Below are 55,370 nucleotides of genomic sequence, written 5' to 3' on the forward strand. Positions count from 1 at the left end.
GTGCGACGCCGACCGCCGCGTCGACGATCCGCGTCAGGCCGATGCCGGGCTTGGGGCCCTTGGCCGGGCGTTCCCGCAGTCCCCAGGCGGCCTCGATGCTGGCGGGCAGCCCCGTACCGCCGACGGGCGACTCGGTACCGCCTCCGCCTGCGTCTGCGCCTCCGCCTGCGCCGCCGGCACCATCAGCGATCGCCATCGTGTCCACCCTTCTCCGCCCGCTCCCCGCTTGACGCCCATCCTAGTAATGCGTAACTCTTACACAGTAGCGCGTATGCCATACGCAGTTGATCAGCGGCAGAACAGCGGAACAAAGAGGAAGAAGGGGGATGTCCATGACCTCGCACCCGGCCATCGAGGCCACCGGCCTCGAAAAGTCGTACGGAAGCGGAACCGCGCGGGTGAGAGTCCTGCGCGGGATTGATCTTCGTGTCGAACGCGGCACGGTCTTCGCACTCCTCGGCCCCAACGGCGCGGGCAAGACGACGGCCGTACGGATTCTCACCACCCTCACCACCGCCGACAGCGGCACCGCCCGGGTCGCCGGGTACGACGTCGTCGCCGACCGGCGCCGGGTACGCGGCGCCATCAGCCTGACCGGGCAGTTCGCCGCCGTGGACGAGAAACAGACCGGCGAGGAGAACCTCCGCATGATGGCCCGCCTCAACGGGCTCTCCAGGGCCGACGCGCGGCGCCGCGCCGCTGGGCTCCTCGACCGCTTCGGCCTCGCCGACGCGGGCGGGCGGCTCGCCGTCACCTACTCCGGTGGCATGCGGCGCCGGCTCGATCTGGCCGCCGGTCTGGTCGGCGACCCCGAGGTGGTGTTCCTGGACGAACCGACCACCGGCCTCGACCCGCGCAGCCGCCAGGAGCTGTGGCAGGTGGTACGGGATCTCTCCGCGCGCGGCGCCACCGTCTTCCTGACCACCCAATACCTGGAGGAGGCCGACCAGTTGGCGGACCGTATCGCGGTGGTCGACCACGGTCTGGTGGTCGCGGAGGGTACGGCGGAGGAGCTGAAGAGCCGGGTCGCGGGCCACCGTCTCGATCTCGTACTGACCAGCCGCGAGGCCTATCTCCGCCTCGCCTCCCGCGCTGTCCACCACGCGCCCGAGAGCCTCACGCTCGGGCTGCCGACCGACGGCACCGCCGCGCGGGTGCGCGCCCTGCTGGACGAGATCGACCCGGACGGTACGGACGTGGCGCGCTTCGCGCTGCACGGCGCCACCCTCGACGATGTCTTCCTCGCGCTGACGGGCGCGGCCCCGGCGACCGGCCACCAGCAGAACCCGAACCAGAGCCAGAGCCAGAGCCAGAACCAGAGCCAGGAGCAGCAGCAGAGCCAGGAGCAGGAGCCCACCCATGTCTGACGCGCTCGCGTCCTCCCGCACCCACGCCCTCACGATGGCCGGTCGCGGCATCCGTCTCAGCAGGCGCAATATCGACGCCGTCATCACCGCGATGATGCTGCCGATCATGCTCATGCTGATCTTCGTCTACTTCTTCGGCGGCGCCATCGACACGGGCACGCAGTATGTGACCTACGTCGTCCCCGGTGTCCTGCTCCTCTGCGCCGGCTTCGGCTCGGCCGGCACCGCCGTGAGCGTCAGCGAGGACATGAAGGGCGGGATCATCGACCGCTTCCGCTCCCTCGACATCGGCGGCGCGCCGATCCTCGCCGGGCATGTGACGGCGAGCGTCGCCCGTAACGTCGTCTCGACGGCGCTCGTCCTCGGCGTCGCCCTCCTCATCGGCTTCCGCCCGTCGACCACACCCGCAGCCGCACTCGCCGCCACCGGCATCCTGTTCGCCTTCATCGTGGCCATCTCCTGGCTCTCGGCGGCGATCGGTCTGCTCGCCAAGTCCCCCGAGGCGGCGGGCGGGTTCACGTTCTTCATGATGTTCCTGCCCTACCCGAGCAGCGCCTTCGTCCCGATCGACACCATGCCGGACTGGCTCCACGGCTTCGCCGACCACCAGCCGGTCACCTCGGTCATCGAGTCGCTGCGCGGACTGCTGCTCGGACTGCCGGTCGGCTCGGCGCCCTGGGTGGCGCTGGCGTGGTGCGCCGGGCTGCTGGCGCTCGCGCTCGGGCTGTCGGGGGTGCTGTTCAGGGTGCGGACGGCCTGAGGGCCTCGGGCGGCCGGGCCGTACGGAACGTGATCTCAGACGATCTCCGTCGTCCGCCGTCAGAAGACGTCCGGGCACCAGGGACGACGCGCCGTCCGGAACAGCGTCTCCGCGACCGCCGCCGCCCCCGGCCGCTCCTCGGTCAGCAGGCCGAGCGCGGCGAGGCGCAGCGCAGACTCGTCCCCCAGATACAGCGCACCCAGCTCCCGTACGTCCAGGGCGATGTCCGGGGACTGCGTGGTCGGCGCGCAGACCCCGCCCTCCGGCGTCCCCTCCAGCCGGAACCGCCCGCCCGCCAGACCGGCCTTGTCGTGGATCTCCAGCGTCAGCGCGGCCGGCACGGCGTACGTACGCGCCTCCAGGGCTCGTACGGTGTCGAGGATCCGCACCCAGAGGAAGTCCGCCTGCGTCACGATCCGTGCCGCGCGGGGATCGGGAAGGAACCGGGGCAGCAGATCGTCCGGGGCGCGGTACCCCGTCCTGACCGTGGTGATCCAGTCGATCGAGCAGACGAAGTGCCACAGCGCCCGCTCCGCCGCCGGGGTCAGCGCGATCAGCTTCCGTACCGACGCGGTGTTCAGCGGCTGCTTGGCATCGCCCCAGTTGTCGTCGGACGCGTAGGTGACCAGGCCCTCGATCTCACCGGCCGCCGAGCGGTACACCGCGTTGAAGGGCTCCGTCCAGGGCACGCCTGACGGCGTCTGACCGGTGTCGACCCTCCACCAGCGCTCGTCGCGGTCGATCGCGCCGTGCTGCCGCGCCCGGAAGCGTTCATGCAGGCCGGGGCCGAGTTTCCGGACGTCCGCGAGGTCGACCAGATCGATCCTGCCGCCGTTGTCGGGCCCCGACCACCGTGGATCAAGTCCCGTACGCGCCACATCGATCGCCCACTCGGTGATCCCGGCGGCGGGGCCGAACCCGTACCGCCCGTAGATCGGGTATTCGGCGGCGATCAGTGTGGCGACGGCGTCTCCGCGCTCCTTCGCCGCCGCCAGATCGGCGGCCATCATCCGGCTGAGCAGTCCGCGCCGACGGTGGGTGGGCGAGACGGTCACGTTGCTGATCGCGTCCGCCGGGAGCACGGCGCCGCCGACGACCGTCAGTTTCTGCGCGAAGGACCGGAACGTGGCGACGCAACGCCCCTCGTCGAAGGCGCCGCGCGTACGGGCCGGTTCGAGGTGCGCCGTCCGCGCGGCCGTCTGTTCGTCCGAGCCGCCCGGCGCCCGTAGAAACCCGGTGGCCAGGGCGCGCAGCCAGTCGGGATACTCGGATTCGGTGACCGTACGGACGTCGACAGTGCTCATGGTCGTCACGCTAGGCGGTCCCGGCGGCCCGCCGCATCCGGATTTCCGCCGGGCGACCGGCGCCCCGGACACTCCCCGAACCCCAGGAGCCCCTGGAGACCCCGGAGACCCGGACGGTCCACAACGGACGGTCCAGAACGGACAGTCCACAACGGACAGTCGAAAACGGACGGTCGAAAACGGCCAGTCCCCGACGACCTCAGAACGCCGCCCGCACCGCCCCGACCTCCACACCGCCGCCCAGCAGTGGCGCCCGCCCGATCCGGCCAAGCACCTCGGCCTCCACGCCCAGCAGTTGGAGCGCCCGCTTCAGCACGGGCCCCCGCGCCCGGCTCCCGCCGTCGTCGATCTTGAAGGCCAGCGCACGGCCGTCCGGCAGCGCCACCGCCTGAACCGCCTCCGCGCCCGTCTTGGCGAGCGTGCCCGGCATCTCCGTCATCAGCAATGTGTCGGACCTGCGCGTCCCCCCGACGTACTCGGGATGGGCCCGCATCGCGTCCGCCACCCGCCGCTCCGCCGAACCCGGCGCCGCGAGGACGAAGTGGCGGAAGGCGCGGGCGAGACCGGTGAGGCTGATCGCCATCAGCGGGGCGCCGCAGCCGTCCGTACCGATCGTGGCGACCCGCTCGGCCGCCGTCTCCTCGATCACCATCCGGACGAGCTTCTGCACCGGATGCGCCGGGTCCAGATAGCTCTCCGTCGGCCAGCCGTTGTGTACGCAGGCCGCCAGCATCCCGGTGTGCTTGCCCGAGCAGTTCATGACGATCCGCTCCCGCACCCCGCCGGCGGCGAGATACGCCTCCGCCTCCACCCGGTCGAGCGGCAGATCGGGCGGCGTCCGCAGATCGTCGGTCGTCAGCCCGTGCTCGGCGAGCATCGTACGGACGAGAGCGAGATGGAACCCCTCGCCCGCGTGGCTCGCCGCCGCCAGCGCCAGCCGCTCCCCGGACAGCTCCGCCCCGGCCCGCAGCACGGCCGCGGCCTGCATCGGCTTGTTGCTGGAGCGGGGAAAGACCGGGGCCTCGGGGTCTCCGAGCTCCAGCTCGACCGTGCCGTCCGCCGCCAGCAGCACCAGCGTTCCCCGGTGACTGCCCTCGACAAAGCCGGAGCGCACGACCTCGGCGAGTACCGGCGGTACGGCCGACGGTATGACATGGGAGCTGGAGGACATCATCGGCCTTCCGGTACTGGGGGCACCCGCTCGCGCGGTCCGGCGCGGATCCGCACGGACCCACACGGATCCGCACGGATCCACTGTGATCAGCGGGCGGTTGGGACGGTACGGATCAACACGGAATCAACACGGAGTCAGACGGAATCACTACGTCAGCAGATCGTCCACCTGGGCTTCACCCTCACGGTACCTGCGGGCGATCTCCGCGCTACAGTCGTCCGCCGTCCGCTGCAACTGATGGCGGCGGCGCGAGAGCTGCTGCTCGTTGCGGACCAGCCGCCCCATCGCCGTATGCAGCTCCTCGTCCGTACGGGCCGCCAGGTCCGACAGCTCCACCTCGGCGAGCGTCTCGGCGGCCAGCAGGCGGTACTCCTCGCTGCGCGGGGTGGAGAGCGTGACATGGCGGGCTGACGAGCGGTGCCGGGAGGGAGTGTCGGTCAGAATCTCCGACAGCCGGTCGACCACCCGGGTCTCGGGGGCGGTACGACGGGCCAGCTCGGCCCGCAGGATGTCGATCCTGCCCTGGAGAAGCCGCCGCAGATAGCTCAGATCGGCCTCGTCCCGCTGCGAGTCACGGCGCAGCGCGCGCAGTTCCGGCAGCCGCAGCACACCGAAGTCGTACGGCCGGGGCGCGGGCAGCGTGCCCTCACCGCCGGTCCGCTGCACGGGCGGCCGGGGCCCGCCGCTCCCCGGGCCCGCCGCTCCCGGCCCCGCGGCTCCCGGGCCCACCGCTCCCGGCCCGTGGTCCGTGCCAGGACCGGCGGCCGGTCCGCTGCCTGTCCCGGTGGTCGTACGGGTCGTCGGTACGGGACCGGGCGCCTGCCCGGCGCCAGATGTGCTCATCGCGCGTACTTCCCCTCGCTCCGCTGAGAGACCCCTGCCCCTATCCGCTGGGAACCCCCATCCCTCGACAGGTACGCAGAACGCACCGCCTCCGTGCATCGTGCCACTCCCACGACCGCGTATGCGGGCACTCTGCACCCGTTCGGCCCCCGATAGGTTGATCCGTATGCGTGCAGTGGTGCAGAGAGTCGACGGCGCGAGCGTCGTGGTCATGACGGAGTCCGGGCCGGAAACCGTCGGCGAGATCATCGGTGAGGGCTTGTGTGTGCTGGTGGGAGTCACCCACGAGGACACGGCGGAGCAGGCGGAACGGCTGGCCCGCAAGCTCTGGTCGATCCGGCTGCTGGAGGGCGAGAAGTCCTGTTCAGAAGTGAACGCCCCGCTCCTGGTGATCTCGCAGTTCACTCTCTACGGGGACGCCCGGAAGGGCCGCCGCCCCACCTGGAACGCGGCGGCCCCGGGCTCGGTGGCCGAACCGCTGGTCGACGAGGTGGTGGCACAGCTGCGGGCGCTGGGCGCGAAGGTGGAGACGGGCCGGTTCGGAGCGGACATGCGCGTCTCGCTCACGAATCACGGCCCGTTCACGGTGCTGCTCGACATGTGAGGCGCGGTACGGGAGACACCCCGGGACCCCGGCGACCGCACGGGAGGCGGCCCGCGGCCCGTGGGCCCGTACGGGAGGCAGCCCGCAGCCCGTACGGGAGAGGCGGCCAACGGGCTACGCCTCGACCACCGTCTCCTGCGCCGCCGCCGTGTCCCCCGCCAGCAGTGGCGCGTCCAGCGGCACATTGCGCTTGACCAGGGCCAGCGCGATCGGCCCCAGCTCGTGATGGCGGGCCGAGGTGGTGATGAAGCCCAGCTGACGCCCCTCGGCACCATCGGCGGCGAGCCGGACCGGTGTGCCATGCCCCGGCAGATGGACTTCGCTGCCGTCCAGGTGCAGGAAGACCAGCCGACGCGGCGGCTTGCCCAGGTTCTGCACGCGGGCCACGGTCTCCTGACCCCGGTAGCAGCCCTTGTCGAGATGGACGGCGGTACCGATCAGCCCCACCTCGTGCGGGATGGTCCGGTGATCGGTCTCGAAGCCGAGGCGCGGCCGGTGCCCCTCGATCCGCAGCGCCTCGTACGCGAGGATCCCGGCGACCGGCCCGTGCGCGGCGGCGTACGACTCCAGGTCGGCGCGGGGCAGGAACAGATCCCGGCCGTACGAGGTCTCGCGCACCGCGACGCCCTCGGGCGCCTCGGCGATGGAGCCCGCCGGCAGATGGACGACCGCGAAGTCGTCCGTACGGTCCGCGACCTCGACCCGGTAGAAGAACTTCATCGACTCCAGATAGCCGATCAGCGCCTCCTGTGTGCCGGGCTCAACATGCGCCCAGACCGTCGCGCCGTCGTCCACCAGATACAGCGCGTGCTCGATATGGCCGTGCGGGGACAGGATCAGCGCCTCCGTGGCCCGGCCGGCGGGCAGCTCGCTGACATGCTGAGTGAGCAGCAGATGCAGCCAGCTCAGCCGGTCGTCCCCGGTGACGGTGACGACTCCGCGGTGCGAGAGATCCACCAGGCCGGTGCCATCGGCGAGGGCGCGTTGTTCGCGGAACAGATCACCGTAGTGGGCGGCGACACCTTCGTCCTGTCCTTCGGCGGCGACGGCTCCGGGCAGGGACAGCAGAGGGCTCTTCATGGTGATCAGCCTACGACTCGCCGTCCGCGACGCGGGCGGCGCAGTTCTGACAGCGCCCGAAGATCGCGAAGTGCTTCATGTCCGTCGTGAACCCGAGGTCCTCACGCAGCTTCGCGGTGAACTCCGCGACCACCTCGACATCCGCCTCAATGACATTCGTGCAGTCCCGGCAGACCAGGTGGATGTGGTGGTGCCGGTCGGCGAGGTGGTACGTGGGAGCGCCGTGCCCGAGGTGGGCGTGCGAGACGAGGCCCAGCTCCTCCAGCAGCTCCAGGGTCCGGTAGACGGTGGAGATGTTCACCCCGGAGGCGGTTCTGCGTACCTCGCACAGGATGTCGTCGGGTGTCGCGTGCTCCAGGGAGTCCACAGCTTCGAGAACAAGCTGACGCTGAGGGGTCAGCCGGTACCCGCGCTCCCGCAGGTCGCTCTTCCAGTCGGTGCTCACCACGCCCCCAGTGTAGGCAGGCGTGGCGGCGCGGGAGGCTTTCCCGCGGAGGATCGCGCCCACATGGGCTTTGCGTCGTTCCTGCGCGGGTCTTGACCGGAGGTGACGTGGGTCTTACGTGAAGGTCTTACGTGGCGGTCTTGCGTGAAGGTCCTGCGTGACGGTCTTACGTGAAGGTCCTACTTGAAGAAGGCGATGCCGTCGTCCGGGAGGTCGCCGAGGTCCTTGGCCCATGCCTCGACCTGGTCCGGGGACACGACCTTCTTCAGATGCGCCGACATGTACGGGCGCAGTGGGACCTCGGGGGTGGACTTCTCGCCCACCCACATCAGGTCGCCCTTCACATAGCCGTACAGCCGCTTGCCACCGCTGTAGGGCCCGGAGGCCGCCGTACGGGCCACCGCGTCGGTCACCAGGTCGATCTGCGGCTTCTGGTCGGCCAGCTCGCCGTACCAGACCTCCACGACACCCTGGTCCCTGACCATCACGACCTCGACCTTGCGGTCCTTGTCGATCCGCCAGTACCCGGCCTCGGACTCGATCGGCCTGACCTTCTTGCCCTCGTCGTCGAGCGCCCAGGTGTGCGAGACGTACTCGACGAAGTCCCGGCCGTCGTGGCTGAAGGTGACCTCCTGGCCGAAGTTGGCCTTCTCGTCTCCCGGGAAGTCGAAGACACCGACGCCCTCCCAGTTGCCGAGGAGGAAGGCGAGGGGAACAAGGTCCGGGTGCAGGTCGGACGGGATCTCGATCATGAGCAGCTCAGGCGATCTGTAGGGGTGAGGACGGGATGACCAGCGTGCGGCGACCGGCGCGAGATGTCAGCGCTGACCCTGGTACAGCTTCTTCACGGCCAGAACGGCGAAAGCGAGCACGCCGACGCAGACGAGGACCAGCAGGGAAGTGAAGAAAGCCTCAAGCACGGCGTGCTCCTCGGATGAGCGGTATGGGCGGTAAGGGCCGGGGCCCAGCCTAATGGGTGGTGGCCCGGCCCTCTCGGCGAGGTACTCCGACCTATACGGGACCCCTCGGCGGGGGCCCGGAACCTCGGCGGGGGCCCGGACCTCGGCAGGGGCCCGGCGGGCAGGATCACCGCCTGCGCTGGTTTCCGCGCCGAATAGAGTTCGGCGTATGCACTCCGCGAAGAAGCTCGTGATCAAAGTGACCGCCGGAGCCGACGCCCCCGAGCGCTGCTCCCAGGCCTTCACCGTGGCCGCCGTCGCCGTGGCCAGTGGGGTGGAGGTCTCGCTGTGGCTGACAGGCGAGTCCGCGTGGTTCGCGCTGCCGGGCCGGGCGGCGGAGTTCGAACTGCCGCACTCCGCACCGCTGCCCGAACTCATCGAGTCGATCCAGGCCGCCGGTCTGATCACGCTGTGCACGCAGTGCGCGGCCCGGCGGGACATCACGGAGAAGGATGTGCTGGACGGGGTGCGGATCGCCGGGGCTCAGGTCTTCGTCAGCGAGATCATGGCCGACGGCGTGCGGGCGCTCGTCTACTGACCGTCCGGTCTCCTGGCCGCTCGCCCGGTCGGGCTCGCGCCGGGCCCGTCGCCGTGGTGCGCGCCGTACCGCACTCGCCGCTCGCGATCCTTCCTGTGGTCCAGCTCGTCCAGCCACTTCTCGGACTCGGACGGAGCGTCGTCCGGCGGATCGTCCCACCAGCGGTCGGTCTTGTCCTTGGTGTTGCCCACGATGGCGGCGGCAGGCGGAATGAACATCGCGACAAAGGTGAGGGCGACGGCCGCGGGGATCGAAATATCGCGCACGAATGTCCAGGCGGAGACGAAGAGCACCAGACATACGCCCATGAGCAGAAAGTACCGACGACGGCGTCGTGCGTACATATTTTTAGTGTACGTCCGCGTACATCCGTCATTGCCCGGGTCGGCCCTCGCCCGCCAGAACGGCCTGGAGGGCCGCGCCCCGGGGAAACCCAGGGCTTGCGGCCCTCCGGCCGATGAGAAGAAACGCTCGGATCGCTCAGACCTTCAGAGCTTCAGAGCTTCAGACCGCGATCGCGACCTCGGAGAGGCCCCCGGTCTGCGCGACGACCGTACGGTCCGCCGTGGCGCCCGGCACGAGGGCGCGCAGCGTCCACGTGCCCTCGGCCGCGTAGAAGCGGAACTGGCCGGTCGCCGAGGTCGGGACCTCCGCGGTGAACTCTCCGGTCGAGTCCAGCAGGCGTACGTAACCGGTGACGGGCTCGCCGTCGCGGGTCACGGAACCCTGGATGGTGGTCTCACCGGGCTTGATCGTCGAAGCGTCCGGGCCGCCGGCCTGTGCTCCACACATACTGTTCAGTCCTCCGGGTCGGGGCGTGATTACTTGTTGGCGCCGAGCTCGATCGGCACACCGACGAGCGAGCCGTACTCGGTCCACGAGCCGTCGTAGTTCTTGACGTTCTCGACACCGAGCAGCTCGTGCAGCACGAACCAGGTGAGCGCGGAGCGCTCGCCGATCCGGCAGTAGGCGACGGTGTCCTTCGTCAGGTCGACCTGCTCCTCGGCGTAGAGCGCCTTGAGCTCGTCGTCCGACTTGAAGGTGCCGTCGTCGTTGGCGTTCTTCGACCACGGGATGTTGCGCGCGGTCGGGATGTGCCCCGGACGCTGCGACTGCTCCTGCGGGAGGTGCGCCGGAGCGAGCAGCTTGCCGCTGAACTCGTCGGGCGAGCGCACGTCGACCAGGTTCTGCGTGCCGATCGCGGCGACCGCGTCGTCACGGAAGGCGCGGATCGCGGTGTTCTGGGCCTTGGCCTGGTAGGTGGTGGCGGCGCGCGTCGGGACGGCGTCGACCAGGTCACGGGAGTCCAGCTCCCACTTCTTGCGGCCACCGTCGAGGAGCTTGACGGAGTCGTGCCCGTACAGCTTGAAGTACCAGTAGGCGTAGGACGCGAACCAGTTGTTGTTGCCGCCGTAGAGGATGACGGTGTCGTCGTTGGCGATGCCCTTGGCCGACAGAAGCTTCTCGAAGCCCTCCTGGTCGACGAAGTCACGGCGGACCGGGTCCTGGAGGTCCTTCTTCCAGTCGATCCTGACAGCGTTCTTGATGTGGTTCTTGTCGTAGGCCGAGGTGTCCTCGTCGACCTCGACGATGACCACCTTCGGGTCGTCGATGTGGGCCTCGACCCAGTCGGCGTCTACCAGGACGTCGCTGCGGCTCATGCTGTCTCCTCCGGGGATGGGGTCTCCCCTGCTCGTCAGGAGCTTGGGGAAGTGCGGCGGGGTACTGCGAGGTGCGGGGCGTGGGTGCCGCCGCGACTTCCGGGCACGGGCCCGGCCGGCGTACGGCGCGCGGGGTGGCCCTGAGAATCTCGAAGGGCCTGGGGGAAAACGGGACGCGAAAGTCCCGCTCAGACGGTGCGACAGAGCATGGCGGCGACGCGGCACAGGTCGACTGCCCGCCGCTTCGTGAAGTCCGCCTGTTGCTTCATACGTCCGATCGTAGGGACGTCCCGGCGAACATGTCACCGGGGGATCACATTCTGAGACTCGATCGTCCGGAATGCGAGACGATCTTATGGTCGGGTCGGCACCCCTTCCACCGGCCCGCTGCCGGTGTCCCGCTGCCATCTGAGGAGCGGACGCCGACGTCTCACCATCCGGTTACCCGCCCTCCAGAACGCCCTAAACCGGCACGTCGGCCGTGCGCACGGTCAACCCGTGCGCACGGTCAGCCAGTGAGCGCGGTCAGCCCGTGAGGGAGACGTTCGACCCGGCGCCGGAGAAGTGCAGACCGTCCTCGGCCGCGGTGACCTTGTCGAGCTTGACCGTCGACGGCAGTCCGTCGATCTTCAGGTCGTAATCGACCACGTCCCGCACCTGCTCGTCCATGCCGGGCACCGGCAGCTCGGGAAGGGCCGCGGCCTTCAGCCGGACCGTGTCACCGCCGTCCAGCGTCACCGTGCTGTACGCCGTGACGCTCCGGCCGCCCAGCAGCTCCTTGACGGTGTCCGGGATCGCGATGCCCGCGCCTTCCAGCACCTCCGTCAGCGGCCCCGAGACCTTGACCTGCCCCTGCGCGGCCCGCTCGGCACCGGCATAGCCGACGGTCGCGCCCTTCGGCGCCGACTTGGCGAGGTCCGAGTACGAGATGCGCGCCGAGCCGTTGGCCTGCCCGGCCACGGCGGACGAGAAGCTGCTGTCGATCTTGACGTCCTTCAGCTCACCCTTGACCTGGGTCACCCGGACCGCGTGGCCGTCGGCCGTGGCGTTGACGCCGTCGAGGCTGATCTCGACCTCGTCCAGCGAGGTGCCGAGGACCTGGGTCAGGAAGGGGAAGCCCTTGATGGACACCTCCGGCTGGGAGCTCAGGCCCGCGCTCGATCTGACGCGGTCGGCGACCTCGCCCTCGGCGAAGTACACCGCCGCCCGGTCCGCGGCGACGAACAGCCCGCCGAAGATCACGACGAATATCAGCAGTATCCGCAGTGCGCGCATGGTTCGGTGTCCCCCAGCTTGATCGTTTCTGCCCCCTGACGACCGTGAGCGTAACGCCATCGGGTTGGCCGGATGTCGGAGTGATCGACGTCCGGCGCGCGCGTACGGTTCCCCGCCGGCCGTGCGTCCCGCGTCACACGCGGGTCAGCCCCTGTCGGACGCGGGTCAGATCCGGGTCGGGGTCAGGGTCAGGGTCAGGCCAGCATGCGGCCCAGCAGATAGACGGCGGGGGCGGCGGCCGTGAGCGGCAGCGCCACCCCGGCGGTCATGTGGACGAAGCGGGACGGGTAGTCATAGCTCGCCGCGCGCAGCCCGACCAGCGCGCAGACCCCCGCGCCGAGCCCCAGCAGCGCGCCCTGGCTGCCCAGGTCCGTCATGCCGCCCGCCACGATGCCGGCGCCCGCGCCGGCCAGCAGGGCCACGACGACGGAGGCGACGCCCGGCAGCGGAAGGGCGCGGGCCACGGTCGCCGCCGCGACCGCCAGCCCGCCGACGACCACCGCGTCCGGCACGGCCGCGAGCTGGCCGGTGGCGAGGATGGTGAGCGCCGCCGAGGCGACGGTGGCCATCAGGCCCGTCATCCGCTCGTCCGCGCCCGCGCGGCTGCGCAGTTGCAGGACGACGACGAGCAGCACCCACACACCGAGGGTGCCGATGATCGCGGCCGGAGCGTTCTCCCGGCCCGCCACGAGCAGGGTGATGTCCGCGGTGACCCCGCCGAGGAAGGCGAGCGCGATGCCCTGCCTGGCCGGCCACATGCCGTTCAGCCGGAACCAGCCGGCCGCCGTGACGGCCTGGAGCAGGACGAGCGGGACGAGCAGCGCGTAGGGCCCGATGGCCGCGCCGCCGGCCAGCAGCAGGCCGAGCAGGGCGGTCAGCCCGGCCGGCTGGATGCCCGGCGGGATGATCGGCGACCGGCCCTCGGCGCGGGCGCGCTGGGCGTCGGTGATCCGGGCGTTGCCCATGGTGGTGGGCGCGCCGTAGCCGTCGGTGGCGCCGGGAGATGTGGCGCCGGGTGCGGCGGCGGGCGGGACGGCCGGGGCCTGGGCCTGGGGCGCGTACGGCGCCGAGGCGGCCGACGTCCCCTCCGACGGCCCGCCCGAGGGGACCTCCGGAGGCAGCGGGTAGGCGCCCTGAGGCGGCAGATACGCGGTGTCGGCGGCGGCCTGCTGGGGCTGGGGCCGGTACGCGTGCGCCTGGCCCTGCACCTGGCCCTGCGGCTGCCGCCCCTGCGGCTGGACGTGCGGCTGGTACTGGGTGTCCCAGGTCTGGCCCTGCCACGTCTGCGTCGCGGGCTCCTGGTGGGCCTGCGGCTGGTACGGGGGCTCCGCCCAGCCCTGGGAGGCGCCCGGGTCCTGGACCTGGCCTTGGCCCGGGGCCTGGCCTTGATACGCGCCGTACGCGCCGTTCGCGGCGTGGGGCGACTGCTGCGGGCGGCCGTACTGGTCGTACCGCACCTGGCCCTGCCCCTGGTCCCCGTACCGACCCTCGTCCCCGTAGTGACCCTGGTCGCCGTAGTGACCCTGGCCGTACGCCTGGCCCTGACCCTGGCCGTATCGATACTGCTGATCGTCGTCGCTCATGTGCTGGGATTCACCCTCCTGCGAACGGCGGGAGCACCTCGACCGTGCCGCCCTCGGCAAGCCGTACGGTCTCATGTCCACGGGTCCCCACCGGGTCACCGTCGACGACGAAGGAACACCTCTGGAGTACACGGACCAGTTCGCCCGGGTGTCTCACCCGCGCGGCGGCGAGCGCGTCGGCCAGGGTGTCCGCCGCGTACGGCTCCTCCGCCGTGCCCGCGGCGGCCTTGGCCGCGGCCCAGTAGCGAATCGTGCCCGATGCCATGGCGGCGCTCCTTTCGTCGGCTCCCATGATGGCCGACGGCCCTCGCGCCTCCGTCAGCCACTCCCCGAGACGGTCGAGCAGCGCGTCGTCGGCGGCGTTCTCGGCGTGGCCCATTCCCGGTTCGAGCCACAGCTCGACGGCGCCCGGAGCAGCGGCCCCGGCCAGCGCGCGGGGGTGGTCCAGCGGGAAGTACGGGTCGCGGTCGCCGTGGACGACGAGCAGCGGGACCGGCGCGATCAGCGGGACGGACTCCACCGGGGAGAGCGGCACCGGGTCCCAGTCCCGGTGATGGATACGGGTACGCAGTCCGTAGCGGCCGACGAGCCGCCCCAGGGGCCGCGTCACCAGCCAGTGCAGGCGTCGCATCGGGGCCGTACCCCGGTAGTACCAGCGCGCGGGGGCACTCACGGCGGCCACGGCGTCGCTCCGCGCACCTGTGCGCCCCCTGTGCGACGCGGCATGGCGCAGCACCACGGACCCGCCCATGGAGAAGCCGACGGTCACGACACGCGAATGGCCCAGCGCGCGGGCCCATTCCACGGCCGCCGCCAGATCGAGGATCTCCCGGTCGCCGACCGTGGAACGCCCGCCCGAGCGGCCGTGCCCGCGGAAGGAGAAGGTGACCACGGCCGCACGCTGTGCGAACACCCGCGCCGCCCGCCGTACGGCCGGCCTGTCCACTGACCCGGTGAACCCGTGTGCGAGCACGATCGCGGTCCCGCCGCCCGCCCGGAAATCCGGCCCGAAACCCGCCGTACACGGCTCGTACACCGCCTCGATGGGGACCCCGTCCGCGGTCCTGAGGACCGTGCGCCGGGTGCTCCGGGCACGCGGGGAATCTGGTGATCTGCGGGATTGACCCTCTGGCGCCGAGCACATGTGGGTTATTCTGCTGCGAAGAGGATCCGGGCAATGTAGCCCCCGGGTCCTTTTGTGTTTCCCGTCCGTTGTTACAGACAGATGACATAGACGGAAGACACGGACATCACGCATGACGGCTACAGCCACGGCTACGGCCGCGGGCCTCAGGGCGAGGGAACCGCGGTCGGCGCCACGCGGGAAACCGCGCTGAACAGCAGTGACCAGCAGTGCCGCATACGTCCTCGCAGGGACCGAGGAGGAACCGACGTAATGGGCAAGCGAACCGTGTACGACAACAGTCCGGCCGAGGCAGGTGGGCGGCGATGAGTTCTCTGCTGCTCCTGACCAACGCGCTCCAGCCCTCGACGGAGGTGCTGCCGGCTCTTGGACTGCTGCTCCACAACGTGCGGGTGGCCCCCGCCGAAGGGCCCGCTCTTGTCGACACCCCAGGTGCCGATGTCATTCTGATCGACGGCCGACGCGACCTTCCGCAGGTGCGGTCGCTCTGCCAGCTGCTGCGGTCCACCGGACCGGGCTGCCCGCTGATCCTCGTCGTGACGGAGGGCGGTCTCGCCGCCGTCACCGCGGACTGGGGCATCGACGACGTACTGCTCGACACGGCCGGTCCGGCCGAGGTGGAGGCCCGGCTGCGGCTCGCGATGGGCCGTCAGCAGATCTCGACCGACGACTCCCCGATGGAGATCCGCAACGGTGATCTGTCGGTCGACGAGGCGACCTACAGCGCGAAGCTCAAGGGCCGGGTCCTCGACCTGACGTTCAAGGAGTTCGAGCTGCTCAAGTACCTCGCACAGCACCCCGGCCGGGTCTTCACCCGGGCCCAGCTGCTCCAAGAGGTCTGGGGCTACGACTACTTCGGCGGTACGCGGACGGTCGACGTCCACGTACGGCGGCTGCGCGCGAAGCTCGGCCCCGAGCACGAGTCGCTGATCGGGACCGTCCGCAACGTCGGCTACCGCTTCGTCACCCCGGACAAGAGCGAGCGCGGCGCGGAGAAGGCCGACCGGACGACCGAGGGAACGCGGGCGAACGCCGGCGCGCGACCGTCCCAGAACGGGTCCCGGAACGGGGCCTCCACCGGGTCCCACGCCGGGTCCCCCACCAGGTCTCACCATGGCTCCCACTCCGAGCCCCGGCACGAGAAGGCCGAGGACCCCGGGGACGACGACACGGCCGCCGGACTGGACGCGACACAAGAAAGTGCCGTGCGACCTGCCAAGCGGTAGGTCACCACGCGTAGACTCCGCGCGTGGCCAAGGTGACGCGGGACGATGTGGCACGACTGGCGGGTACGTCCACCGCTGTCGTCAGCTATGTCATCAACAACGGACCGAGGCCGGTCGCTCCGGCCACGCGTGAGCGGGTGGTCGCCGCGATCAAGGAGCTGGGCTACCGGCCCGACCGGGTCGCCCAGGCGATGGCCTCGCGGCGGACCGACCTCATAGGGGTCGTCGTGCCGGACGCGAGACAGCCCTTCTTCGCGGAGATGGCGCACGCGGTCGAACAGGCCGCGGCCGAGCGCGGGAAAATGGTGCTCGTAGGCAACTCCGACTACCGCAATGAGCGCGAGGTCCACTATCTGCGGGCCTTCCTGGGCATGCGGGTGTCGGGGCTGATCCTGGTCAGCCAGGGCCCGAGCGAGCGTGCGGCAGCCGAGATAGAGGCGTGGGACGCCCGGGTCGTACTGCTGCACGAGCGACCCGAGGGCATCGACGACGTGGCGGTCGTCACGGACGACATCGGCGGCGCCCAGCTCGCCACCCGTCATCTGCTGGAGCACGGCCATCCGTACGTGGCCTGCCTCGGCGGGGTCGAGTCCACCCCGGTCATCGGCGACCCGGTGACCGACCACGTCGAGGGCTGGCGCCGGGCGATGCTGGAGGCCGGCCGGCCGGTGGAGGGGCGCCTCTTCCGGGCGCTGTACAACCGGTACGACGCGTACCAGGTCGCGCTGGAACTGCTCTCGGGCCCCGACCGGCCGCCGGCGATCTTCTGCTCCACCGACGACCAGGCGATCGGTGTGCTGCGGGCCGCCCGCGAACTGCGGATCGACGTCCCCGGCGAACTGGCCGTGGCGGGCTTCGACGACGTCAAGGAAGCCGGACTCACCGACCCCCCGCTGACGACGGTCTCCTCCGACCGGCCGGCGATGGCGCGGGCGGCGGTGGATCTCGTACTGGACGACGGTCTGCGGGTGGCGGGGTCGCGACGGGAACGGGTGAAGCAGTTCCCGTCGGCCCTGATCGTGCGCCGCTCCTGCGGCTGCGGGTAGCAGCCCGAGTCCCGTCCGCTCGCCCGGCCGGCGGTCACTCGGGCGTGAACTCGTACCGCAGCTCGTACAGGTGGCCCGCCTTCGCCATCACTGTGGCCTCGATGGGCTGCTCGTCGTCGGTGTAGACCACCCTCAGGGTCCGCAGCACCGGCAGGTCGCCGGGCAACTGGAGTGCTTCGTACTGCTCGCGCGTAGGTATGCGGGCGGAGACGCGGTCGACGCTGAGCCGGGGCACGTAGCCCAGTCCGGCCAGGAGAGTGGGCGTTCCGCCCTTGATCCGACGGTGTTCCATCAGCGCGGTGCCGTCTGCGATGTCCAACGGGTAGTAGGCGTGCACCAGTTCCACCGGTTCGTCATCGAGTGTGAGCACTTGGTGGCGCAGCAGCGCCGTACCGCCGTCGGGCAGGCGCAGGGCCTCCGAGACATCAGCGGGCGGAGCGATCTCGGCGACGGCGAGGAGCTTGCTCCGGGCCCTGCCGCCACGCTTCGCGGTCTCGGCGAGCCAGCGGTACGGCTCACCAGCATTGGCCGGGGCCATGGACGAGGCGGGGCGCACGGTCAACTGCCGGTGTTCCCGTACGGTCACGGCGGCGCCCGCACGGCCGACGACCAGTCGCTCGTCCTTGAGAAGCCCCAGCGCCTTCTGCACCGTGGCGTTCGAGGCGCCGAATCTCTCCTTGAGCTGCACGGTGGACGGCAGGCTCGCACCGGGGGCGAGGTCCCCGGTCATGATCTCGTCGCGCAGATCGGCGGCGATCCGCTCATGAAGCGACCGGCGGTCGTACACGTTCTCCACCGCGTCCGTTCCGGGCCGGGGCACGGCCGTCATCCGATCCTCATCTCGTAGCGCAGCCGCTGCCGGTGTGCGGGCATGGTCATTTTGTCCAGCTGGATGGGCCGGTCCTCCATGTCGAGAGTGATCCGGGTCAGGCGAAGCACCGGCTCGCCCGGCTCGATACGTAGGGCTTCCCGCTCTTCCTCCGCGGGCATCCCGGCGGTCACATCCTCCCGGACGCGTACACCGACGTACCCCAGCTCGGCGAGGAGGGTGACGGCTCCGCCGGGGATCTTCGCTGTCCCGGCGAGACGCGTGCCGCGTGCGACGGAGGCGGGGTAGTACGTGTCGGTCAGCTCGCAGGGCAGGTCCTCCAGGAACATCACCCGCCTCCGCACAACGACCGGTTCGCCAACGGCGACCCCGAGCAGATCGGCCACCTCGTCCGACGCCGCCACCTCGTCCGCAGCGACGATCCGCTGCCCGCCCCGCCGCCCCCGCGCCGCCAACTCCGCGCCCCACGCGTCGGGTTGCCCCTCACCGCGTGGTGTCAGATACGGCATCGAGGTACTGACCCATTCGCCGACGCTCATGACGTCCTCCTGTGCTGCTGACACGGCCTCGACCTTGCTGCTCTACACGGTAAGTGAGCCTTCGCCACCCACAGCGCTCGCAACTTTGCTGCTTTTCGCGAATAGCGGTATGTTTCTGGGTATCGTACAGCCCAGGACCAGACGGAGACGCGTCGCGTCTTCGTCCGCGACGCGGCAAGCACCCCGGAGGGCGGCCAACGCCTTGAAGGAGCGTGGACAAATGAATGCACCTTCCGTTCATCGATTCGAGCTTCTCTTGACGGGCTTATCGCCCTCGACGACTCCCCACCTCGTTCGAACAAGCGAGACGCCATCCCTGGAGGTCTCCGGATGAGGCATCTCCAGGAACAGAACAATGACGCTGTGGTGCTGCGGTGGAATCGCCAACCGAGCTGCGTCGGTCAGGCGCGACTGGAGTTGCGTAAGACGCTGTCAGCGTGGGGGCTGTCGGCGCTGGAGGATGCGGCAGTCCTGGTGCTGTCGGAGCTTTTGACGAACGCGGTGCGTCACGCGCACGTCTCGCCAGGGCGCGAGATCGAGACGCGCTTTCTCCCGGTTCGCCTCCCGGCCCCTCATGGCCTGCGTATCGAGGTCCATGACGCGTCCCCCGCCCGTCCGGCCAGACGGGCGGGGGACGTGGACGCGTGCGACGGGCGCGGGCTCGTGATCGTGGACGCGCTGGCTGACGAGTGGGGCGTGGGTGATCGAGTCGGCGTCGGCAAAATGGTGTGGGCACAGTGGCGGTCCGCTGAGGCGGACGGCTGAGATCGGTATGACGCCTGAACGGAAGCACTGGTCAGTAGTGAGGGCAGACCCGTGTGCGGGGCGTCCGCGTCCCGGCCGGAATCAGCAGACGGAGTCGTCGGTCACGAGAAGCAGCCGTCCCTGACTCGCATGGCGCAGCGGCCTTTATATGGGGCATACGCGGTTTTGTTGCCCTTCTCAGGGCCTCCTCAGCCGGTTCTCATGTACGCCGCCGACAGTCGTAGCCATGACGGACTACTACCGCGGCAGCGGCGACGAAGGCAGCGAACAGCAGCACCCCGCCCAGGGTGTCCAGGGGCAGGGGTTCCAGGGCTCGGCGTTCCCGCCGCCGCCCTCGTACGGTCCCACCGTTCCGGCCGACGGCGCCGCCACCACGCACCGGCGCGCCAGGCGTCCGGTGGCGCTGCTCGCCGCCGTGGCGATCGCCGCCGCGGTCGTCGGCGGTGGTACGGCGGCGCTGGTCGGGAACTACACCGGCGGCGGCACCGACAGTGCCGGCACGTCGGTCAGCGGGACCACCGTCTCGCAGAGCAGCGCGGGGACGGTGGCCGGGGTCGCCCAGGCCGTGGCTCCCGCCATCGTCGAGATCAACGCGACCTCCACGAGCGGCGAGTCCACCGGCTCCGGCGTGATCATCACATCCGACGGCGAAATCGTCACGAACAACCATGTGATCTCCGGCGCCTCCTCGATAAAGGTCCAGCTCAGCACAGGGAAGACCTACACCGCCCAGGTCGTCGGCACCGACGCGGACAAGGACCTCGCGCTGATCAAGCTGGAGGGCGCGAGCGGCCTCAAGACGGCCACGCTCGGCAACTCCGACCAGGTGAAGGTCGGTGACCAGGTCGTGGCGATCGGCTCCCCCGAGGGTCTGACCGGCACCGTCACCAGCGGCATCATCTCGGCGCTCAACCGCGATGTCACCGTGGCCAAGGACGAGGACCAGGGTCAGCAGCTGCCGCAGCGGGGCGGGGGCAACTGGCCGTTCGAGTTCGGCGGGCAGCAGTTCAACGGGGACACCGGCTCCTCGAAGACCACGTACAAGGCGCTCCAGACGGACGCCTCCCTCAACCCGGGCAACTCGGGTGGCGCGCTGATCAATATGAACGGCGAGATCATCGGCATCAACTCCGCGATGTACGCGCCGAGTTCGGCGTCCGCATCCGGCAGCTCCGCCGCCGGCAGCGTGGGTCTGGGCTTCGCCATCCCGGTCAACACCGTCAAGTCGGACCTCTCCGCGCTGCGCTCCGGCGGCACCAGCTGATCCCCCGGGGGCGGCGGGACACCGTACGAGCCACCGGGCGCGCGCTGTCGTGGGGCGGGCGTGCGACGCTGGTGGTACGGGCCGCGCCCGGTCGGCACCGGCCGGGCGCCGGGTCGTGCGACCGTTGACCTTGCGCGACCGCTGGCCCCACCATGGCCCGACCGTTCCACCGAGCGTTCCACCCACCCTTCCACCGACCGTTCCACCGAGCCGACTGACGAGGTAGTAGCGACATGAGCGCCGCCGAAGGCGATCCTCAGCGGATCCTGATCGTCGACGACGAGCCCGCCGTACGCGAGGCCCTCCAGCGGAGCCTCGCCTTCGACGGATACGGGACCGAGGTCGCCGTCGACGGGGCCGACGCGCTCGGCAAGGCCGCGGCCTACGGTCCTGATCTGATCGTCCTCGACATCCAGATGCCCCGGATGGACGGCCTGACGGCGGCCCGCAGGCTCCGGGGAAGCGGCTCGAAGGTGCCGATCCTGATGCTGACGGCGCGCGACACGGTCGGTGACCGGGTCACGGGGCTGGACGCGGGCGCGGACGACTACCTGGTCAAACCCTTCGAGCTGGACGAACTGTTCGCCCGGATCCGCGCCCTGCTGCGACGCAGCTCGTACGCGGCGGCCTCGGCCGGCGATCAGCCCGACGACGATGTGCTGGCCTTCGCCGATCTGCGGATGGACCTGACGACGCGCGAAGTGACGCGCGGAACCCGGCGGGTTGAGCTGACCCGTACCGAATTCACCCTGCTGGAGATGTTCCTCTCGCACCCGAGGCAGGTGCTGACCCGGGAGCAGATCCTCAAGGCGGTGTGGGGCTTCGACTTCGAGCCGAGCTCCAACTCCCTGGATGTGTACGTGATGTATCTGCGCCGGAAGACGGAGAGCGGCGGTGAACCCCGGCTGGTCCACACGGTGCGGGGTGTGGGGTACGCGCTGCGCGCCGACGCGGGGAGCGGCGGGGCGGGCGCCGGCGGCGGGGCGGGCGCCAGCGGCGGGGCGGGCGCGGGCGCCGGGACGGGCGGGCCGGCGTGACCCGTCCGACGGGCCCGCTCCACCGGCTCCGTACACTGCCCCTCCGCTCCCGCCTCGCGCTGCTGGTCGCCACCGCGGTCGCCGTGGCGGTCGCGATCGCGGCGGTGGCCTGCTGGCTGCTGACGCGCACACAGTTGGAGAGCGAGCTGGACAACTCGCTCAGGAACACCAGCGCCGTACAGGCCGCGGTGCAGGACGCGCTCAACAACTGCGGCGCCCCCACCAACCCGGGGAACGGGACCGGCTTCGCCTACGTCCAGGTGGTCCTGAGCGACGGCACCCGCTGTGTGGCCTCGTTCTCCGAGCCTGTGAAGGTCCAGTCGCAGGACGTGGCGGTCGCCAACGGCACCCTGCGCGAGTCGCTCCACAACAGCGTCACCGACAGCGGTGCCAAGGTCCGCGTCTTCACCAAGGCCACCCCTTACCGGCCAGGCACCCAGGTCGCCGTGACCGTGTCGCGTCCCCTCGCCGAGATCGACGCCTCCCTGAACCGGCTCGCCCTGCTGCTCACCGCCGTCGCCGGGGTCGGCGTGATCGGCGCGGGCGCGGCCGGGCTCTGGGTCGCCAGGTCGGGGCTGCGGCCCGTCGACGGGCTGACCCGGGCCGTCGAGCATGTCGCGCGGACCGAGGATCTCGCCATCCGTATCCCCGTCGAGGGCGAGGACGAGATCGCCCGGCTGTCCCGCTCCTTCAACTCCATGACCGCCGCCCTCGCGTCCTCCCGGGACCGGCAGTCGCAGCTGATCGCGGACGCCGGGCACGAGCTGCGGACCCCGCTCACCTCACTCCGTACGAATATCGAGCTGCTCGCCCGCAGCGAGGAGACGGGCCGGGCGATCCCGCCCGACGACCGCAAGGCGCTCATGGCGTCCGTCAAGGCACAGATGACCGAGCTGGCCGCGCTCATCGGTGATCTCCAGGAGCTGTCGCGCCCGGACGCCACGGATCCCGGGCCGCTCCAGGTCGTCGCGTTGCACGACGTCGTGGAGAGCGCGTTGGAGCGGGCACGGCTGCGCGGGCCCGATCTGACCATCAGCGCGGAACTCAGCCCCTGGTACGTACGGGCCGAGCCGGCCGCCCTCGAACGGGCGCTGATCAACGTCCTCGACAACGCGGTGAAGTTCAGCCCGTCCGGCGGCTCGGTGGAGGTGTCGCTGAGCGCGAACGGCGAGCTGACCGTACGGGACCACGGCCCGGGAATCCCGGCCGACGAGCTGCCGCACGTCTTCGAACGGTTCTGGCGCTCGCCGTCGGCTCGCGCACTGCCGGGCTCCGGTCTGGGACTGTCGATCGTGGCGCGTACGGTCCAGCAGACGGGCGGCGAGATCGCGCTGCGCCAGGCGGTGGGGGGCGGGACGGTGGCGGCGATCCTGATTCCGGGGGCGCCGACACCGCCGCCGATGGCTCCCGGAACCGGCTCGGATCTCTGAGCGGCCGGTTCCGGGGGCCTCGCGCAGTTCTGCGCTGTTCTCTGTGCTGCTTTCTGCGCTGCTCTCCGTCAGCCGTTGTGGCGGATGAGCGACTCGACCAGTCCGGGCCTGGTGGCGGGGAAGTCCAGCGGTACGATCCCGAGCCCGCGCCAGCCGCTCGCCTCGGCCCCGTCGAGGAAGGTGTGGACCTGCGGGTTCAGCCGGTCGGAGTTCCAGCGGGGCGGCAGCAGGGCCGCCGTGCTGACGTAGTTGATGAACATCTTCCCAGGCTGCTGGACCGCCTTGCGGAAGTGTGCCTCGATCTTGGGGTACTTGGCGCCGGGCTCCGCCTGGTAGTCGTCCTGGATGTCGAAGAGGCCGGAGTCCCCGTACCGCACCCCGGGCAGTCCCCCGTTGTCGGCGAGCAGGACGACACGTCCGCGCGCCTCACCGAGCGTCGGGAGGTTGCCGTCGAGCCGGAAGAGGGAGCGCCAGCCCTTGCCGTCGAGATAGGTGTCGAAGATCCGCCGGAACTCCGCGTCGCTCTCCCCGGAGTACTCCTGCTTGACGCGCATCAGGACGGTCTCGGAGGGGTTGGCCCGGAGGAAGTCCCGGCAGGCGTTCAGGACGTCGTCGAAGTTCAGGTTCTGGTAGAAGGCGGCGTGGTGGATCGTGAACGCGTTCTCGAACGCCCGGCAGCGGACATCGAGGAACCGGACGCCGCTGGTCAACTGCTGGGCGATGGTGGTGTCCTGGCAGGCCACCCAGAGGCCGCCGGAGCGCGCGCCGGAGTTGTGCGTGCCGGGTATGGTCAGCCGCTGTACGGGGGTGGAGTCGGCGAAGCCGCCCATCCAGTCGTACGTGGCGAGCGCGCGCGGCGGCGCGGCCACGGCCGGGGCCGCGCCGATCAGGGCGGCGGCGGAAACAGCGAACGCGCCGGCCAAGAAGCCCCGGCGCGTGCCGCTCCGCGTGCCGGTCCGCGTACCGATCTGTGTACTGGTCTGTGTACTGGTCCGGGTACCGATATGCGGGCTCATACGCGGGCTCATAAGAGGGTGCCTCCGTCAAAGTGGGGGGTCAGCCCTCGGATTATGACCGGTACACGACATGCAAGGAACAGCGCATGGGTGGACGACTAAGGTTGATCATCGTTTGATCGGCGGTCGCAGGAGGGGCGTCAATGTCCGAGGAAGAGGCACTCACCGGGGCGGGCAGCGGAGGAGCCCGCCGAATGCGGGAGGATGTCTTGACGCCCGGGACGGGCCTGCGGGTCTACCCCGAACCCAAGGACGTCTTCGTCGCCGAACAGGTCGATCTGGCCCGGCATGTGCACCCCTTGATCTCGATCGATCTGGCACAGGTCGACCCGGCCTGGCACGGGTGGATCCATCTGGTCAGCCCCCTGGAACCGGCGGAGGGCTATCTCGGCGACCACACCCGGGACTTCCACTCCGCGTTGCAGACGCCCAACTGGCTCGGGTTCGCGCTGGAGGACGACCGGTACCGGTTGCTCGGCGACGTACGGTACTTCGCACGGGCGACCACCCCCGAGGAGGTGCCCGAGCCCTGGCCGGGGTTCCGCGCCGCACTGGACGAGCACTGCGAGAGCCAGGAGCGCAGCTACCGGACACACCGGGACGCGTTCCGACGGGACGGTCGGCTGTTCATGCGCGACGACGACGGCGCTCCGGTGTACGGGGCGACCGACGGGGTGGCACTGCTCGACCAGCTCGGCGGCCATGCGGACCAGGGCAACTGGGCCGATCCCGACCTGTTCCGGCTGGAGTTCGACGAGGACCGCGCATGGCCGGTGAGCCCGGCCGGAAACCCGTTCGCGTTCGTGGCGGCGGTGCCGGGCTGGCACTACCGGCGCAGCGGCGCCGACTGGATTCTGCTGTTCTTCGAGCCTGTTGAGCGACTGGCGCTGCTGACGTTCGACTGGAGCTGAGGGGGGTGAGGGGGGCGGGGGTGGGGTGTGTGGGTGCGGGTTCGTGCCGAGGGGTAGTCGGGGTGGGCCGGGGGGTGTGGTGGCGGGTGGGGGCCGCCCCTGGGTTTGAGTTTCGCGGTTGCGGGTCGGGCGTCAAGGGCGCTCCTTCGTCGCGTCGGCTGCGCCGATTCCGCTTCGCTCCACCCTTGACCCCCAACCCTCCACCGCAAGTGCTGCTTTGAGGGGGGCGGCCCGGGGGGAGGGTCCCCGGGGAAGCTCCCATGTGCTGGGGGCCGGATCCCGGCCTGCGGGCCGGTGGGCCCTGCGGGGCTGCGCGGGAGTGGAGTGGGGCGGCCCGGCACCGGCTCAGCGAGCTGATGCGAGTGGGTGGTGGGGACTCATGCCCCGCTGGTGACAGTCCGTTGACGGGTGCACCTGTCAGCAGGGGCGGACGGACTCGCCACCTGCCCTCAATGTCCCACTTTGGAAGGGGCTTTGGGGAGTGCTCCGGCGGGTCATGCGTCCTGGGTTCGGTTAACCGGGCCCCACGACGCATGCCCCCTCCGACAGGCCCACTCAGTGCCTCACCAGTCACACCCGCCCCATTCCCCACGGTCCGGAGCCGGGAAGTGGCCGGGGCTCATGCCCCGCCGTCCGGGGGTGTGGGTGATGGGATGGGTGTGACTCATGGGACGACAGTGGGCCGGTCAGGGGTGGCGATGTGCCGTGGAGGCGACTTAACCGAACCCAGGACACATGACCTGCCCGGGGCCCTGGAATGGCCCGCCAAACTGGGGCATAGGGGGCGGGTGGCGGGTCCGTCCGCCCCAGGGCACAGGTGTCACCCGACAACGGGCCCGCACAGCGGGGCATGCGTCCCGACCACTCCCCGACCGTCAGTCGCTTTGCCGGGGCCGGGCCGCCCCACTCCACTCCTGCGCAGCCCCGCAGGGCCCACCGACCTGCGGTCGGCAACCAGCCCCCGGAACAACGCAGCCCCTCCGGGGACCCCTCCCCCCGGGCCGCCCCCCTCAAAGCTGCACTTGCGGTGGAGGGTTGGGAGTCAAGGGTGGAGCGCAGCGCAATCGGCGCAGCCGACGCGACGAAGGAGCGCCCTTGACCCCCGACCCGCAACCGCGAAACTGAAACCTAGGGGCGGCCCCCACCCGCCATCAAACGCACCGGGTGCCCCCGACTACCCCTCGGCACGAACCCGCACCCACACACCCCACCCCCACCCCCACCACCCGCCCAGTCAGCCGCCACAGACATCGCACGGATCGCTTCCCGCCCTGGTGATTTTGTTGCCGTCCTCGTCCGTCTCCCAGATATCGGCACGAGATCCGTTACACCCTGGGGTCGGGCAGGAAATGTTTTCTCGAAGCTGCCCCATTGGCGAACCCTTCCGCTTCTCGACTGCCAGAGCCGCATCCGTGGCACGGAATCCGGGTCACCTCGGTCAGCCCTGCCTGAGGTGAGTAGTGGTACAGGTCCCGGACCTGTCCACGGCAATCGGGCTTTTCACAGTCCGCTGTTGCCCATCGAACTCCGCGCCCCGCACTGTCCAGCGTGGAGGCATTGCAGAACAAGCAGGGGAACGGATTCAATCCGTCCTCATTGACCACATAGGCGATCGCCTCGTGGTTCTGGCAGTCTGGGCAAATCCAGGCCATAGCGGCTCCCCTATTGGTCAGGGGTTGGATTATGTCCCGTGCGTGCCACCACTGATCGGCGCTTCAGCACCGGTTCACTCGTGTGTGTGATCCCCGGACGAGCGAGGCCGCCAGGGTGGCACACCCGGCGCATCCACCGTATTTACAGGAACGGTCGGATCGGCGAGAGCGCGCGGCTTGTCGCGTCCCCGCCAGAGCGTAGACATCCGGGGCAGTTGACGGCCCGGAGCCATTGGCTCCAATACTCGTCACCAGCCGGGGTTTCACCGCAATCTGCTTTACCGTCCTTCACCCCGGCTCGGGTTGGGAATCCGCCACGTACGCGATGTACCGTCATGACGTCATCGCCCAACGTGCCCGCCATCCACTCGCCGGTCATGCCGGTCATTCCGAATCTCCACTCTTCCTGGACGGCGGGCATTCGAAGTTCCGCGCGAAGAAGGCGGAATCGTCCAGTCTGGCCAACTGGTCCTTGATCGCCCGTTCCTCCAACCGCCGCAACTGGGCTGCCTTCGACACCAATTCCGCGAGGACGGCCCGCCGGTACCGCGCGACCGCGCGTCGCCGCCTGACCAGCCGCGCGTAGTCCCACAGATCGTGGAAGACGGTCACCACCAACACCCCCCACTCGCCGGCCATCCGAACGGTTCGCCCACCACTCCGGGTGCGCGACGGCGTCCAACTGCCCTCGTGGCCGCCCCGCGTCCACCGGTGCCGCTTGGTTTCACCATGATCGTCACTCCTCCATTCCCTTCTCGCTCTAGGCAACGTGACGACTACTCACAGCGCTACTGTGGTGACAGCGACAGGACTTAAGACCTTTAAGGGCTATCCGCGCGGGGAGTTGGGGCCAGTGAAGACACCGGAGCCGAACACAGCACTTGAGCGGCTCTACCGCGAAAGCGGGTGGACCCTGCGCCAGCTCGCCCAAGAGGTCAACCGCATCGGGACCGAGCGAGGAACGCCGCTCAAGTACCGGGAACCCTCAGTGCACCAATGGCTGAAGGGGCACATGCCCAAGGAGGGCGCCCGATCGCTCGTCCTTGAGGCATTCGCCCGGAGACTGCTCCGTCCGATCACGCACGCCGAGGCGGGCTTCCCCACTCCCTCGGAAGGATCGAACGCCCATCCGGGTACGGTGGAAGGGCTGATTGACCTGGGGAGGCAGGATATGGACCCGTCCCGCCGCAGCGTCGTGGGCGCGGCATTGTTCTCCGTCGCTCTTACCGTTCCCAACTGGCCGGACGTTCTTGGGCGGATGGAAGCCGCCCAGACCGGAAAGACCCAGCGCATAGGGATGGCCGAAGTCGAGATGGTCATCGCCATGACCGAGCGCGTTTCGGAACTGGACGACCAATTCGGGGGACGGCATGCCCGGCCCATGGCAGCCGCGTTCCTGGTGAACACGGTCGCCCCGTATCTACGGGCGGACGCTCCAGGGCCCGTCCGCAAAGCGATGATGTCGGCCGCTTCCGATCTCTGCTACCTCACCGGATACATGGCGGTCGACGAGGGGGTTCACGGTCTGGCCCAGAAGTATTATCTGAAAGCTCTGGAGTTGGCCGGGGCATCCGAGGACCATCTGACCTATTGCACCACGCTCCGCGGAATGAGCGTTCAAGCTGTTGACCTCGGACACGGAAAAGCCGCGATGCGGCTCGCGGACGCCGCCGCCGCGGCCTCCCCGCAGGCCGGTCCCCGAATGCGGGCCTTTCTCGCCGGGCAGCAGGCTCATGCGTCGGCACAGATCGGTGACCGCTCGAACGCCCTCTTATATCTCCGAGAGGCCGAAGTGGCCATGGACAAAGCGGAATCCCAGCGAAGAACTTTCGGTTCCTATGATCCGGCGGCCTTGAATTACCACACCAGCCAAGTTCGATACGAGCTCGGTGACGTTGCGGGCGCGGTAGAAGCGATGCAGCAGGCCGACAGATTGCGATCCAGCATCTATCGGCGCACCCGCGTCCACAGGCGCGCCATCATCGCCGAACGCCAGTTGGCCATCGGACACTTGGAGGCAGCGTGCGCCACCTGGAACACCGCGCTGGACGACTACCCGCTCGTTCGGTCGGGCAGAGTGGACCAGCGCATGCGCACCATGCTGCGACTCGTCACACCCCACCTCAAGAATCACGCGGCGCGTGACCTCTACGAGCGAGCACGCCTGGTCACCCCCGCGCTCGCCCGGCACGCCAAAGGGCGGTGAGCCCCTGGCCCACCGCCCCTCGGTGTTACGCGACTTCCGCTACCACTACCGCTACTTCAGGATCGTGATCCTGTCCGCAGCCGGCGGGGCCAGCGGCGCCTGCGCCGTGGAGTTCGCCGCCAGGTAGGCGTTGAAGAGGTCCAGGTCCGACGGACCGACCAGCTTGTTCTTGCCCTGGCCCAGGACCGCGAAGCCGTCGCCGCCGCCGCCGAGGAACTCGTTCATCGCGACGCGGTAGGTCTTCGCCGGGTCGATCGCAGCGCCGTTCAGCTTCACCGAGTCCGTGACGACCCGGGCCGCGCCCGTCTTGGTCATGTCCAGGGTGTAGGTGAAGCCCTTCGAGACCTGAAGGATCTTCGGGAACGCCTCGTTCGAGCCACTGACCTGCTGCTGGAGCGCCGTGATCAGCTGGGCGCCGGTCAGGTCCACCACGTTCATCATGTTGGTGAACGGCTGCACCGTGAAGGCCTCGCCGTAGGTCACCACGCCGTCGCCCTCGCTGCCCGACGCCTTGTAGACCAGGTCCGCCCTGATCCCGCCCGGGTTCATGAAGGCGATCTGCGCGCCGCCCTTGTCCGCCGGCGCCATGCCCGCGAGCTGCGCGTCCGCGATCACGTCACCGAGCGGCGACTCCGGGGTCGTCGCACCGCGGCCGTTGATGTCCGCGGAGATGAAGCCCTGGGGGGCGTTGGCGATCGGCGCGGCCAGCTTGTTCCAGCGCGCGATCAGGTCGGTCATGTCCTTGGCCTTGGGCTGGTCACGGGTGACGACGTGGTTCGCCGACTTCACGCTCGTCCGCACGATGTCGTTCGTACGGAGGTCGTAGGTGAGCGTGGTGTCCGTGTAGAGCTTGCCGAACGAGGAGGCGGACGTGACCAGTCGCGGATTGCCGGACGGGTCCGGGATCGTGCACGCGTACGCCTGGTGCGTGTGGCCCGTCACCAGCGCGTCGACACTCGGCGAGATGCCCTTGGCGATGTCGACGATCGGCCCGGAGATGCCGTCACCGGCGCCCGGGCTGTCGCAGTCGTAGTTGTACGCGGTGGACGCGGGCGCCCCGCCCTCGTGGATCAGCGCGACGATCGACTTGACGCCCTGGCGCTCCAGCTCCTTGGCGTACTTGTTGACCGTCTCGATCTCGTCGTGGAACTTGAGTCCCTTGACGCCCTCGGCGGTCACGATGTTCGGCGTGCCCTCCAGGGTCACTCCGATGAAGCCGACCTTGACGCCGTTCTTCTTCCAGACCGTGTACGGCTTGAGGATCGGCTTGCCGGTCTTCTCCGACGTCACATTGGCGGCGAGGTACGGGAAGTCGGCGCCATTGAACTTCTTCCCCTTCTCGTAGCAGCCCTCCGTCGGGTGGCAGCCGCCGTTCTGGAGACGCGCCAGCTCGACGGCGCCCTCGTCGAACTCGTGGTTGCCGACGGTCGTCACATCGAGGTCGATCTTGTTGAGCGCCTCGATGGTGGGCTCATCGTGGAAGAGGCCGGACAGCAGCGGGCTCGCGCCCACCATGTCGCCGCCCGCCGCGGTGATGGAGTACGCGTTGCCCTTGCGGGCGTTGCGCAGCGAGGTCGCGAGGTACTCGACACCACCGGCGGGGATCGCCTTGGTCGTACCGTCGGCCTGCTTCTCGGTGACGGTCCCGGCGGAGCCCGCGGGCGCCTCCAGGTTGCCGTGCAGGTCGTTGAAGGACAGCAGCTGTACGTCAACGGTCTTCGGCTTGTGGTTGCCGTGGCCGTGGCCGTTGCCCTTGTCCTGGCCGGCCATCGCCGGCAACGCGGCGACGAGCGCGCCAACGGTGGCGAGGCCCGCGGCGGTGGCAAGTATCCGCCTCGCCTTGCGCTTCTTGTGCGGTCTCGGTGACATCGGTCCCCTTGTGAATCGTGCTGTGAGCTGTACGCGCTGCGCGCGCCGGGTTCTTCAAGATCGCACGTCTCTTGAGAATCATGAAAAGTCAGATTCTGATAAGGACGGCGAGCGGCAGCCTAGAGTCAACGCGCGTAGCATCACAGGGGGTGCTGGGTTACAAGCTGGTTGCCTTTGCGGGTGCGGCAGCTGTCGCGACCGGGTCCATACCACGTCCCGGCCGGGGGGCCATACCGCCTCCCGCCGCGCCCCGGCCGTACCCTCGACCCATGACTGACGCAGTAGCCCGCGAGCCCGGCCGGCAGATCCAGACCCTCGACGCGCTCACCCCCGAGCAGGCCGAAGACGTACTCGCCCTGCTGGCGGAGGCCGCCGACTCGGACGGAGTGCAGGCCGTCTCCGAGCAGGGCCGGCTCCAGTTGCGCGGCGGACACCGCGAGGGTGTACGGCACTTCCTGCTCACCGTCGACGGTGCACTCGTCGGCTACGGACAGCTGGAGGACACCGACCCCATCGAGGCGCCGGCCGCCGAGCTGGTCGTACGCCCCGGGCTCCGCGGCCGCGGCCACGGCCGGGCGCTGGGCGCCGCGCTGCTGGGCGCGTCCGGGAAGCGGCTACGGGTCTGGGCGCACGGCGGCAGGTCGGCCGCCCGGCATCTGGCCCAGGTGCTCGGGCTGACCCTCTTCCGTGAACTGCGCCAGCTGCGGCGGCCACTGGTCCCGCCCGCGATCCCCGAGCCGGTGCTGCCCGCCGGGGTCACCGTCCGTACGTTCGTCCCCGGCCAGGACGACGCGGCGTGGCTCGCGGTCAACGCCGCCGCCTTCGCCCACCACCCCGAGCAGGGCGCGCTCGTCCAGCGGGATCTGGACGACCGTATCGCCGAGCCGTGGTTCGACCCGAAGGGCTTCTTCCTGGCCGAGCGCGAGGGCGAGCTGATCGGTTTCCACTGGACCAAGGTGCACGCCGAGGAGCAGCTCGGCGAGGTGTACGTCCTCGGCATCAGGCAGGACGCGCAGGGCGGCGGCCTCGGCAAGGCGCTCACCGCGATCGGGCTGCGTCATCTGGCGGCGCAGGGGCTGCCGACGGCGATGCTCTACGTGGACGCCGACAACACGGCGGCGCTGACGGTGTACGAGCGGCTCGGCTTCAGCACGCACGAGGTGGACCTGATGTACCGCACGGAGTCCTGACCCCACGGAGTCCTGACCCCACCGAGTCCCGCACCTACGGACAAGGGGAGTCGAGGGGCGGCGTCCTTGACGCCGCCCCTCTCTTACGAGACCCTTTCACTACTTCCCTAGTGAAAGGGTGGTTGCGGATGATCGAATACCGCATCGACCGGCGCAGCGGGGTGGCCACCTACCTCCAGATCGTCCAGCAGACGAAACAGGCCCTGCGCCTGGGCCTGCTGGAGCCCGGGGACAAGCTGCCCACCGCGCGTGAGGTGGTGGCGGCCACCGCCATCAACCCCAACACCGTGCTCAAGGCGTACCGCGAGCTGGAGCGCGAAGGACTGGCGGAAGGGCGGCGCGGGCTCGGCACGTTCGTACGGGGCACCCTCGGCCGGGGCTCCGCCGAAGGTCCCCTGCGGGCCGACTTGGCCGCCTGGGCGGACCGGGCCCGCGCCGAAGGACTGGACAAGGACGACGTGACCGCGCTCTTCACCTCCGTGGTCGACGAGCGCTTCGAAGAGCGCCTCGAAGAACACTCCACACACGGCGAACGCATCACACGCACCGAACGCACCACACGCACCGAACGCACCAAGGGGGACGACACATGACTGGCGCGGCGATCGAGGCCACCGGCCTCGGTAAACGCTTCGCGGGAGTGGGGCGGCGCGAGCGCTGGGCGCTGCGCGGCTGCTCCTTCCGGATACCCGCCGGGCGCGTCTGCGCCCTCGTCGGCCCCAACGGCGCCGGCAAATCGACCTTGCTCGCCCACGCGGCCGGACTGCTCGCTCCCACCGAAGGGTCGCTACGCGTCCTGGGTTCGGCGCCTGCCGACGCCCGCGGGCGCCTCGCCTATGTCGCCCAGGACAAGCCGCTGTACCCGCAGTTGACCGTCGGTGAGACGCTGCGCATGGGCCGCGAGTTGAACCCGGAGCGCTGGGACATGGCGGCGGCCGAGCGGATCATCGAGGGCACCGGCCCCAGCAGCGCGCTCGATCACGGGCAGCGGGTCCGTTCGCTCTCCGGCGGCCAGCGCACCCGGGTCGCGCTCGCCCTCGCGCTCGGCAAGCGGCCCGAACTGCTGCTGCTGGACGAGCCGATGGCGGATCTCGACCCGCTGGCGCGCCATCAGCTGATGGGCGCCCTGCTGGCCGACGCGGAGGAACACGGCACCACGGTCCTGATCTCCTCGCACATCATCACGGAACTGGCCGACGCCTGCGACTATCTGCTGCTCGTGGACGGCGGCCGGGTCCGGCTCGGGGGCGAGGTGGAGGACATCCTCGTCGGGCACCGTCTGGTGACCGGCGCGGCACGGGATCTGGGCGACCTGGCGCCGCACACCGTCGTCGAGTCCCGTACGACGGGGCGCGGAGGGACCGCGCTGATCCGGCCGGCAGGACCGCTGGACAGTAACTGGCAGACGGCCGAACCCTCCCTGGAGGAACTGTTGTTGGCACATCTGCGCTCCCCGGACGCCCCCGTCCTGCTCACCCCGAGCGCCGGACCGCCGCACGGCGACGGCGACGGAACCGGCGATCACGACCGTACGGCGGTGGCGGCATGAGTACCCCGACCCTGCGCGGCCCGGTCTGGGTCGCCGTGCACCAGCACCGCCGGGTGCTCTGGGCGGGGACCGCGCTCCTCGCGCTGACCGCTCTGATCCTGCTCTACCAGCGGTACACCGCGACGAGTTCGGTGAGCGACTTCGCCGGCTCGGGCTGTTCCGTCCAGGTCACCACGGTCGCCTGCGGAGACACCGTCCGGGGCTTCCTCGACGCCCAGTACGCGTTCCACCAGTGGCTCAACTACACAGGCGTCGTGCTGTTCGCGCTTCCCGGCGTCGTCGGCGCCTTCGTGGCGGGGCCGGTGATCGGCAGGGAGTTGGAGTCCGGGACGTACAAGCTCGCCTGGACCCAGTCCGTCTCCCCCGCCCGCTGGCTCCTGTCGAAGCTCGCCGCTCCCGTCCTGTGGACGGTCGTCGGTGGCACGGCGCTGGTGATCCTGTACCGCTGGTCCAGGTTCCAGGGTCCCGAGGGCGTGTACTACGTCTTCTGGTACGACAGGCTCGGCTTCGCCGGGCTCGGCCCGCTGCCCGTCGCGTACGGCCTTCTCGGTATCGCGCTCGGCGCGCTCGCCGGGCTGGTGGCGCGCCGTACGGTCCTGGCGATGTCCGTCACCGCGCTCGCCGTGGGAGGGGCCATGCTCGCCATGATCACGTGGGTGCGCCCGTATCTGTGGCCCAGCGAGACCGTCACGGGCGACGGGGGCCTTCCCGACCTGGCCTGGACGCTCCAGGACGGCGTCATCCTGGCCTCGGGCGAACGGATGACCCGTGAGGAGTGCGCGGCGGGGGACTGGGCGTCGTCGCCGTGCCTGAACCTCCACGAAGGAGGCCGACACTTCACCGACTACCATCCCGCGTCCCATTTCTGGCCCCTCCAGCTCATGGAGACCGGGATCGTCCTGGCGCTGGCCGCCGTGGTGGTCTTCGCGGCCTTCCGGGTGCTGCGCCGCAGCCACGCCTGACACGGGGGCCGGGATCGGGGCGCCGGGTTTCCGGATCGGCGCCCGGTTTCGGCATCGGGCGCCGGTTTCGGCATCGGGCGCCGAATTCCGGATCGGGCGCCGGTTTCGGCCCCCACCCGGTGCCGCCGTCTCACCCATGGCTACGGTGGGGCTCCCCAGAAGCCGCACACGGCCCCGGGGAGCCCCGTCCCGCTTCCCTCCACGTCATGTCGCCGTTACCAGCCATTCAGACGCTCTTGCGACCCTCACTGAATGCAGCCCGCTGTGCCCCCCACGCCGAACGGCAGGACCAACGGCAGGATCCACCTCGCCCCTGCCCTCTCCGACGCGCCCGTCGCGCCCCCGGCGCGGAACAATAGGGACATGAGCCAGCAGCCCGCCGAGGTACCGGTCCAGCACCCCCAGCCGTCCGTCGGCTTCATAGCCGCCCACCGGCCCCACACCGTGGCCGCGACCAGCTCCGACCTCGAACCGGATCTTGACGCCGATCTGGACGACTACGAGGAGGAGAGCGGCCCGGAAGGCACGGATCTGCCCCAGGGCAGGTTCCTCGACCGCGAGCGCAGCTGGCTCGCGTTCAACGAGCGAGTCCTGGAACTGGCGGAGGACCCCACCACGCCGCTCCTCGAACGGACCAACTTCCTCGCCATCTTCGCGTCCAATCTCGACGAGTTCTTCATGGTGAGGGTGGCCGGTCTGAAGCGGCGCATCGCGACCGGTGTCGCCACCCGCTCCGCCTCCGGTCTCCAGCCGCGCGAGGTGCTCGATCTGATCTGGACCCGCTCGCGCGAGCTCATGGCCCGGCACGCCGCCTGCTACCAGCAGGATGTCGCCCCGGCCCTGGCCGACGAGGGCATACACATCATCCGCTGGCCTGAGCTGACCGAGAAGGAGCAGGCGCGGCTCGTCTCGCTCTTCCGCCAGCAGATCTTCCCGGTCCTCACGCCCCTCGCCGTGGACCCGGCGCACCCCTTCCCGTACATCTCGGGTCTCTCCCTCAACCTGGCCGTGACCGTACGTAACCCGGTGAGCGGTCACCGTCACTTCGCGCGGGTCAAGGTGCCCCCGCTGCTCTCCCGCTTCCTGGAGGCGTCGCCCTCGCGGTACGTACCGCTGGAGGACGTGATCGCCGCCCAGCTGGAAGAGCTGTTCCCCGGCATGGAGGTGCTGGCGCACCACATGTTCCGGGTCACGCGCAACGAGGACCTGGAGGTGGAGGAGGACGACGCGGAGAACCTCCTCAAGGCGCTGGAGAAGGAGCTCATGCGGCGCCGCTTCGGCCCGCCTGTCCGGCTGGAGGTCGAGGAGGACATCGCGCCCGAGGTCCTCGACCGGCTGGTCCGCGAGCTGAAGGTGACCGACGCGGAGGTCTATCCGCTGCCGGGGCCGCTGGATCTCACCGCGCTCTTCGGGATCTCGTCGCTGGACCGGCCCGAGCTGAAGTACCCGAAGTTCATAGCGGGCACGAACCGCCAGCTCGCCGAGGTGGAGTCCGCCTCCGCGCCCGACATCTTCGCGGCCCTGCGCAACCGCGATGTGCTGCTGCACCACCCGTACGACTCGTTCTCGACGTCCGTCCAGGCCTTCCTTGAGCAGGCCGCGGCCGACCCCGACGTCCTGGCCATCAAGCAGACGCTGTACCGGACGTCCGGCGACTCGCCGATCGTGGACGCGCTGATAGACGCCGCCGAGTCCGGCAAGCAGGTCCTCGTCCTCGTCGAGATCAAGGCCCGCTTCGACGAGCAGGCCAACATCAAGTGGGCGCGCAAGCTGGAGGAGGCCGGCTGCCATGTGGTCTACGGCCTGGTCGGGCTGAAGACGCACTGCAAGCTCTCGCTGGTGGTACGGCAGGAGGGCGAGTCCCTGCGCCGCTACAGCCATGTCGGCACCGGCAACTACCACCCGAAGACGGCGCGGCTGTACGAGGACCTCGGCCTGCTCACCGCGGACCCGCGCGTCGGCGCGGATCTGTCCGACCTGTTCAACCGGCTGTCCGGCTACTCGCGCCGGGAGACCTACCGGCGGCTGCTCGTCGCCCCGAAGTCCCTGCGCGACGGGCTCGTCTCCCGGATCAACAAGGAGATCGCGCACCACCGCGCCGGTCGCCCCGCCTCGGTCCGTATCAAGGTCAACTCGGTGGTCGACGAAGCGTTCATCGACGCCTGTTACCGGGCCTCCCAGGCCGGGGTGCCGGTGGACATCTGGGTCCGCGGGATCTGTGCGATACGTCCCGGCGTCGCCGGCCTCTCCGAGAACATCCGGGTCCACTCGATCCTCGGCCGCTTCCTGGAACACTCCCGGATCTTCGCCTTCGGCAACGGCGGGGAGCCGGAGGTCTGGATCGGCAGCGCCGACATGATGCACCGCAATCTCGACCGTCGTATCGAAGCCCTCGTCCGGATCACCGATCCGGCCCACCGCGCGTCGCTGACGCGGCTGGTGGAGACCGGGATGTCCGACACCACGTCCTCCTGGCATCTCGGCGCGGACGGCAACTGGACCCGGCATTCCACGGACGCGGAGGGCCAGCCACTGCGGAACGTTCAGGAAATGCTCATAGACGCCCGGAGGCGCCGGCGTGCAGCACCATGAAGTGGACACCGACCGGCTTACCGCGACCGGCCCAGGCGGGCTGACCGCGGGCGAGGTCCTGGCCGGCTATCTGCATTCCCACGCCGGCGACTTCCTGCGCGGCCTGCGGCTGTACGGGGAGAGCGGCGCGGACACGGCGGCGGCCGAGTCGGCCGCCCTGGCACTGCGGGGTGCGGCGCGCAGAATCGGGGGCGGTCTGCATACGTTCCGGCCGCTGCTGGACCCCGGCTGGGCCGACCAGCTCCGTACGGAACTCGGCTGGCTGTCCGGCACCCTGGCCCAGGAGTACGCCTGCACGGCCCGGCTGCACCGGCTGGTGGGGGCGCTGGCCAGGCTCTCCGGCGCGGCGCCGGTGCCCGTGGGCGCCCCGGCCGCTTCGCTCGGTTCCGTACCCGGCGCGCGGGCGGGGGCCGAGGCCGCCGGGCCGCCGCCCGGGACGCTCACCGTCGGCGCGTCCCGCGCGGGCGCGCTGCTGGAGCGTCAGCTGACCCTGGCCAGGACGCGCGCCCACTCGGCGGCGCTCCAGGCGCTCGGTTCGTCCCGCTTCCACGCGGTGGCGGACGCGGTGGCCGTGCTGGCCTCGGAAGTACCGCTGTCGTCGCTCGCCAGTGCCCCGGCCATCGAGGTGCTCGCCAGTCCCGGCGAGAGCACCGAGCGGCAGTTGCTGGACGCCGTCGCGGCCCTGCCGCTGGCGCGGGCCGCGCATCCGTACAACGCGGAGGCGCTGGTCCACGGACTCGCGACCGCGTCGGACGGCGAGGCACAGGACGCCCCCTGGCACCAGGTACGGCAGTTGCTGCGGCTGCACCGGTACGCCCAGGAGGTGTGGTGCCCCGGCGGCGCCCCCGATCCGGTGCTGCTGGGCGCGGGTCAGGCGCTGGACCGGCACCGGGACGCGGCCGAGGCGGCGGCGGCCGCGGCGAACGCGGCGCGTACCCCGCGGATCGCGCCGACGACGGCGTACGCCCTGGGCGTGCTGCACGCGGACCAGCGCCATGAGGTGGAGGCGGCGCGCTTCGCGTTCCAGCAGGTGTGGCAGAAGGCGGCGGTGGCGCGGTGACGGCGACGCCGGGTCCGGGTCCGGGTCCGACCCAGGGTCCCGAGGGACGGCCGGGGCCGGAGGGAATACCGGGGCCCGAGGGACGACAGGCGCCGCGGACGCGCGGGCAGGGAATTGTCCGCGCGGGCGGCTGCGTGCTCTGGCGTCGCTCCCCGTACGGGGACGGCGGTACCGAGATCTGCCTTGTGCACCGCCCCAAGTACGACGACTGGTCCCACCCCAAGGGCAAGCTCAAGCGGGCGGAGGACACGCTCGCCGGGGCCCTGCGCGAGGTCCTGGAGGAAACCGGCCACCACTGCGTGCCGGGAAGCCGCCTCGGCACCGTGCGCTATCTGGCGCAGGGACGCCCCAAAGAGGTCACCTACTGGGCGGCCGAGGCGACGGACGGGACGTTCGTCCCCAACGACGAGGTCGACCGCGTGGCGTGGCTGACCCCGTCGGCGGCCCGCGACCGGCTGACGCAGCCCCGCGACCGGCTGCTGGTGGACGCGCTCCTGAACGCGCTGCACGCGACGTAACGCCGCACCCGGCCCCGCATCTGATGCCGCGTCCGGCGGCGTCCACGCACCACTGGACGCGACATACCACAGGACGCGGCGCGCGTCGCACCAGGCGCACCAGCGCACTTGACGCGACGTCATCCCCCCTTCGTACCGCGTGCGCAGCGCCGGTAGACCCGGCCGGGTGACATCCGCCACCGCCAGAACCACACCGCCCCGCGAGGTTCACCTTCCGTTCACTTGTCCCCGTTGGCGGCTTCACCTGATCTGCCTAATTTCGGCCTTACACGGTGACGGTCACAGTGCCGCACCAGCCACCCCGACGCACGCCGCCGTACAAAGGCTCAGACCGGCGGCTCCTGGAAGGAAACACCCGAAGTGAAGCTTCAGCGCAAGAACGGGCTGCGCGCCACCGCGCTCGGTGCCCTCGCCGTCTCCGGCGCCCTGGTTCTCACGGCGTGCGGTTCGGACGACAACGCTCCCGAGGGCACCAGCACCAAGTCCTCCGCCGCCACCAGCGCGGTGTGCAAGGACGCCAAGGGCAAGCTGCTCGCGTCCGGCTCCAGCGCTCAGAAGAACGCCATGGACCTCTGGGTCAAGAACTACATGGCCACCTGCACCGGCGTAGAGGTCAACTACCAGTCCTCCTCCTCCGGCGAGGGCATCATCGCGTTCAACCAGGGCACGGTCGGCTTCGCCGGCTCCGACTCGGCGCTGAAGCCCGAGGAGGTCGCCGACTCGAAGAAGATCTGCACCGGCGGCCAGGGCATCAACCTGCCGATGGTCGGTGGACCGATCGCGATCGGTTACAAGCTGAAGGACGTGGACAACCTCGTCCTCGACGCCCCCACGCTCGCCAAGATCTTCGACAGCAAGATCAAGAACTGGGACGACGAGGCCATCAAGGCGCTCAACCCCGACGCCAAGCTCCCGAGCGAGCCGATCCAGGCCTTCCACCGCTCCGAGGACTCCGGCACCACGCAGAACCTGGGCAAGTACCTGGGCGCCGCGGCCCCGTCGGACTGGAAGTACGAGGCCGAGAAGAAGTGGCCCGCCCCCGGCGGCCAGTCGGCGTCCGGCTCCTCCGGTATCGCCAGCCAGGTGGCCACGGTCGAGGGATCCATCGGTTACTTCGAGCTCTCCTACGCCGCCTCGCAGAAGATCTCGACGGTCTCGGTCGACACGGGCGCCAGCGCCCCGGTCGCGGCCACCTCCGAGAACGCCTCCAAGGCCATCGCCGCCGCCAAGATCAAGGGCACCGGCAAGGACCTGGCCCTGGACCTCGACTACGCCACCAAGGCCGACGGTGCCTACCCGATCGTCCTCGTGACGTACGAGATCGCCTGCGACAAGGGCAACAAGCCCGACACCCTGGCCACGGTCAAGTCCTTCCTGACCTACACCGCCAGCGCCGACGGTCAGAAGCTGCTCACCGAGGCCGGCTACGCGCCGATCCCGGCCGAGATCAACGCCAAGGTCCGCGAGACGGTCGACTCCCTCTCGTAGTACCGACCGCTGTCCCACCCGTCGCCAGCCCGGCGGGTGAGCCGCTCAGCGGATGACGGCAGCCGGCCCGGACCAAACCTCCGGGCCGGCTTCCGTCCACCCCATCCGGTGCACCGCCGCCAGGGGAGCCATCACTCCCCCACACAGACCGGAAAGACCATGGCTTCCACCACATCGATAGACACCCCACCACCCCCGCGGTCCGCGCCGAAGCCGGCGAGCACCTCCACCGGACGTGCGGGCGACAAGATCTTCTCGGGCCTCTCCAAGGGCTCGGGCATTCTGCTGCTCGTCATCATGGCGTCGATCGCGGTCTTCCTGAGCTACCGCGCCGCCATCGCGATCTCGAAGGACGAGGGCAACTTCCTCACCACCTTCGACTGGAACGCCTCCGCGGACCCGCCGGTCTTCGGAATCGCCGTCCTCCTCGTCGGCACGATCGTCAGCTCCACCGTCGCGATGATCATCGCGGTCCCCATCGCCGTCGGTATCGCGCTGTTCATCTCGCACTACGCGCCGCGCCGACTGGCCGCGCCCATCGCGTACGTGGTGGACCTGCTGGCCGCGGTGCCGTCGATCATCTACGGCATCTGGGGCGCCATCGTCCTCGTGCCGTATCTCGGCGGCCTCAACGAGTGGCTCGACCAGTACTTCGCCTGGACGTACATCTTCGACCAGACCCAGCCCGGTGTGGCCCGCAATATGCTCACCGTCGGCATCCTGCTGGCGATCATGATCCTGCCGATCGTGACCAGCGTCAGCCGGGAGGTCTTCCTCCAGGTCCCGCGGATGAACGAGGAGGCGGCGCTCGCCCTGGGCGCCACCCGCTGGGAAGTCATCCGGCTCTCGGTGCTGCCCTTCGGACGCTCCGGTGTCATCTCCGCGGCGATGCTGGGACTCGGCCGCGCGCTCGGCGAGACGATGGCCGTCGCCACGGTCCTCTCGCCCAACTATCTGATCTCGCTCCATCTGCTCGACCCGGGCGGCGGCACGTTCGCCCAGAACATCGCGGCGAAGTTCGGTGAGGCCAACGCGTTCGGGCGAGACGCCCTGATCGCCTCCGGTCTCGTGCTCTTCGTCCTCACCCTGCTGGTGAACGGCGGGGCCCGGCTGATCATCGCGCGCCGCAAGGAATACTCGGGGGCCAACGCATGAGCCACGCAGCTGTACAGGACACCCAGACCCCCGTTCCGCCGTCGGGCGGGCAGCAGAGCCTCAGCCAGCGCAGCCTGCCCCGGTGGGCACCGGCCGGCTTCGCCCTCATCGGCATTCTCATCGGCGTGGGTATCGGCTCCGCCGCCGGTCTCGACAGCAAGGTCCAGTGGGGCCTGATCGCCGTCATCGCCTTCGTCGTCATCTCGTACGTCGTCACCACGGCGGTCGAGAACCAGCGCCAGGCCAAGGACCGCCTGGCCACCAGCATCGTCTGGGTGTGCTTCGTCCTCGCGGTCATCCCGCTGTTCTCGCTGCTGTGGACCACCATCAGCCGCGGGGTCGAGGTCCTCGACCCGTACTTCCTGACCCACTCCATGGCCGGTATCCCCAGCTCGCAGGTGGGCGGCGGGCTCTACCACGCGCTCGTCGGCACGCTCCAGCAGGTCGGTATCGCCACGTTGATCTCCACGCCGATCGGCCTGCTGACCGCCGTATACCTGGTCGAGTACGGCAAGGGCGCGCTGGCCAGGGCCGTGACGTTCTTCGTGGACGTCATGACCGGCATCCCGTCCATCGTCGCGGGTCTGTTCATCCTGTCGCTCATGCTGATGTTCGAGCTCGGACCGTCCGGTCTGATGGGCTCGCTCGCCCTGTCGATCCTGATGATCCCGGTCGTGGTGCGCTCCACCGAGGAGATGCTCAAGCTCGTACCGAACGAGCTGCGCGAGGCGTCACTCGCGCTCGGCGTACCGAAGTGGCGCACGATCCTCAAGGTGGTCCTGCCGACCGCGATCGGCGGTATCACCACCGGTGTGATGCTCGCGATCGCGCGTATCGCCGGTGAGACGGCGCCGATCCTGCTCCTCGTCTTCGGCAGCAACCTGATCAACACGAACCCCTTCTCGGATCCGCAGTCGTCGCTGCCGCTCTACATCTTCCAGCAGTACAAGGACGGTGAGGTGGCTTCGATCGACCGTGCCTGGGCCGCGGCCCTGGTGCTGATCGCGTTCGTCATGATCCTCAACCTGGTGGCGCGCGGTGTCGCACGCTGGAAGGCCCCGAAGACCGGCCGCTGAGGCCCGATATCCGGCTCCGCCGCACGGGGCCACGAAAGAAGCAGTGATTGACATGGCCAAGCGAATCGACGTCAGCGGTCTGACCGCCTACTACGGGTCCCACCGGGCCATCGACGACATCTCGATGACCGTGGAGCCCCGCTCCGTGACAGCCTTCATCGGCCCGTCCGGCTGCGGCAAGTCCACCTTCCTGCGCACCCTCAACCGGATGCACGAGGTCACCCCCGGCGGCCGCGTCGAGGGCAAGGTGCTGTTGGACGACGAGAACCTGTACGGACCGAATGTCGACCCGGTCGCGGTGCGCCGCACCGTCGGCATGGTCTTCCAGCGCCCGAACCCCTTCCCGACGATGTCGATCTTCGACAACGTCGCGGCCGGCCTGCGGCTGAACGGCAAGGTCCGCAAGAGCGAGCTGGCCGAGGTCGTGGAGAAGTCCCTCAAGGGCGCCAACCTCTGGAACGAGGTCAAGGACCGCCTGAACAAGCCCGGCTCCGGCCTCTCCGGCGGCCAGCAGCAGCGCCTGTGCATCGCCCGCGCGATCGCGGTCGAGCCGGACGTCCTGCTGATGGACGAGCCGTGCTCCGCCCTCGACCCGATCTCCACCCTCGCCATCGAGGACCTGATCGGTGAGCTGAAGGAGCGCTTCACGATCGTCATCGTGACGCACAACATGCAGCAGGCGGCGCGTGTCTCGGACCGTACGGCCTTCTTCAACCTGGCCGCCGTCGGCCAGCCCGGCAAGCTCATCGAGATAGACGAGACCGAGCGGATCTTCGCCAATCCGTCCGTGCAGGCGACGGAGGACTACATCTCCGGCCGCTTCGGATAGGCGCCAGCCGTCCTGCGGTGCTGCATGGCGGTGCCACCGCACGGCGAAGGGCCCGCCCCCTCTCCCAGGGGGGCGGGCCCGCTTTTCTTTGTCGACAGGCCGAGGTGGCACGGCGTGAGGCGTGAGGTACGAGAGGCGACCGTCAGCCGAAGGCCAGGTTCACGACCCAGCGGCATCCCCCGGGGACAACCCCCGGACCCCCGGCCACAAAAGACATCGCGCCCCTCAGCCGAAGGCCAGGTTCACGACCCAGAAGCTCACGGCGGCGACGAGGGCCGCCGCCGGCATAGTGATGAACCAGCCGAGAACGATGTTCTTGGCAACCCCCCAGCGGACCGCGTTTATCCGCTTCGTCGCCCCCGCGCCCATGATCGCCGAGGTGATGACATGTGTCGTGGAGATCGGCGCGTGGAACAGGAACGCCGAGCCGAACATGACCGACGCACCCGTCGTCTCCGCCGCGAACCCCTGCGGCGGGTCCAGCTCGATGATCTTCCGGCCGAGTGTCCGCATGATGCGCCAGCCGCCCGCGTACGTACCGAGGGACAGCATCAGCGCACAGGCGATCTTCACCCAGATCGGGATCGTGTCACCGGATTCCTCGACATCGGCGATGACCAGGGCCATCACCACGATCCCCATCGTCTTCTGCGCGTCCTGCAGACCGTGCCCGAGCGCCATACCCGCCGCCGAGACGGTCTGGGCTATGCGGAAGCCACGCTTGGCCTTGTGCGGGTTGGACCTGCGGAACATCCACATGATCGCGACCATCACCAGATATCCGGCCACCAGACCGACGATCGGGGAGACGAACATCGGAATGACGATCTTCTCCAGCACCCCGGACCAGATGACATCGGTCCCGCCGGCCAGCGCCGCGCCCACCAGTCCGCCGAACAGCGCGTGGGAGGACGAGGAGGGAAGCCCGAAGTACCAGGTGACCAGGTTCCAGACGATCGCGCCGACCAGCGCGGCGAAGAGGATGCTCATCCCCCGCGATCCGTGCGGTGTGGCGATCAGGCCCTCACTGACGGTCTTGGCGACCCCCTGGCCGAGAAACGCGCCGGCGAGGTTCATCACCGCGGCCATCGCCAGCGCCGCACGGGGGGTCAGTGCCCGCGTGGAGACCGAGGTGGCGATGGCGTTGGCGGAGTCGTGAAAGCCGTTGGTGTAGGTGAAACCGAGCGCGACACCGATGGTCACAATCAGCGCGAAGGTGTCCACGTGGTTCAGGACTCCTTGACCGCGATGGTCTCCACCGTGTTCGCGACGTGCTCGAACGCGTCGGCGGCCTCTTCGAGCACGTCGACGACCTGCTTGAGCTTGAGCACCTCCATCGCGTCGTACTTGCCGTTGAAGAGATGGGCCAGCAGCTTGCGGTGGATCTGGTCCGCCTGGTTCTCCAGCCGGTTGACCTCGATCCAGTACTCGGTGAGGTTGTTCATCGTCCGCAGATGCGGCATGGCCTCGGCGGTCAGCTCGGCCGCCCGGGCGAGCACCTCGATCTGCTGCTCGACGCCCTTGGGAAGCTCTTCGATGTTGTACAGGACGACGAGGTCGACGGCCTCCTCCATGAAGTCCATGATGTCGTCGAGCTGGGACGCGAGGCTGTAGATGTCCTCACGGTCGAAGGGTGTGATGAAGGAGGAGTTGAGCTGATGGAAGATCGCGTGAGTGGCGTCGTCGCCGGCGTGCTCCGCTGCCCTCATCCGCTCCGCGATCTCGGCCCTGGCGGAGGAATCCGCCCCGAGGAGTTCCATCAGGAGCTTGGAGCCCGTGACGATGTTGTCCGCGGACGCGGCGAACATGTCATAGAAGCTCGTCTCCCTGGGGGTCAGACGAAATCGCACCTGGGGTCCTCGGGTTACATGGGATTCGGTCAGGGGTGATGGTAGGCGCAACATCCGGCCACGGCTAACCCCGGCAAGTTCCCAGTGTCACCCATGGTGGCAGGGCCGGGACCACAGGCCCCTGCCCCAGAACCCAGAGACGGGTAACATATACCCAGGTAGGGTATACAGCCCTTTTCGGACAGCATCATCGGTATCAGCCGACAGCACAACGGGAGGACGCGATGACGACCACTGAGGCGGCCGGCGCGGCGATGAGCGAGGCGCCCTCCGCCGACGCGACGGGCCCCACGGACACGGTCACCACCGACCACGACCGCGGGGTGCACGGCTACCACAAGCAGAAGGACGAGCACCTCAAGCGGCTGCGCAGGATCGAGGGCCAGATCCGCGGCCTTCAGCGGCTTGTCGACGAGGACGTCTACTGCATCGACATACTGACCCAGGTCTCCGCCTCGACGAAGGCGCTCCAGTCCTTCGCGCTCCAGCTCCTCGAAGAGCATTTGCGCCACTGCGTGGCCGACGCCGCGGTCAAGGGCGGGGCGGAGATCGACGCGAAGGTGGAGGAAGCGACCAAGGCGATCGCGCGGCTGCTCCGCACCTGACGTACCTCGTGTACCTGACGTACCTCGTGTACCTCGCGTACCTGATGTACCGGCCGCACCTGTGACGTATCCGACACGCCATACGTACGTGATGTACGCGACGTGCGTGACGTCGACCACCCCTGAGACCGACCGGACCACCCCTGAGACCGACCGCCCCCGACGCCGACCATCCTTGACGCCGACCATCCGGCACCGGGGCCGCCCCACAGCCGGGGGGGGCGGCCCCGCCAAGTCACTCCCCGCAGGACTCTCTTCGCCGCGGCCCCCGTGACGCTCCTGGATGGCGCGGGGCGGCGGGCCGTTCGGCCCTCACGTTCAGCACCTCGTCGATACGGTCCGGGCTGAGCCGTTCCCCGTCCGCGGCCGACGCCGCGATCATCAACTCCCCGCACCATTCGATCTCGGCGAGGGCCACGTGGTCCTGGACGTTCGGCGTGCGCAACAGAGCCACGTGCATTCACCTCTTCCTGCCGGTGTCGACTTCCTAGCGTAGGGAGCGTGATACACACCGCGCATGGCACGTCTGGACCATTTCCGCCTTGGTCCTCTGTGGTTACGGCTTGATTTGATCTTGCCGAGCAGCCAAGAAGTCTTTGCGTTCCGCAAATCCGCGGGGGCGAGCGACTCAGCTCGGGCTCGGCTCAGGACTTGATCTCGCCGGCGAAGATGTCGTCGGGCGGCGGCAGCGTGACGGCGACCCGCTCCCCGAACGCGTACAGCAGGGTCGTCGAGGCGACCGCGACCGTACGCCCCTGGTTGACATAGCTGAACCGGTGTCTGACCTTGCGCAGCCGACCGGCCTCGTCCAAATACGCGTCGAACGGCACCGCGTCCTCGCCGAAGCCCTTCGCCGCCGCGCCCAGCGCCCCGCGCGCGTACGACGACGCCGCCTTCGCGGCCCGCCCGATATGAGTGACACCCTTGTAGTGCCATACGCGGATGCCGGCGAGATCCTGCTCACCGACAAAGGTCACATTCCCGGCGACACGCAGCAGTTCGGCGGCGGTCAGCGGGTCCGTCGCCCCGCCCGTGACCAGATTCCCGTCCTCCAGCGTGGCCGAGTCGACCCGTACCCACTTGTCCGGGGGCACCCCGGCCCCGCGATTCTTCATGTACAGCGCGCCGGGCGAGAGCAGTTCGGTGATCGGCCGGTGATCGCTCGCGCCCACGGGTTCCTTGGGCAGCACGACCCGGAGCCGCCCCATCCGCTTGCCGAAGTCATAGCCGCCCTCGCCGCGGATGGTCACGCGCGTCCCGCCCGCCGCCATCTCCATGGACGTACTGGCCTTCGAACTCCCCGACGCGAGCAGCGCGTCGGCCGCCCTTCGCACGGCCGCGGGGTCACTGCCCGGCCGCTCGTCGGCCACGGCTCCACCGCTCCCGGAACAGCCGGCGGTCGTGGCCACGACCCCCGCCATGGTCACGACGGCAAACGCCACGCCCCTGCGTCTGTGCTGCTGCACCACCATCGCCTGCCAACCCCCAACGCCTGACCGCCGCTTGTCCGAAGCCCACCCGTTCCGGATAACGACGCCCGGCGTTCCTCGTCACGCCGGTGCCGCTTCCGGGACACGGACGCCCCGGTACCGTGGAGATGTGTGCGAGCAAGACACCTCTGATCCCCCCACCGCCGCCTCATCTCCGGCCTCCCGCCAGGCCCCTTCCCCCTCCGCCCCGCCACCTCACGAGACCATGACCGTCGAGCGCGGCTCGTTCTGCACGGCGCGCTGCACCTGCGGCTGGTTCGGCCACGCCCGCAGATCGCGCGACCTCGCCCGTACCGACGCCGCCGCCCACGCCGCCGCGCAGTCCGCGAAGAGCTGAGGCGGAGGCGGATGGAACGGCGCGTACTGCTCACCGCGGCCGGCCTCCTGGTCGGCGCCGCCACGGCGACCGCGTGCTCCGGCGGCGGTACGGGCAGCGAGAACAGCGCCGGCGAGCACAGCACCAACGGAAAGAACGGCACGACCACCAGGGGCCCCACGGCAACTGCCCCGAGCCGCGCCCCGAGTTGGGACGCGCTGGCGAAGGGGCTCGCCGGGCAACTCGTACGGCCGGACGACTCCGCGTACGAGACGGCCCGGCAGCTCTACAACACCCGCTTCGACTCCCTCAGACCGGCGGCCATCGCCTACGCCGAGGGCGAGGACGACATCAAGGAGTGCCTCGCCTTCGCCAGGACACACGGCACGCCCGTCTCCATACGCGGCGGCGGCCACTCCTACGCGGGGTGGTCCAGCGGCAACGGCCGGCTCGTCATCGACGTGACCCGGCTGGACTCGCTGCGGGGCGCGGCCACGGACGGCACGGTCGGAGCCGGAGCCAGGCTCGCCGATGTCTACCGGGCCCTCGCGGCCGCGGGCCGTACGATCCCGGCCGGGTCCTGTCCCACCGTCGCCATCGGCGGACTCACCCTCGGCGGCGGACACGGAGTCACGGCCCGCGCCTACGGCCTCACCTGCGACAGTCTCACCTCCGCCACCCTCATCACGGCCGACGGCAAGCGGCTGACCGCCGACGCCGAGCGGCACTCGGATCTCTTCTGGGCGCTGCGCGGCGCGGGCAACGGCAATTTCGGGGTCGTCACCGAGCTGCGTTTCCGTACGCACCCGGCGCCCCCGGCCGTCGTCGCCTTCGCGAGCTGGCCGTGGTCGAAGGCGGACGCCCTGCTCGGCGCCTGGGAGCGGTGGGGTCCCGACCAGCCGGACGAGATCTGGTTCTCGCTCCATCTCAACGCCGGTCCGGGCGGTGTCGCCCCGACGCTGTCCCTCTCCGCCCTGTCACTGGGCGGCGAGGACGAACTGAAGAACGCGCTCGACCGGCTCGCCGACGGACCGGGTGGACCCGGCTCGGCGAGCTCCGTCTCGGTGCGGCGACGTGATTACGAGGAGGCGATGCTGATCTACGCGGGCTGTTCCGGCTTCACCGAGGAGCAGTGCCGGCTGCCCGGTACCACCCCCGGGCGCGGCGAACAGGGCGCGCTCCGGCGCGAGACCTACGCCGCCGCCTCCGACTTCTACGTCCGCCCGCTCTCGCCCGCGGGCCGGGGCGCCCTCATCTCCGCATCCGAGACGTTCACCCGGCTCCCGGCGTCCGGGGGCGGCAGCGGCTCCCTCACCCTCACCGCGCTCGGCGGCGCGGTCAACCGGGTGGACCCGCTCGCGACGGCCTTCGTCCACCGGGGCTCGCGGGTGCTGGCGCAGTACATAGCCGCCTGGGAGCCGGACACCGCCGGATCGGCCCAGCGCGCCTGGCTGAAAACCACCCATGGATCGATGCGCCGGCACGCCTCGGGCGCGGCGTACCAGAACTACTCCGACCCGGCGCTGCCCGACTGGCGCACGTCGTACTACGGCGCCGCCGCGGACCGGCTGGCCCGGTTGAAGAGGCGGTACGACCCGGACCGCCTGTTCGACTTCCCGCAGGCGCTGTGAGTCCCTGGTCTGAGCCCTCTGTCCGAGTCCTCTGTCCGAGCCCTCTGTCCGGGCCCTTGGCGTGAGTCCTTGTGCGAAGCGCTCCGCTTGAGATCCCCGCGTGATCGTCAGGGGTTTTCGTACCCCGTACGGCTCACCGAGGTGGCCGCGAGGGCCAGTTGGCGATGGCCTGTACGTAGCAGGCGGGGGGCCGGCAAGCGGGGGGCACATCCCGACTCGCAAGGGCGTAGCCATGCACGGACACGGACCCCGGATAGCCGCGCTCGCCGCGGCCACCGTTCTCCTTCTCGCACTCGGCGGCAGCGCCGCCACAGCTGTGGACAGGCCCACCGAACCGCGTCAGCTGACCCTCATCAACACCGCTGTCGGCCGGGTGCTCGCGGACAAGTTCGGCTATCCGCTCTATATGCGGACGGCCGACGAGCCGGACAATCCGGACTGCACGGGCGAGTGCGCCGACACCTGGCCCGCCGCCATCGGCTATCCGACCAAGGCGCGGGGGGTCGCCAACGACACCTCACAGACCGTGCTGAACGCGGAGAACAGCGATCAGCCTCAGGTCATCTACAACACGCACCCGCTGTACTACTACTCGAAGGACCGGGCACACCTGCCGCGCGGCCAGCACGTGGACGGCTTCACCCTGGTCGCCCCGAACGGCACCGCGATGGCGCTGCCGCTGAGTTCGGGCCCGGACCCGGATCCGACGGTGTCGGGGACGACGTCGTCCACGTCCAGGGCGAAGCCCGCGGCGACACCGCGGCCGACCAGGGCGATCCCCACTCAGACACGTGCCCCCACGAAGGCGCTCCCGAAGGCGCCCAGGAAGGTCGCGACGAAGGCGCCCAGGACGACGCCCAAGAAGGTACCGAAGCCACCCACGAAGCAGCCCACCAAAGCGCCCACGAAGGCAGCTCCGAGAACACCACCGAGAGCGCCGACCAGGGCACCACTGCCGGTACTGCCGAAGCCCGCGTCAAAGGCACCGCCCAAGCCGGCGACCAAAGCACCGCCCAAGCCGGCGACGAAAGCACCGCCCAAGCGGGCGACGAAGCCGGCGACGAAGGCTCCCACCTCCGCCGCCCGCGTGACTCCGACTCGTACGGCCAACCCGGCAGTCCCCCGTAGGACCACCGGCACCGCCGCCCCCTCGGTCGGGGCCCTGACGGTCACGCCGTCGGGCGCGGCGCGCGGTGGCGCGGACCACATGACCGCCGCCGACTCGTCGGAACGCACGAGCGCGGCCGAACTGACCCTCGCCATCGGTGCCACCGCCGCGGCCTCGGCCGCCACGGTCCTCGTGGTGCGCCGATTCCAGCGCCGTTCGACGGGCGGCCAGCACTGACCGGAAGGGCGGGCCGGGCGGGCATATCCAGCGGCGACGGCAAGACCGGCGAGTCGGCCACGGCGGCCGGGCCGGTCGCGTCGGTCGCGTCGGGCAGGGCGATCAAGGCCCTCTTCGTCATAGCGGTCCTGTGCGCGACGGCCGCCGTACTGCTGCATATGTTCCCGCTCCGGCCCGCGCCACGGGCAGCGGGCTACGCCGAACCACGAACCGTCCAGGTCACGGACCCGCCGTCCGCCCCCGTACGGCTGCGCATCCCGGCGCTCGGGGTGAGGGCGGAGGTTCTGCCGCTGGCACTCGACGACGAGGGGACGCTGGACGCGCCGGGGTTCCGGAACGCGATGAAGGTCGGCTGGTTCGCCCTGGGACCACGCCCCGGCGAACGCGGCCCGGCGGTCCTGATCGGCCACCGGGACGCCCCGGCGAACCCGGGCACCGTCCCGGTCCGCAATGGACGCGACGACATCAAGAACGCCGTCTTCGCCAAACTGGGCCGGCTGCGCCCCGGCGACTCGATCGAGACGGAGCTGGGCGACGGGCGGCGGCTGACGTTCCGGGTGACGGCCGTCGATACGTACCGTACGAAACGATTCCCCACGGAACGGGTCTACGGCCCGGTGCCGACCCCGGAGCTACGGCTGATCACCTGCGGGGGAGTCATCGACGCCAACGGCCACTGGGACTCGAACGTGGTGGTCAGCGCGGTCGCGGACTTCTGAGCTCAGGCCGCTGGGTTCAGGCCGCCGGGCTCAGTGCGCTGGGCTCAGGCCGCCGGGCTCAGGCCGGGCTCAGGCCGCGAGATTGTTGTCGTCGGGGCGCGGCTCGGGGATTTCGAGCGACCGCGTCCCGCCGACGGCGCCGGCCCCGCCACCGGTACCAGCGGCCACGTCCGCCTGGCGGGCGGCCCGCGACCGTACGAACCACCCGACGTGCGGCGACCGGGAGACCGCCGACACCAGCGGGGTGAGCAGGGCGAGTGCGAGCGGGGTCAGCAGGAGGGCGACCGCCGTACCGAGGGCGAAGCCGCCGATGACATCGGTCGGGTAGTGAACCCCCATGTAGACGCGGCAGAAACCTTCGAGGAGGGCCAGACCGATCGCGGCGAGACCGAGCTTCCGGTGGGCGATGAAGACGCCGACGGCGAGGGCCATCGCCATCGTGGCGTGGTCGCTGACGAACGAGTAGTCCGTCTTGCCCGCCACCAGGACCTCCAGGCCCTTGTGGTCGAGGAACGGCCTCGGACGCTCGACGAAGCCCCGGATCGGGATATTGATCAGCAGCGCGATCCCGGCGGCGAGCGGCGCCCAGACCAGCCCGGCGACGGCCGTGACCGAGTCCTCCTCGGACCCGCGCTTGCGCACGCTCCACCAGGCCCAGAGCCCGATGATCACGAGCCCGAGCATGATCCCGTACTCACCGACGAACCCCATCACGCGGTCGAACCACGTCGGGGCGTCCTTGGCCAGTCCATTGATGTCATAGAGCAGGCTGACGTCGGGGTTCGACCCATCCAGTACGAGTCCAGCCATCTGCTGCGGCCCCTGCCTCTTCTTGTCGCCTGCCGCGCCGCGTCTTCGTGGGCGACGTCTCCGCCAACCCCCGCGGTCAGTACGGAACATGCTGCGTGATCAGTACCGCAGCTGTCGTCCAGGGAACGGCCTACGCGACGCGTACGTTCCGCTCTCCACCGAACGATCACCATGACGTTATCGAAGAGTGACACATAGTCGCAGCTCAGGGGCGCGTCCGGACGAAGACTTCCGGCCACGTCCGCCCGCCGGCCCCCTCCGGGATCATGCGTCGGGCCGGTTCGGGGGCAGGTCGGTGGGCAGGGATTTCGCGCCGTCCTCGGTGACGCGGGTGGCCCCGAAGTAGTCCGGGGTGTCGATCTTGTCGAACCGGATGACGGCCCCGGTGTACGGCGCGTTGATCATGTACCCGCCGCCCACGTACAACCCCACATGCCGGATCGCCCGCGAATTGGTCAGATCGTCCGAGAAGAAGACCAGGTCACCCGGGAGCAGCTCGTCCCGTGAGGGATGCTCGCCGGCGTTGTACTGATCATTGGCCACTCGCGGCAGCTCGATTCCCACGGTCCGGTACGCGGCCTGTGTCAGCCCGGAACAGTCGAACCGCCCGCCCTGCTCGGCGGTCCCGTTCCCACCCCACAGATAGGGGGTGCCCAGCTTCTGCTGAGCGAAGTAGATGGCCGCGGCGGCCTGCCTGGAGGGCTCGACCCGCCCGACGGGCCTGGCGAAGCTCTTCTCCAGAGTCCGGATGATCTTGACGTAGTTCTGCGTCTCCCGGTACGGCGGCACCCCGCCGTACTTGATGACGGCGTACGCCCCGGCGTTGTACGCCGCCAGCATGTTGCTGGTCTGATCACCGGGCACGTCCTTGACGTATCCGGCCAATTCGCAGTCGTACGAGGCGGCCGACGGAATCGCGTCACGCGGATCCCAGATGTCCCGCTTGCCGTCCTTGTTCCCGTCGATCCCATGGGCCTCCCAAGTCCCGGGGATGAACTGCCCGATGCCCTTGGCGTTCGCGGGACTCTGGGCGCTGGGATTCCAGCCGCTCTCCTGGTACAACTGCGCGGCGAGCAGGGCGGGGTTGATGGCGGGACAGAGATTCCCCCACTGCTGCACAAGCGGCTGATAAGCGGCGGGTACGGCCCCCTTGGCCAGCCCAACAGCACGCCCGCCCCCGCCCGCACCCCCGACGAGCCCGGCGGCGGCGGAGTAGGTCCCGACGACCAGCAGAGCGACAAAACTCAACCCCAGCCCCCCGACAGCGGCCACGAGGAGCCATGTCTTACGCACCGTCACACACCCTCCGTGTCAGGGCCACTGTCCCGGGCCAGTGTAGGCGCGGAGGGGACGGATCAGGAGGCGGACGACGAGGACGTCGGAAGAGGCACGTTGGATGACCGGAAGTCGTCGTGGACGCTGGGACGCCGCGGGGCGCCGCGGGTGGTCAACCGCGCGTTGCAGCGGCGCGCACAGCTTCGCTGAGGGTCCCTCAGCTCGGCCGCGAAGCTCGCGACGAGCCGCTTGCCGATCCGGTCCCGTGCCGCGTCCGCCCGGTCGCTCGCCGTGCCGTCACCAGCACCGCCGGCAGTTCGAGGCGCCTCGAACGTGCTCGGAACCACAAAGGTGTAACAACGACAGTCATTGCCCGGAGTCACGCTCCGTGATACACAGAGTAACCATACGCGTACTCGCATACCCGATCCGTGACTGATCGGGGCACCATCGTCGGTCATATGTGCGGGGATCGGGTAAAGAGAGCCGCCAAGCGGCTTACGAGGGCGGTTCCATCAGCGAAGATAGAGCGTGACCCGTGCCATGGGGGCTCGGGCGTGAACGACCCAACAGGGGCGGTGAGTTACATGTACCTGGCGGCCGAAAAGGGCGACATCACCACCATCATCGGTGGCATCGCCCCGAACTGGGGCCCTTTCGGGACACTTGGGAACGAGGCCCGGATCATGATCGAGGTCGTGATGGCGGTGGCCATCCTGCTCTGCCTCGGTATCGCGATCTGGGGCGCGGCCAAGCAGCGGATCGGAGCGACAGCGCTACGGGACACGTTCAGCGCTGAGCAGGGCAAGGGCCTGATCGTCGCCGGACTCACCGGTGTCTTCATCATCGGCTCGCTGGGCACACTCTTCACGATCGTGTACGGGATGGCTGTCTGACCCACGGCCACTCCTCCCACCCTGCGCGCCTCCTCGCTCTCCCGACTCCGCCGTCCTTCCCGTCTCCTCCGTCTCCTCCAGTCCCCTGCGATCCATCCCTCCCGTCCCGCCGGTCCGCACCGGGCGTGCCCGGGTTCACCCTCAACACCACCCGTCCGTCGCACCCACCGGCTGAGGTTGCGTCTCCCTGATGTCGAGTCACCACACCGCGCCCGCGCGGGAACCAGCACGGCTACCGTCGTACTACGCGGACACCGCCAGCACCGCGGAACCGCCAACGGCTGAGGGGGCGTACGCGGCATGAGCTACGGCGACGAGCACGGCTACGGCGGCGACTCGGGCCGTACGGACGACGGGTTCGGCGGGACGGGCCAGACCCGTACCCGCCTGCCCGATGGCAGAAACGGCGACATGTACGGCGGCCCCCGCCGCCCGGCGCGCAGCTCCCGCTCGCTCATCACGGTCGTGGGCGTCGTGGTCCTGCTCGTCGCGGCTATCGCGTTCGCGAACCGCGGCGGCGGCGGTGGCGATACGTCCGGCGGCAAGGGCTCGGCCTCGGGACCGGGCGCGGACCCGACGGCGGCGTCGGGTGTGAAACCGGTGACAGGGAAGAACGGGGAGATCCCCTCGGGGTTCGCGCGGAACGAACAGGGGGCGGCGAGCGCGGCGGCGAACTACGCGGTGGCGCTCGGTTCCGACGGCATGTTCAATCAGGACAGCCGGCACAGCATCGTCGACACCGTCTACACCCCTGAGGCGGCGGGCAAGCTCAAGGGCCCGCAAGACGCCGCGTACTCACCGGCGTTCCTTCAGAACCTCGGGCTGGACGCCGACGGCAATCCTCCTCGGGGCAACACCTTCGTCACCCGCACGATCCCGGTCGGCACCAAGGTGGAGAACCTCTCGGGAGACACGGCGAAGGTCTCGGTCTGGTACACGGGCCTGATCGGGATGTCCGGTCCCGACTCGACGAACCCGGTGCGAACGACCTGGAAGACCTGGACCTTCGACCTGCGGTGGCTGGGCGACGAGTGGAAGGTCACCGCCGACTCGCAGAAGGACGGCCCGGCCCCGGTCCCCGGCGATGTCGCGGCATCCACAGCGGACGAGATCAGCAAGGCTGTCGAGCAGTTCGGAGGCTTCACCTATGCGAGGTAGCTCTCGGCGGACGCCAGGTGGCTCCCGGCGCCGCGCTCGGTCGCTCGTCACCGTACTGGCGGGCGTGCAGGCCGCGCTCTTCCTGTTCGCGTCACGCGCGGTGGCCGCACCGACTCCGTCGCCCACCCCGAGTCCCTCCGCGAGCGGGGACTGTAGTCTGCTGTCGGGCCAGGTGCAGGAGCTCTGCGAGAACGGCGAGACCGGAGACTCCGGTTCCCTCGTACCCAGCGCCCCCGACACCCTCGACCCCCTCTCCTCCCTCGCCCGCGGCTGCGCCGACGCCGCCGCCTGGATCGTCGGCAAGCTCAGTGACGCGGTGAAGGAGACGG

The 55,370-nt window shown here is 69.9% G+C and carries 54 protein-coding genes and 2 pseudogenes (2 of these 56 cut by a window edge); 31 read left to right on the forward strand and 25 right to left on the reverse strand.

Annotated elements, in window-relative coordinates; genetic code table 11:
* A protein-coding gene (locus tag ABTZ59_RS24650; protein WP_351414965.1) for a TetR/AcrR family transcriptional regulator crosses the window boundary here: on the reverse strand, positions 1-196 show its 5' end (the start). 626 nt of this gene lie to the left of the window's left edge; the window shows 196 of its 822 coding nt (coding positions 1-196); it begins with the start codon at positions 194-196; its stop codon lies beyond the left edge, outside the window.
* Between the two features lie 136 nt (positions 197-332).
* Between ABTZ59_RS24650 and ABTZ59_RS24655 the strand changes: the two genes are divergently transcribed.
* The gene (locus tag ABTZ59_RS24655) at positions 333-1,367 is read left to right on the forward strand and encodes an ATP-binding cassette domain-containing protein (RefSeq protein ID WP_351414976.1); all 1,035 of its coding nucleotides are present in this window, start codon (positions 333-335) and stop codon (positions 1,365-1,367) included.
* Complete coding sequence (locus ABTZ59_RS24660; RefSeq protein WP_351414983.1) at positions 1,360-2,127, forward strand: ABC transporter permease; 768 nt, start codon at positions 1,360-1,362, stop codon at positions 2,125-2,127. Before ABTZ59_RS24655 ends, ABTZ59_RS24660 begins: the two co-directional genes overlap by 8 nt.
* A 59-nt stretch (positions 2,128-2,186) precedes the next feature.
* Here the strand turns inward: ABTZ59_RS24660 and ABTZ59_RS24665 are convergent, their stop codons facing one another.
* The 3 genes from ABTZ59_RS24665 to ABTZ59_RS24675 all read right to left on the reverse strand — a co-directional run bounded on the left by ABTZ59_RS24665 (position 2,187) and on the right by ABTZ59_RS24675 (position 5,448).
* Positions 2,187-3,431, reverse strand: coding sequence for a GNAT family N-acetyltransferase (locus ABTZ59_RS24665; RefSeq protein ID WP_351414988.1), 1,245 nt, complete (start codon positions 3,429-3,431; stop codon positions 2,187-2,189).
* 199 nt (positions 3,432-3,630) lie between these two features.
* Positions 3,631-4,605, reverse strand: a complete 975-nt coding sequence (locus tag ABTZ59_RS24670; RefSeq protein WP_351414992.1) for an asparaginase — start codon at positions 4,603-4,605, stop codon at positions 3,631-3,633.
* 147 nt (positions 4,606-4,752) lie between these two features.
* A complete protein-coding gene (locus ABTZ59_RS24675; RefSeq protein WP_351414997.1) occupies positions 4,753-5,448 on the reverse strand; it encodes an RsiG family protein in 696 nt (231 codons plus the stop codon).
* A gap of 166 nt (positions 5,449-5,614) precedes the next feature.
* Between ABTZ59_RS24675 and dtd the strand changes: the two genes are divergently transcribed.
* Positions 5,615-6,052: a D-aminoacyl-tRNA deacylase gene (dtd, locus tag ABTZ59_RS24680; RefSeq protein WP_351415004.1), complete on the forward strand. Its 438-nt coding sequence runs from the start codon at positions 5,615-5,617 to the stop codon at positions 6,050-6,052.
* Positions 6,053-6,166: 114 nt separating this feature from the next.
* On the opposite strand, the gene ygfZ is transcribed toward dtd, so the two are convergent.
* From ygfZ to ABTZ59_RS24695, 3 genes are all read right to left on the reverse strand, one after another.
* Entirely contained in the window at positions 6,167-7,132 is a 966-nt protein-coding gene (gene ygfZ / locus ABTZ59_RS24685; RefSeq protein ID WP_351415008.1) for a CAF17-like 4Fe-4S cluster assembly/insertion protein YgfZ, read from the reverse strand.
* Positions 7,133-7,142: 10 nt separating this feature from the next.
* The gene (locus tag ABTZ59_RS24690; protein WP_351415013.1) at positions 7,143-7,580 is read right to left on the reverse strand and encodes a Fur family transcriptional regulator; all 438 of its coding nucleotides are present in this window, start codon (positions 7,578-7,580) and stop codon (positions 7,143-7,145) included.
* 176 nt (positions 7,581-7,756) lie between these two features.
* The gene (locus tag ABTZ59_RS24695) at positions 7,757-8,329 is read right to left on the reverse strand and encodes a heme-binding beta-barrel domain-containing protein (protein ID WP_249952245.1); all 573 of its coding nucleotides are present in this window, start codon (positions 8,327-8,329) and stop codon (positions 7,757-7,759) included.
* A gap of 376 nt (positions 8,330-8,705) precedes the next feature.
* On the opposite strand from ABTZ59_RS24695, the gene ABTZ59_RS24700 reads away from it, so the two are divergent.
* On the forward strand, positions 8,706-9,074 hold the full coding sequence (locus tag ABTZ59_RS24700; RefSeq protein ID WP_351415022.1) for a DsrE family protein: 369 nt from the start codon (positions 8,706-8,708) through the stop codon (positions 9,072-9,074).
* Here the strand turns inward: ABTZ59_RS24700 and ABTZ59_RS24705 are convergent.
* The 7 genes and pseudogenes from ABTZ59_RS24705 to ABTZ59_RS24735 all read right to left on the reverse strand — a co-directional run.
* On the reverse strand, positions 9,068-9,418 hold the full coding sequence (locus ABTZ59_RS24705) for a DUF3099 domain-containing protein (RefSeq protein ID WP_351415028.1): 351 nt from the start codon (positions 9,416-9,418) through the stop codon (positions 9,068-9,070). The two genes, ABTZ59_RS24700 and ABTZ59_RS24705, sit on opposite strands and share 7 nt — an antisense overlap.
* Before the next feature lie 160 nt (positions 9,419-9,578).
* Positions 9,579-9,866 carry a DUF1416 domain-containing protein gene (locus tag ABTZ59_RS24710; protein ID WP_030353448.1) on the reverse strand — a complete coding sequence of 96 codons (288 nt, stop codon included), beginning with the start codon at positions 9,864-9,866 and terminating at the stop codon, positions 9,579-9,581.
* Positions 9,867-9,895: 29 nt separating this feature from the next.
* Positions 9,896-10,735, reverse strand: a complete 840-nt coding sequence (locus tag ABTZ59_RS24715) for a sulfurtransferase (RefSeq protein WP_249952247.1) — start codon at positions 10,733-10,735, stop codon at positions 9,896-9,898.
* Positions 10,736-11,260: 525 nt separating this feature from the next.
* Positions 11,261-12,010: an LmeA family phospholipid-binding protein gene (locus ABTZ59_RS24720; RefSeq protein ID WP_351415037.1), complete on the reverse strand. Its 750-nt coding sequence runs from the start codon at positions 12,008-12,010 to the stop codon at positions 11,261-11,263.
* Between the two features lie 194 nt (positions 12,011-12,204).
* Complete coding sequence (locus ABTZ59_RS24725; RefSeq protein ID WP_351415042.1) at positions 12,205-13,593, reverse strand: hypothetical protein; 1,389 nt, start codon at positions 13,591-13,593, stop codon at positions 12,205-12,207.
* A gap of 10 nt (positions 13,594-13,603) precedes the next feature.
* Positions 13,604-13,885: a MoaD/ThiS family protein gene (locus ABTZ59_RS24730; protein ID WP_308404906.1), complete on the reverse strand. Its 282-nt coding sequence runs from the start codon at positions 13,883-13,885 to the stop codon at positions 13,604-13,606.
* Positions 13,886-13,903: 18 nt separating this feature from the next.
* Positions 13,904-14,737 (reverse strand): annotated as a pseudogene (locus tag ABTZ59_RS24735) (alpha/beta hydrolase); the annotation flags it as partial.
* A 305-nt stretch (positions 14,738-15,042) separates the two neighbouring features.
* Here ABTZ59_RS24735 and ABTZ59_RS24740 point away from each other — a divergent pair.
* On the forward strand, positions 15,043-15,963 hold the full coding sequence (locus ABTZ59_RS24740) for a response regulator transcription factor (RefSeq protein WP_503003560.1): 921 nt from the start codon (positions 15,043-15,045) through the stop codon (positions 15,961-15,963).
* 23 nt (positions 15,964-15,986) lie between these two features.
* The gene (locus ABTZ59_RS24745; RefSeq protein ID WP_351415057.1) at positions 15,987-17,009 is read left to right on the forward strand and encodes a LacI family DNA-binding transcriptional regulator; all 1,023 of its coding nucleotides are present in this window, start codon (positions 15,987-15,989) and stop codon (positions 17,007-17,009) included.
* 34 nt (positions 17,010-17,043) lie between these two features.
* On the opposite strand, the gene ABTZ59_RS24750 is transcribed toward ABTZ59_RS24745, so the two are convergent.
* Both ABTZ59_RS24750 and ABTZ59_RS24755 read right to left on the reverse strand, forming a co-directional pair.
* Positions 17,044-17,838 carry a GntR family transcriptional regulator gene (locus tag ABTZ59_RS24750; protein ID WP_351415069.1) on the reverse strand — a complete coding sequence of 265 codons (795 nt, stop codon included), beginning with the start codon at positions 17,836-17,838 and terminating at the stop codon, positions 17,044-17,046.
* Entirely contained in the window at positions 17,835-18,377 is a 543-nt protein-coding gene (locus ABTZ59_RS24755; protein WP_351415302.1) for a GntR family transcriptional regulator, read from the reverse strand. The genes ABTZ59_RS24750 and ABTZ59_RS24755 overlap by 4 nt, the downstream gene beginning before the upstream one ends.
* Positions 18,378-18,707: 330 nt before the next feature.
* Here ABTZ59_RS24755 and ABTZ59_RS24760 point away from each other — a divergent pair, with 330 nt between their 5' ends.
* The 4 genes and pseudogenes from ABTZ59_RS24760 (at position 18,708) to ABTZ59_RS24775 (ending at position 22,873) form a co-directional block, all read left to right on the forward strand.
* Positions 18,708-19,142, forward strand: a complete 435-nt coding sequence (locus ABTZ59_RS24760; protein WP_351415074.1) for an ATP-binding protein — start codon at positions 18,708-18,710, stop codon at positions 19,140-19,142.
* A 226-nt stretch (positions 19,143-19,368) separates the two neighbouring features.
* Positions 19,369-20,406, forward strand: a complete 1,038-nt coding sequence (locus tag ABTZ59_RS24765; protein WP_351415080.1) for a S1C family serine protease — start codon at positions 19,369-19,371, stop codon at positions 20,404-20,406.
* A 233-nt stretch (positions 20,407-20,639) separates the two neighbouring features.
* Positions 20,640-21,353 (forward strand): annotated as a pseudogene (locus ABTZ59_RS24770) (response regulator transcription factor); the annotation flags it as partial.
* Between the two features lie 86 nt (positions 21,354-21,439).
* The gene (locus ABTZ59_RS24775; RefSeq protein WP_351415089.1) at positions 21,440-22,873 is read left to right on the forward strand and encodes a sensor histidine kinase; all 1,434 of its coding nucleotides are present in this window, start codon (positions 21,440-21,442) and stop codon (positions 22,871-22,873) included.
* Between the two features lie 68 nt (positions 22,874-22,941).
* Here the strand turns inward: ABTZ59_RS24775 and ABTZ59_RS24780 are convergent, their stop codons facing one another.
* Positions 22,942-23,901, reverse strand: a complete 960-nt coding sequence (locus ABTZ59_RS24780) for a phosphatidylinositol-specific phospholipase C (protein ID WP_351415094.1) — start codon at positions 23,899-23,901, stop codon at positions 22,942-22,944.
* A 131-nt stretch (positions 23,902-24,032) separates the two neighbouring features.
* On the opposite strand from ABTZ59_RS24780, the gene ABTZ59_RS24785 reads away from it, so the two are divergent.
* Positions 24,033-24,800, forward strand: coding sequence for a hypothetical protein (locus ABTZ59_RS24785; RefSeq protein WP_351415100.1), 768 nt, complete (start codon positions 24,033-24,035; stop codon positions 24,798-24,800).
* Positions 24,801-26,836: 2,036 nt separating this feature from the next.
* Here ABTZ59_RS24785 and ABTZ59_RS24790 read toward each other — a convergent pair.
* Positions 26,837-27,091 carry a hypothetical protein gene (locus ABTZ59_RS24790; protein WP_351415105.1) on the reverse strand — a complete coding sequence of 85 codons (255 nt, stop codon included), beginning with the start codon at positions 27,089-27,091 and terminating at the stop codon, positions 26,837-26,839.
* 214 nt (positions 27,092-27,305) lie between these two features.
* Between ABTZ59_RS24790 and ABTZ59_RS24795 the strand changes: the two genes are divergently transcribed.
* Positions 27,306-28,658: an NsdA family TPR-like regulatory protein gene (locus ABTZ59_RS24795; RefSeq protein WP_351415110.1), complete on the forward strand. Its 1,353-nt coding sequence runs from the start codon at positions 27,306-27,308 to the stop codon at positions 28,656-28,658.
* Positions 28,659-28,709: 51 nt separating this feature from the next.
* On the opposite strand, the gene ABTZ59_RS24800 is transcribed toward ABTZ59_RS24795, so the two are convergent.
* Positions 28,710-30,527 (reverse strand): bifunctional metallophosphatase/5'-nucleotidase, encoded by a 1,818-nt coding sequence (locus tag ABTZ59_RS24800; protein WP_351415115.1) that lies wholly within the window; start codon positions 30,525-30,527, stop codon positions 28,710-28,712.
* A 269-nt stretch (positions 30,528-30,796) separates the two neighbouring features.
* Here ABTZ59_RS24800 and mshD point away from each other — a divergent pair, with 269 nt between their 5' ends.
* The 11 genes from mshD to pstB all read left to right on the forward strand — a co-directional run bounded on the left by mshD (position 30,797) and on the right by pstB (position 42,946).
* Positions 30,797-31,717, forward strand: coding sequence for a mycothiol synthase (gene mshD / locus ABTZ59_RS24805; RefSeq protein ID WP_351415126.1), 921 nt, complete (start codon positions 30,797-30,799; stop codon positions 31,715-31,717).
* 128 nt (positions 31,718-31,845) lie between these two features.
* A complete protein-coding gene (locus ABTZ59_RS24810; RefSeq protein WP_351415143.1) occupies positions 31,846-32,310 on the forward strand; it encodes a GntR family transcriptional regulator in 465 nt (154 codons plus the stop codon).
* A complete protein-coding gene (locus ABTZ59_RS24815) occupies positions 32,307-33,266 on the forward strand; it encodes an ABC transporter ATP-binding protein (protein ID WP_351415148.1) in 960 nt (319 codons plus the stop codon). Before ABTZ59_RS24810 ends, ABTZ59_RS24815 begins: the two co-directional genes overlap by 4 nt.
* Positions 33,263-34,228 (forward strand): ABC-2 membrane transporter-related protein, encoded by a 966-nt coding sequence (locus ABTZ59_RS24820; protein WP_351415153.1) that lies wholly within the window; start codon positions 33,263-33,265, stop codon positions 34,226-34,228. Before ABTZ59_RS24815 ends, ABTZ59_RS24820 begins: the two co-directional genes overlap by 4 nt.
* 363 nt (positions 34,229-34,591) lie before the next feature.
* Entirely contained in the window at positions 34,592-36,820 is a 2,229-nt protein-coding gene (locus ABTZ59_RS24825; RefSeq protein ID WP_351415160.1) for an RNA degradosome polyphosphate kinase, read from the forward strand.
* Positions 36,807-37,880, forward strand: coding sequence for a CHAD domain-containing protein (locus ABTZ59_RS24830; protein ID WP_503003566.1), 1,074 nt, complete (start codon positions 36,807-36,809; stop codon positions 37,878-37,880). Before ABTZ59_RS24825 ends, ABTZ59_RS24830 begins: the two co-directional genes overlap by 14 nt.
* A 134-nt stretch (positions 37,881-38,014) precedes the next feature.
* The gene (locus tag ABTZ59_RS24835; RefSeq protein WP_503003568.1) at positions 38,015-38,398 is read left to right on the forward strand and encodes an NUDIX hydrolase; all 384 of its coding nucleotides are present in this window, start codon (positions 38,015-38,017) and stop codon (positions 38,396-38,398) included.
* A gap of 360 nt (positions 38,399-38,758) precedes the next feature.
* Entirely contained in the window at positions 38,759-39,886 is a 1,128-nt protein-coding gene (gene pstS, locus ABTZ59_RS24840; RefSeq protein ID WP_351415165.1) for a phosphate ABC transporter substrate-binding protein PstS, read from the forward strand.
* A gap of 159 nt (positions 39,887-40,045) precedes the next feature.
* Complete coding sequence (gene pstC / locus ABTZ59_RS24845) at positions 40,046-41,041, forward strand: phosphate ABC transporter permease subunit PstC (RefSeq protein ID WP_351415170.1); 996 nt, start codon at positions 40,046-40,048, stop codon at positions 41,039-41,041.
* On the forward strand, positions 41,038-42,117 hold the full coding sequence (pstA, locus tag ABTZ59_RS24850) for a phosphate ABC transporter permease PstA (RefSeq protein ID WP_351415176.1): 1,080 nt from the start codon (positions 41,038-41,040) through the stop codon (positions 42,115-42,117). The genes pstC and pstA overlap by 4 nt, the downstream gene beginning before the upstream one ends.
* A 52-nt stretch (positions 42,118-42,169) precedes the next feature.
* Positions 42,170-42,946, forward strand: a complete 777-nt coding sequence (gene pstB / locus ABTZ59_RS24855; RefSeq protein ID WP_351415183.1) for a phosphate ABC transporter ATP-binding protein PstB — start codon at positions 42,170-42,172, stop codon at positions 42,944-42,946.
* A gap of 225 nt (positions 42,947-43,171) precedes the next feature.
* Here the strand turns inward: pstB and ABTZ59_RS24860 are convergent, their stop codons facing one another.
* Positions 43,172-44,170: an inorganic phosphate transporter gene (locus ABTZ59_RS24860; protein ID WP_351415188.1), complete on the reverse strand. Its 999-nt coding sequence runs from the start codon at positions 44,168-44,170 to the stop codon at positions 43,172-43,174.
* A 5-nt stretch (positions 44,171-44,175) separates the two neighbouring features.
* Positions 44,176-44,796, reverse strand: a complete 621-nt coding sequence (locus ABTZ59_RS24865; protein WP_030353473.1) for a DUF47 domain-containing protein — start codon at positions 44,794-44,796, stop codon at positions 44,176-44,178.
* Positions 44,797-45,020: 224 nt separating this feature from the next.
* On the opposite strand from ABTZ59_RS24865, the gene ABTZ59_RS24870 reads away from it, so the two are divergent.
* The gene (locus tag ABTZ59_RS24870; protein ID WP_351415196.1) at positions 45,021-45,401 is read left to right on the forward strand and encodes a metal-sensitive transcriptional regulator; all 381 of its coding nucleotides are present in this window, start codon (positions 45,021-45,023) and stop codon (positions 45,399-45,401) included.
* 235 nt (positions 45,402-45,636) lie between these two features.
* On the opposite strand, the gene ABTZ59_RS24875 is transcribed toward ABTZ59_RS24870, so the two are convergent.
* Together ABTZ59_RS24875 and ABTZ59_RS24880 are read right to left on the reverse strand one after the other, a co-directional pair.
* Entirely contained in the window at positions 45,637-45,861 is a 225-nt protein-coding gene (locus tag ABTZ59_RS24875) for a hypothetical protein (protein ID WP_351415200.1), read from the reverse strand.
* A 184-nt stretch (positions 45,862-46,045) separates the two neighbouring features.
* Positions 46,046-46,873 (reverse strand): SCO4651 family lipoprotein, encoded by an 828-nt coding sequence (locus ABTZ59_RS24880; protein ID WP_351415205.1) that lies wholly within the window; start codon positions 46,871-46,873, stop codon positions 46,046-46,048.
* A 223-nt stretch (positions 46,874-47,096) separates the two neighbouring features.
* Here ABTZ59_RS24880 and ABTZ59_RS24885 point away from each other — a divergent pair, with 223 nt between their 5' ends.
* From ABTZ59_RS24885 to ABTZ59_RS24900, 4 genes are all read left to right on the forward strand, one after another.
* On the forward strand, positions 47,097-47,228 hold the full coding sequence (locus tag ABTZ59_RS24885) for a hypothetical protein (protein WP_351415210.1): 132 nt from the start codon (positions 47,097-47,099) through the stop codon (positions 47,226-47,228).
* Positions 47,229-47,239: 11 nt separating this feature from the next.
* Positions 47,240-48,838, forward strand: a complete 1,599-nt coding sequence (locus tag ABTZ59_RS24890; protein ID WP_351415214.1) for an FAD-binding oxidoreductase — start codon at positions 47,240-47,242, stop codon at positions 48,836-48,838.
* A 232-nt stretch (positions 48,839-49,070) separates the two neighbouring features.
* A complete protein-coding gene (locus ABTZ59_RS24895; RefSeq protein WP_351415217.1) occupies positions 49,071-50,183 on the forward strand; it encodes a COG4315 family predicted lipoprotein in 1,113 nt (370 codons plus the stop codon).
* Between the two features lie 158 nt (positions 50,184-50,341).
* On the forward strand, positions 50,342-50,902 hold the full coding sequence (locus ABTZ59_RS24900) for a sortase domain-containing protein (RefSeq protein WP_351415224.1): 561 nt from the start codon (positions 50,342-50,344) through the stop codon (positions 50,900-50,902).
* A 69-nt stretch (positions 50,903-50,971) separates the two neighbouring features.
* Here the strand turns inward: ABTZ59_RS24900 and ABTZ59_RS24905 are convergent, their stop codons facing one another.
* Both ABTZ59_RS24905 and ABTZ59_RS24910 read right to left on the reverse strand, forming a co-directional pair.
* Positions 50,972-51,712: a phosphatase PAP2 family protein gene (locus tag ABTZ59_RS24905; RefSeq protein WP_351415234.1), complete on the reverse strand. Its 741-nt coding sequence runs from the start codon at positions 51,710-51,712 to the stop codon at positions 50,972-50,974.
* A 264-nt stretch (positions 51,713-51,976) separates the two neighbouring features.
* A complete protein-coding gene (locus ABTZ59_RS24910) occupies positions 51,977-53,005 on the reverse strand; it encodes a C40 family peptidase (protein ID WP_351415323.1) in 1,029 nt (342 codons plus the stop codon).
* 569 nt (positions 53,006-53,574) lie between these two features.
* Between ABTZ59_RS24910 and ABTZ59_RS24915 the strand changes: the two genes are divergently transcribed.
* The 3 genes from ABTZ59_RS24915 to ABTZ59_RS24925 form a co-directional block, all read left to right on the forward strand.
* Positions 53,575-53,883, forward strand: a complete 309-nt coding sequence (locus ABTZ59_RS24915) for a DUF8827 family protein (RefSeq protein WP_030353484.1) — start codon at positions 53,575-53,577, stop codon at positions 53,881-53,883.
* Positions 53,884-54,183: 300 nt separating this feature from the next.
* Complete coding sequence (locus ABTZ59_RS24920) at positions 54,184-55,041, forward strand: DUF8175 domain-containg protein (protein WP_351415240.1); 858 nt, start codon at positions 54,184-54,186, stop codon at positions 55,039-55,041.
* Positions 55,031-55,370, forward strand: partial view of a hypothetical protein gene (locus ABTZ59_RS24925; RefSeq protein WP_503003575.1) — the 5' end (the start) only. 1,037 nt of this gene lie beyond the right edge of the window; the window shows 340 of its 1,377 coding nt (coding positions 1-340); it begins with the start codon at positions 55,031-55,033; its stop codon lies beyond the right edge, outside the window. The genes ABTZ59_RS24920 and ABTZ59_RS24925 overlap by 11 nt, the downstream gene beginning before the upstream one ends.

It is taken from the genome of Streptomyces sp. NPDC094034 (assembly GCF_040303865.1).
GTDB lineage: Bacteria > Actinomycetota > Actinomycetes > Streptomycetales > Streptomycetaceae > Streptomyces.

What these genes read in the sequence shown, in the direction of transcription:
- ABTZ59_RS24750 (WP_351415069.1), bottom strand. Translation starts at nt 17,838, where the DNA reads ATGACGGCCGTGCCCCGGCCCGGAACGGACGCGGTGGAGAACGTGTAC.
- ABTZ59_RS24760 (WP_351415074.1), top strand. Translation starts at nt 18,708, where the DNA reads ATGAGGCATCTCCAGGAACAGAACAATGACGCTGTGGTGCTGCGGTGG.
- ABTZ59_RS24675 (WP_351414997.1), bottom strand. Translation starts at nt 5,448, where the DNA reads ATGAGCACATCTGGCGCCGGGCAGGCGCCCGGTCCCGTACCGACGACC.
- pstC (WP_351415170.1), top strand. Translation starts at nt 40,046, where the DNA reads ATGGCTTCCACCACATCGATAGACACCCCACCACCCCCGCGGTCCGCG.
- ABTZ59_RS24815 (WP_351415148.1), top strand. Translation starts at nt 32,307, where the DNA reads ATGACTGGCGCGGCGATCGAGGCCACCGGCCTCGGTAAACGCTTCGCG.
- ABTZ59_RS24785 (WP_351415100.1), top strand. Translation starts at nt 24,033, where the DNA reads ATGTCCGAGGAAGAGGCACTCACCGGGGCGGGCAGCGGAGGAGCCCGC.
- ABTZ59_RS24715 (WP_249952247.1), bottom strand. Translation starts at nt 10,735, where the DNA reads ATGAGCCGCAGCGACGTCCTGGTAGACGCCGACTGGGTCGAGGCCCAC.
- ABTZ59_RS24730 (WP_308404906.1), bottom strand. Translation starts at nt 13,885, where the DNA reads ATGGGAGCCGACGAAAGGAGCGCCGCCATGGCATCGGGCACGATTCGC.
- ABTZ59_RS24870 (WP_351415196.1), top strand. Translation starts at nt 45,021, where the DNA reads ATGACGACCACTGAGGCGGCCGGCGCGGCGATGAGCGAGGCGCCCTCC.
- ABTZ59_RS24895 (WP_351415217.1), top strand. Translation starts at nt 49,071, where the DNA reads ATGCACGGACACGGACCCCGGATAGCCGCGCTCGCCGCGGCCACCGTT.
- ABTZ59_RS24705 (WP_351415028.1), bottom strand. Translation starts at nt 9,418, where the DNA reads ATGTACGCACGACGCCGTCGTCGGTACTTTCTGCTCATGGGCGTATGT.
- ABTZ59_RS24695 (WP_249952245.1), bottom strand. Translation starts at nt 8,329, where the DNA reads ATGATCGAGATCCCGTCCGACCTGCACCCGGACCTTGTTCCCCTCGCC.
- pstB (WP_351415183.1), top strand. Translation starts at nt 42,170, where the DNA reads ATGGCCAAGCGAATCGACGTCAGCGGTCTGACCGCCTACTACGGGTCC.
- pstA (WP_351415176.1), top strand. Translation starts at nt 41,038, where the DNA reads ATGAGCCACGCAGCTGTACAGGACACCCAGACCCCCGTTCCGCCGTCG.
- ABTZ59_RS24900 (WP_351415224.1), top strand. Translation starts at nt 50,342, where the DNA reads ATGTTCCCGCTCCGGCCCGCGCCACGGGCAGCGGGCTACGCCGAACCA.
- ABTZ59_RS24700 (WP_351415022.1), top strand. Translation starts at nt 8,706, where the DNA reads ATGCACTCCGCGAAGAAGCTCGTGATCAAAGTGACCGCCGGAGCCGAC.
- ABTZ59_RS24720 (WP_351415037.1), bottom strand. Translation starts at nt 12,010, where the DNA reads ATGCGCGCACTGCGGATACTGCTGATATTCGTCGTGATCTTCGGCGGG.
- ABTZ59_RS24920 (WP_351415240.1), top strand. Translation starts at nt 54,184, where the DNA reads ATGAGCTACGGCGACGAGCACGGCTACGGCGGCGACTCGGGCCGTACG.
- ABTZ59_RS24905 (WP_351415234.1), bottom strand. Translation starts at nt 51,712, where the DNA reads ATGGCTGGACTCGTACTGGATGGGTCGAACCCCGACGTCAGCCTGCTC.
- dtd (WP_351415004.1), top strand. Translation starts at nt 5,615, where the DNA reads ATGCGTGCAGTGGTGCAGAGAGTCGACGGCGCGAGCGTCGTGGTCATG.
- ABTZ59_RS24670 (WP_351414992.1), bottom strand. Translation starts at nt 4,605, where the DNA reads ATGATGTCCTCCAGCTCCCATGTCATACCGTCGGCCGTACCGCCGGTA.
- ABTZ59_RS24790 (WP_351415105.1), bottom strand. Translation starts at nt 27,091, where the DNA reads ATGGCCGGCGAGTGGGGGGTGTTGGTGGTGACCGTCTTCCACGATCTG.
- ABTZ59_RS24780 (WP_351415094.1), bottom strand. Translation starts at nt 23,901, where the DNA reads ATGAGCCCGCGTATGAGCCCGCATATCGGTACCCGGACCAGTACACAG.
- ABTZ59_RS24880 (WP_351415205.1), bottom strand. Translation starts at nt 46,873, where the DNA reads ATGGTGGTGCAGCAGCACAGACGCAGGGGCGTGGCGTTTGCCGTCGTG.
- ABTZ59_RS24765 (WP_351415080.1), top strand. Translation starts at nt 19,369, where the DNA reads ATGACGGACTACTACCGCGGCAGCGGCGACGAAGGCAGCGAACAGCAG.
- ABTZ59_RS24660 (WP_351414983.1), top strand. Translation starts at nt 1,360, where the DNA reads ATGTCTGACGCGCTCGCGTCCTCCCGCACCCACGCCCTCACGATGGCC.
- ABTZ59_RS24810 (WP_351415143.1), top strand. Translation starts at nt 31,846, where the DNA reads ATGATCGAATACCGCATCGACCGGCGCAGCGGGGTGGCCACCTACCTC.
- ABTZ59_RS24740 (WP_503003560.1), top strand. Translation starts at nt 15,043, where the DNA reads ATGAGTTCTCTGCTGCTCCTGACCAACGCGCTCCAGCCCTCGACGGAG.
- ABTZ59_RS24890 (WP_351415214.1), top strand. Translation starts at nt 47,240, where the DNA reads ATGGAACGGCGCGTACTGCTCACCGCGGCCGGCCTCCTGGTCGGCGCC.
- ABTZ59_RS24825 (WP_351415160.1), top strand. Translation starts at nt 34,592, where the DNA reads ATGAGCCAGCAGCCCGCCGAGGTACCGGTCCAGCACCCCCAGCCGTCC.
- ABTZ59_RS24915 (WP_030353484.1), top strand. Translation starts at nt 53,575, where the DNA reads ATGTACCTGGCGGCCGAAAAGGGCGACATCACCACCATCATCGGTGGC.
- ABTZ59_RS24885 (WP_351415210.1), top strand. Translation starts at nt 47,097, where the DNA reads ATGACCGTCGAGCGCGGCTCGTTCTGCACGGCGCGCTGCACCTGCGGC.
- ABTZ59_RS24755 (WP_351415302.1), bottom strand. Translation starts at nt 18,377, where the DNA reads ATGAGCGTCGGCGAATGGGTCAGTACCTCGATGCCGTATCTGACACCA.
- ABTZ59_RS24875 (WP_351415200.1), bottom strand. Translation starts at nt 45,861, where the DNA reads ATGCACGTGGCTCTGTTGCGCACGCCGAACGTCCAGGACCACGTGGCC.
- ABTZ59_RS24710 (WP_030353448.1), bottom strand. Translation starts at nt 9,866, where the DNA reads ATGTGTGGAGCACAGGCCGGCGGCCCGGACGCTTCGACGATCAAGCCC.
- mshD (WP_351415126.1), top strand. Translation starts at nt 30,797, where the DNA reads ATGACTGACGCAGTAGCCCGCGAGCCCGGCCGGCAGATCCAGACCCTC.
- ABTZ59_RS24665 (WP_351414988.1), bottom strand. Translation starts at nt 3,431, where the DNA reads ATGAGCACTGTCGACGTCCGTACGGTCACCGAATCCGAGTATCCCGAC.
- ABTZ59_RS24725 (WP_351415042.1), bottom strand. Translation starts at nt 13,593, where the DNA reads ATGAGCGACGACGATCAGCAGTATCGATACGGCCAGGGTCAGGGCCAG.
- ABTZ59_RS24800 (WP_351415115.1), bottom strand. Translation starts at nt 30,527, where the DNA reads ATGTCACCGAGACCGCACAAGAAGCGCAAGGCGAGGCGGATACTTGCC.
- ABTZ59_RS24655 (WP_351414976.1), top strand. Translation starts at nt 333, where the DNA reads ATGACCTCGCACCCGGCCATCGAGGCCACCGGCCTCGAAAAGTCGTAC.
- ABTZ59_RS24820 (WP_351415153.1), top strand. Translation starts at nt 33,263, where the DNA reads ATGAGTACCCCGACCCTGCGCGGCCCGGTCTGGGTCGCCGTGCACCAG.
- ygfZ (WP_351415008.1), bottom strand. Translation starts at nt 7,132, where the DNA reads ATGAAGAGCCCTCTGCTGTCCCTGCCCGGAGCCGTCGCCGCCGAAGGA.